Origin of the sequence: Alteromonas sp. KUL17, assembly GCF_006538305.1 — a bacterium.
GTDB lineage: Bacteria > Pseudomonadota > Gammaproteobacteria > Enterobacterales > Alteromonadaceae > Alteromonas > Alteromonas macleodii.
Window position 1 is genome coordinate 1 of the sequence record NZ_BJKJ01000005.1, and the last position, 57,671, is coordinate 57,671.

Consider the following 57,671-nt stretch of genomic DNA (forward strand, 5'->3'; position numbering starts at 1 on the left):
CCGCATCGTAGATGCGGTTTTTGTACGTTTCAAGCGTGTAAAACTAAGGCATAGGATCTAAATCTGCGCCTTCCTTTTCCACTTGTGGTGGCATTAGGTCTTCTTTACTAATACCCAATGCAAGTGCCACTGAACTTGCGATATACACCGATGAGTAAGTACCTACCACTACACCAAACAGCAATGCTGTTGCAAATCCGTGAATAAGTGCACCACCCTTGTAGAATAATGCAACCAATACCAACACCGTGGTTAATGAGGTGATGATAGTACGGTTTAGGGTTTGCGTTAGCGAGATATTGATAATCTCAACAGGCTCACCTTTACGAATTTTGCGGAAGTTCTCACGAATACGGTCACACACAACGATGGTATCGTTAAGTGAATAACCAATTACCGCTAGTACCGCTGCAAGTACCGTAAGGTCAAACTCGATTTGAAGTACTGAAAACAAACCCAGCGTAAGTATAACGTCGTGAGCTAGTGCCGACACTGACCCTAGAGCGAATCGCCATTCAAATCGCATCGCGACATAAACCAGAATACACAAGAGTGCGACTAGCATCGCAAGGCCGCCCTGCTCTGTAAGCTCTTCACCTACGTTAGGACCTACGAACTCGATACGACGCATATCAACCTTAGTACCATCAGCGCGCAGCGCAGCTAGTACCTGCTCACCAATAGTCACAGCTTTAACGCCATCACGAGGAGCAATACGGATAAGTACATCTTGGCTGCTGCCAAAATTCTGCACTATAGCATCTTCAAAGTTAGCTTCGTTTAGCTGGGCGCGAATGCCTTCTAAGTTAGCAGCGTCCTCATAGCCAACTTCAATTAGCGTACCGCCAGTGAAGTCTAGCCCCCAGTTAAGGCTATTAACGCCTAGCGACACGAACGAACCTAAAATGAGTACCGTTGATAACACCATCGCAGGAATGCGAAGGCGCATAAAATTGACGGTATCGGATAGTTTTAATAATTGCATGTTACTTCCTTAAATCGCCAATTTCTCTACGCGTCGACCGCCCCATACTGCGTTAACAATAACGCGCGTAACTAGGATTGCGGTAAACATCGAGGTTGCTATACCAATCATCAGTGTAATCGAGAAGCCTTTAATTGGGCCTGTGCCCACGGCAAACAGGATTAAGCCTGCAATGAAGGTGGTAATGTTAGCATCTAGAATGGTAGAAAAAGCACTGTCGTAACCCTGATGAATGGCATGCTGTGGGCTGCGGCCATCACGTATCTCTTCTCGTATACGCTCAAAGATAAGAACGTTTGCATCTACCGCCATACCAACGGTCAGTACAATACCTGCCATACCCGGTAGCGTAAGCGTTGCACCAGGGATCATCGACATAATGCCCACAATCATAACTAGGTTTGTAATCAGAGCGATGTTCGCTACCACACCAAACGCTTTGTAGTAAATCAACATGAAAACAAGTACCGCTGCCAGACCATACATAATAGCCTGCATGCCCAGCTCAATGTTTTCTTTACCCAAGCTTGGTCCAACCGTACGCTCTTCAACAATTTGAATTGGCGCAATCAGTGCACCTGCGCGAAGTAGTAACGCTAAGTCACGGGCTTCTTTCGGTGAATCAAGACCTGTGATTTGGAACTTGCTACCCAGCTGCGCACGAATAGTCGCAACCGAGATAACTTGCTCGTGTTTTTCAAACACTAGCTTGCCGTCTTTGTTACGTTCGCCAGTCGACTTGTATTCGATAAACACCGTAGCCATTGGTTTACCAATGTTCCCACGAGTTGAGCGAGACATCTTATTACCGCCTTCAGAATCAAGCGAGATGTTTACGTTCGGAAGTCCGTACTCATCAACACCGCTATTCGCATCAATAATATGGCTACCGGTTAGCATAATACGCTTTTCAAGAAGCTGAGGAATGCCTTGCTGATCTTCAATCACTTGAGAGCCAGGAGGAACGCGGCCGTTCAATGCATCACGGATATCGTTCTTCTGATCTACCATGCGAAATTCTAGTGTTGCTGTGGCATTAAGAATCTCTTTCGCACGGGCGGTGTCTTGAATACCTGGAAGCTGCACAACGATGCGATCAGCACCTTGCTTTTGTACAAGCGGCTCAGCCACACCAAGTTGGTTTACACGATTACGAATAATGGTAATGTTTTGCTTAACCGCGTTGTCGCGAATTTCCTGAAGCTTGCTTTCAGCAAAAATAGCGCGAAGTGTTAAGTCGTCCACCTGGTTAAAGGTTAGGTCGCGACTTTGGTTGCGCAAAAAGAACTCTGCCTTGTCTAGCGCATCTTCATCACGGAACGTAATGTCGATATGATCGTCAACCTGTTTTACACCGCGATAACGAATGCCCTCTTCACGCAGCGAAGTACGGAAACCACCCTCTGCGTCTTCTAGCGACTTAGCAATCACTTCGGTCATATCCACTTCCATCAAGAAGTGAACACCACCGCGAAGGTCAAGACCTAGCTTCATTGGCGCGCCACCTAGGCCTTCAAGCCATTCTGGCGTGTCAGGGGCAAGGTTCATAGCCACGTAGTAGTCATCACCAAGCGCCTTTTCAAGCGTTTCGCGAGTTACAAGCTGGGTGTCAGAATCCGAAACGCGAACTAATATTTGTTCGTTCTCAAACTCAACACGTTTTGGAGAGATATTCTTTTCACTTAGCGCGGCTTTTACTTGTTCCACAGTGGCGTCAGTTACCACAGCGTCACGGCCTGCTGAGATTTGTACGGCGTGATCTTCACCGTAAATGTTAGGAAGCGCATAAAGTGCACACATTGCAACCACAATGAGTGCACTCAGTACTTTCCAAATAGAGTTTTTGTTTAGCACTGGATAATCCTTTCGTGCCAGTACCGGGAAGCGTCCCGGCCCCGGCTTTTGTTACTTACAGTGACTTCATCGTGCCTTTAGGCAGCACAGCAGTTACTGAAGACTTCTGAACAACGATGTTGTTTGAATCGTTAAGTGCAACTTCAATGAAGTCTTTTTCTTCTGACACTTTAGTGATTTTTCCAACCAAACCACCTTGTGTTAACACTTCATCGCCTTTGCTTAGTGACGATACTAGGTTTTTATGCTCTTTTACACGCTTAGCCTGTGGACGGTAAAGCAAGAAGTAAAAGATTAAACCAAATACAGCTAGCATGATGATCATTTCCATGCCGCCACCTTGCGGCGCACCAGCAGACTGTGCGTAAGCGTTAGAGATAAATAGGCTCATAAAATTCCCCAAATATTATCGTTGTTATAGTGCCGGAACCGGCAACCCTTTTTGTTCATAAAATTCTTGTACAAACTCATCAAGCGTACCTGCGTCAATCGCATCGCGAAGACCCTGCATCACACGCTGATAGTAGCGAAGGTTGTGGATGGTGTTTAAGCGCGCACCCAAGATTTCGTTACACTTGTCCAAATGATGTAGATAAGAGCGAGAATAGTTTTTACAAGTGTAGCAATCACAATTCTCATCTAATGGCGAGGTGTCGTTTCTGTGTTTCGCATTGCGAATCTTCACTACGCCTTCAGTCACAAACAGGTGACCGTTTCGCGCATTACGCGTAGGCATTACACAGTCGAACATATCGATACCGCGACGCACAGACTCAACCAAATCTTCAGGTTTACCCACGCCCATTAAATAGCGAGGTTTATCTTCCGGAATTTTAGGTGCGGTATGATCGATAATGCGGATCATATCTTCTTTCGGCTCACCTACTGAAAGACCACCAATGGCGTAACCGTCGAAGCCAATAGCTTCAAGGCCAGCAAGTGAAACGTCGCGCAGACCTTCGTACATACCGCCTTGAATGATACCAAACAGTGCTGCTGGGTTATCGCCATGGGCTTCTTTACTACGTTTGGCCCAACGTAGCGACATTTCCATTGAAACGCGCGCTTCTTGTTCAGTAGCGGGGTACGGCGTGCACTCATCAAAAATCATCACGATGTCAGAGCCCAAATCGCGCTGAACTTCCATCGATTTTTCAGGCGTAAGTAAGATCTTTTCGCCGTTTATCGGAGAGCGGAATGTTACACCTTCTTCGGTAATTTTACGCAAATCACCCAAGCTAAACACTTGGAAGCCACCCGAATCCGTAAGGATTGGCTTGTCCCAATTCATGAAGTCGTGCAGGTCGCCATGCTGGCGAATAATGCCTGTACCAGGACGAAGCATCAGGTGAAACGTGTTTCCAAGACAGATGTGTGCACCGCTGTCTTTTAATTCTTCAGGGGTCATTCCCTTAACAGTACCGTATGTACCTACGGGCATGAACGCTGGGGTTTCAACAACACCGCGTTCAAACACCAAACGACCGCGTCGTGCTCGGCCTTCGGTTTTTAACAACTCAAATTGCATGTGAAAGCATTCCCACTTTGTTGCGCTTTTGCGCTGGGTATAAAAATAAATTGGCGGCGATTATACCAGTAATTCGGCTGAGATCATGCCCCGTATCTATGTTTATCCATAACTAAGCTAGAAAGGCCTGCAAAACACCGATTTAAACGCCTAATGTCCTCGGGCGAATGTGCTTAGGCGCGTTCAATAAACATAGAATCACCGTAGCTAAAGAATCGATATTCTTTCTCTATCGCTTCTTGATAAGCCTTCATGACATTCTCTTTGCCAGCAAATGCGCTAATTAACATCATTAGCGTGGACTCTGGAAGGTGAAAATTGGTGAACATTGCGTCTACCACTTTAAACTCAAAACCAGGGTAGATAAAAATCTCTGTATCTTCGTTAAATGGTGCAATAACTTCCTCGTCATCGCGCTCTGCACTTGCCTTTGCCGCTGACTCCAAAGAGCGTACAGAGGTTGTACCCACTGCAATAACACGTTTACCGTTGGCCTTTGTGGTTAGAACAGCGTCAACAACGTCTTGTGGTACTTCGGCGAACTCTGCGTGCATTTTGTGCTCTTGAATATTATCAACGCGCACAGGCTGGAATGTACCCGCGCCAACGTGCAAAGTTACAAAGGCCAAATTCACGCCTTTTTCTTTTAACGCAGCCAGTATTGCATCGTCAAAGTGTAGCCCTGCAGTAGGCGCCGCAACCGCGCCCGGCTTTTGATTGTAAACGGTTTGATAGCGCTCTTTGTCTGAACTTTCATCGGGACGGTCGATGTAAGGAGGTAGCGGCATGTGGCCATGGGCTTCCAGCAGCGTTAATACGGTCTCATCGTGGTCAAACTGTAAAATAAATAGCGCATCGTCTCGCCCTGTCACCGTAACATTCACTTTTTCTTCAAGAATCAGCTTAGATCCAGGCTTAGGCGCCTTGCTCGCGCGAACATGCGCTAACGCTGTATTGTCTGATGTGATGCGCTCGATCAGCACCTCAACCTGACCACCCGTTTCCTTTTTGCCCAGTAAACGTGCAGGAATAACTCGCGTATTGTTGAACACCAAGAGGTCACCCGGCTCTACAAATTTCAGCATGTCAGCGAACATCGTGTGCGCTACATTGCCAGTCTTCCCATCTAAATGTAACAAGCGACTCGCTGTACGTTGCTGAGTTGGGTATTTGGCGATAAGTTTTTCGGGTAGCTCGAAGCTAAAATCTGATAGTTTCATAAATACGACTAAATTACGGCATAAAAGTTAGACAAAAGTAGAACATTAAGTGCTATTTAAGTTGCAACTAAAGGCTAATAAAAATAGATCTACAGATTAAGCCAAAGTCAAAATAAAAACAAAAATGTTAATTATCAACAAATTAAATGTTAACGTATATTATAAAATAACTTTATATTGAACAATATACGTACAATTCAATTTATTAAATAGCACTTAACTCCTTAAACGGTTAAGATACCTACAGATAGTGATGATGTTCTCCCATAAACATTCCTTATCATTCGTACCCAGCACTTGCTGGGTATTTTTTTATCTGCTTATTTTCCCTGCCTACCTTCACTCATCGCAACGTTATTGCGAAGCTTCGATTCCTCTGCGCGACAGGTTAGTTGAATATCGATATCTTATAAACGGCGGTATTTTACGCTGTTTATTGCTGAAGATCAGTTAAGATTTCCTCTAAAAGCGCCGCATCTAATGGACGCGCCTTCAACACGTACAAAATCTGCAGAAGTAAATCGGCGCCCATAATACCTTTATTTACTTTATTTCTAAGGTTATCTGCGCTTTGCTCCACACCAATCTCTTCCAGCCTTTGGCTTAACGCTTGATATTTTACGCCTCGCACAGACATCTCAGATTTCACGACTCTTGCTACCGTTTGCCGCCACGCATTTTTAGCACCTTGCGTATTTCCAGTGTTCACACAGCCTCCCAAAACCACATAAATGTGATATATATTTTACAAAAACACACTTTTTTACACTTATAGCATGCATTTAATGTTGACGATTATGGCACAACAGGTCTACACTGCAAGTCTAGATATTGGCGAAGATGAAAATAGTCGTTACAGTAACTTCGGTGGTTAATACAGCAAAGTATCTGTTTTTAATAAAGTGCAGTTGTATAACACACCACTTACACGACATTCATTTTCACAACTATCGCTTTAATAACTAAAGGAGAAAGGTATGAGCTGGGAACTGGAAAGCATCGAAGCCTTATTTAAAGAGCATGATGACTTTGTGGTAACACGTGAGGAAAACTGCTTACTTATTGCTAATCAAGACGGCATAGACGCCTGGCTTGCTATCAGCGGAGAGCAGATCTTAGTAGAGAGTCTTTTGTTTGCAGCGTCGGAAGTAAAAGATAAGCCAGCGCTAGATCATGAAATATTGTCTACTCATATGGTGTTCCCTTTGACCACGGTAGGCATTTCAAACATTGGTGGTGAAGAGTACTACACTGCCTTTGGTGCGCTAAGTGCCCAGTCAAAAGCCGAAAGTATCGTTATTGAAGTGGAAACCCTGTTTCAGAATGTTGCATCTTTCTTAGATGCCTACGAAACACACCTTAACTAAAATTTACTTCTAAGGAGAAGCGAATGTCAGTGTGGAAAAAATTAGTAACTGCAGTAAAAGGTGGTGCAACCGAAGCTGCTCAATCTGTCGTAGACAGTCAGGCTATTCGAATTCTGGAACAAGAAATTAGAGAAGCCAAAGAAGAATTGCGTAAGTCAGACCATGCACGTACCCAAATCTTGGCAAAGTGTAAACTTTCTCAGCAAAAAGTGGATAGCTTCAATTCGTCAATTGCGGAATACGAAGCTCACGCGCGCAAGGCCATCGATAGCGACCGCCAACTCGCGCTAGACTGTGCGCAAAAGGTGTCTGAACTTAAAGAAGAACGAGACCAAGAACAAACATATCTTGATCAGTTCCAGCAGTCAGAAAAGCAGCTGGCACAAAATATCCAACAGGCGAAAGCGAATTTACGTCGCTTAGAGCAGCAAGTGGATATGGTAAAAGCCACTGAAAGCGTTCAGAAGGCGCAAGTAGCGGTTTCTTCACGCCACATGGGTGCGAATAGCAAAATGAAAACGGCGACAGAGTCACTGTCACGTATTCAAGATAAGCAAAAAATGCGTAATGCTGAGCTACAAGCTGCAGAAGAGTTAGCAAATAATGAATCGAGCAGCGATCTAGAAAAACGTCTAGCCGAAGCGGGCATTAAAGGGGGTAAAACCTCGGCCGATGACGAGCTAGCGCGAATTCTAGGCAAGTAAGTGAGAAAAATGGGAGCTACGCGCTCCCATTTTTAATTCTTGTTACAATAATTTCCTGCGTAAATTACCGTTAAGTAAAGCGCTAACCTAGACAAATCAAGTACTTCAAGGCAGAGTAAGGGCACGCATAACAAGGGCTGTTTCTTTTATGTCTCCATGGATAAAACTGCGAAAAATCATGCTGCAATATTTTGCAGAATCACGCTGGTACACTATTGTCGGTGCCACCGCCTTTTACGCAGTAACAAGCTATTGGCTACTTTACGCTGCAGACGAGCACGATTTAATTACCAACGCCGACTTTATTTACTGGCTGGCGGTCACCGCCTCTACAGTGGGCTATGGTGATTTATCTCCCGTCACGCCAGCGGGAAAACTGGTTGTAGCGCTTTACGTCATACCGCTTGGTTTGAGTATCTTCGCCATGGTAATTGGCCGGATTGCAGCTTGGGTTTCATTAACGTGGAAGAAAGGATTGTTGGGTATGAACAGCTTGATGCTAGATGAACATATCTTAGTAATTGGGTGGAATGAGCAGCGTACTATGTTGCTGCTTGATTTAATACTTCAAGAACGCGATGCCATGCCAGAGCGCCCCGATATTGTGCTGTGCGTGAAGGCCGATATCACTAATCCCATGCCTGGCGTGATTGAGTTCGTGAAGGTAGATTCGTTTAACAAAGACGAAGATATGGATCGCGCTTGCGTGTCCACCGCCCGAACTATTCTTATCGATAACCCACAAGACGATGTCACCATGACTACCGCACTGTATTGTACTAAGCGTAATCCTGATGCACATCAGGTGGCTTATTTTGATGATGATAGCCTAGTCAGCTTACTTCAGGATCACTGCCCTAAAGTGGAGTGTACACCGAGCGTGGCAATAGAAATGTTAGTTAAAGCCGCTTTTGATCCTGGTTCAAGTATGCTTCATCACGACTTGCTGAGTATTGAAGAAGGCCAGGCGCAATTTTCAGTAAAAATCCCAGAAAGTAGCCACGCCATTTCTGTTGCTAAGTTATTTATTAACTTGAAACGTAAACACGATGCCATCTTTATTGGTTATGCGCCAAATGGCCTTGTGAAAGAAATGGTAGTAAACCCACCGTTGGACGTTACGTTAAACCCGGGCGACACTTTGTTTTACATTGCTGAGCGCCGCATTAACGCAATTAACTGGTCTTCTCTAGACGCTGATTAAGAGGCGTAAACATGTTTAGTAAATTATTTAAAAAATCAGAACCTAAAAAACCTAAGTCGCCAGAAATAATGGGGCTTTATTTAGGTGGCTCTTTCGAGTTAGATAACTTGAAACTTTCGCTATTAGAACCGGAGCTCACTATTGAAGGTGCAGCCCGTTCTCAATTAATTCAAGCGGTAGGTGAAGCGCCCATAGATACAGGTGGCACTCTGCTTCGCTTTTACACCGACGACGATGGATTTTTACAGGTGGTCACCGACGGCGGCTTGTCTGAAAATCACATTACCGATGTTAAGCTGTGGCACTTTTATGAAACGAAAACCATTGGTAATACTGCTCAGTGGAACGAATGCTTGAAAAACATTATCAGCCAGCCCACCTATGAGCTTGACGGCAAGGTCTATACCCGCGTGTGGGGGGCAGTGGGCGATGAGTCACCGCCTGTTGCCGTCACTGAAACTACCTATGAAGAAGATGGTGATGTGAGTACCACTGATCAGTTCATGATGCTGTACGAACGCCCAATCAGTAACGATAGAGTTGAAACCCTGCTTGTTGTGGGTGAAGAAAAGCAAGTTGGTAATAATTTAGATAGATGTTTGGTGATTTCAACGGGGTTTGATGTTGAACCTGCAGATATCACTATAAACGGTTAATAAAAAGGGAATAACTATGGATACGATCATGCAATCTTTGGCTGGCCTTGATAACTTTGCGCTTTACTTCGGCTTGTCGATTGTTTTTTTGTTTATCTTCAAATTGGTGTACGCATTGGTCACACCTCACGATGAATGGAAGCTGGTAAAAGAAGAGAAAAACGTTGCCGCTGCCATCGGTTTTGGTGGTGCTATAATCGGTTTTGCTATCGCCCTTGGCAGCGCAGCTTCAAACTCGGTTGCTGTAGTAGATTTTGCTATTTGGGCGCTTGTTGCTGTGATTGCACAATCCCTAGCGTTTGCCATTTTGCGTTTTAGCTTTATGCCGAAAATCGCTGAGCGCATAAACAATAACGAAGTTTCTGCGGGTGTTATGCTTGCCAGCATGTCTATTGCCGTAGGCTTACTCAATGCCGCTTGCATGACCTATTAAGGGGGCAGCGATGACTGATAAACGAAACACTCAGCTTGATGTTGTTGATAGCGTGCAAGGTGAAAAGCCCGCATTAAAACGCACCAAACATATTGACCTTGGTCGCATGCGCAAAGGTTTTAGCGTGAAGCCTTTAGCATTGGGTGTGGCCAGCGTTATTTTAAGTGGTTGTGGCGGCGAAAAAGAAGACGCCACCATTTACACCTCACTAGAAGACTGTAAACAGGATTTTCCTGATGCAGTAGAGCGTTGTGAAGCTGCCTACCAGACAGCTGTCGACGAGGCCATGCGCACCAGTCCGCGCTTTAGCTCTGAGTACGACTGCGAACATGAATTTGGCCCTAACCAGTGCCAATATGTGAATAATAGTAGCGGCAGCTTTTTCATGCCGTTCATGGCAGGCTACATGGTGAGCTCTCTGCTATCGCCAAATCGCTATTACTCACAGCCCTTATATACTTCCTATTCATATAATTCACCGTTTCGTTCACGCTGGATAACGGCAGACGGCTATGTGTTCGACGGTGACATTCGCAAAAGAAAATATCGCGTAAACAAAGACGTTTATAAGCCTAAGCCTACCGTGAACCGCACAATGAAACGAGGCGGGTTTGGTAGCAGCGTTCGTGCAAAATCGTCTTGGGGTAGCAGCAGCCGTAAGGGCGGCTGGGGCGGATAACTATGTTTAGAATGCCTTGCCAGCCTCGCAAGGGCTGGCAGCAGTTGGCTAACGAGTTTGGTTTTCATTTCCACACCATGTATGGCGAGCCTTATTGGGATGAAAGTGCCTACTACCAATTCACGCTAGCGCAAATTGAAAACGACATTGAAGACCCCACAGCCGAGCTACATCAAATGTGCTTGGCAGTGACCGAAGATGTGGTTAATAGTGAGGAATTACTTACTCGTTTTCGAATTCCAGAGCAACATTGGGACTTAGTAAGAGACAGCTGGCAGGAAAGAGCCCCCAGTTTGTATTCACGCCTTGACCTTGTCTACAGCGGCAAAGGGCCAGCTAAGCTGCTAGAAAATAATGCAGATACGCCCACCAGCTTGTATGAATCTGGGTTTTGGCAGTGGCTGTGGCTTTCACAAAATGTGGATGCCGGCAAACTCGCCCTGCACGCTGATCAGTTCAATAGCTTGCAAGAAAAACTAGTTCATCGCTTTCGCGAAATAGCATTGCACTACAACATTAATCAACTGCACATGGCGTGTTGTAAAGATACCGTAGAAGACCGCGGAACAGTGCAGTACCTACAAGACTGCGCTACAGAGGCCGGGCTTTTAGCTGAATTCGTTTTTATTGAAGACATTGGGTTAGCGGACACGGGCGTTTTTACCGATCTTCAAGACGCGCCAATTACAGACTGCTTCAAGCTTTATCCTTGGGAGTTTATGCTGCGCGAAGAGTTTGGCGATGTGTTAGAAGATGCCCAAGTTAATTGGATAGAGCCCCCATGGAAATCGATAATTTCCAATAAAGCCTTGCTTCCTCAGCTTTGGAAGAAATTTGAAGGCCACCCTAACCTGCTTCCCGCTTATTTTTCAGATGAAATAAAAACAAACACACTATCAGGAAAGTGGATTAAAAAGCCTCTGTTTTCTAGGGAAGGCGCGAATGTTTCAATCATTGAAGGTGGAATTGAGAATAGGCTTAGCGATGGTCCTTACGGCGAAGAAGGCTATATTGTTCAAGCATTTGAACCTTTACCCGTTTTTGAAGGTAACCATACACTCATAGGTAGTTGGTTGGTAGATGACATGCCAGCAGGTATTTCAGTAAGAGAAGATGCATCTGCTATTACCCAAGATCTCTCTCGCTACCTTCCTCATATTATTTTGTAATCTACTTTAGGTGCGTTCGATGAAGCCGCTTTCTTTCCAAATTCGCGTTCTACTGACGCTAGGTGCATTGTTAATCGTAATAGAAGTAGCAAACTTACTTACCGGCAATGTACTTAATCAGTTTGGTGTAGTGCCTCGTACACTTTCAACCTTGCCATATATATTCACAGCCCCTTTCCTTCACGGTACACCCACGCATTTGATGGCTAACTTGGTGCCTCTTTTGCTGTTCATGTGGCTTACTATGCAGTGGGGAAAACGCACGTTTCTTATCGCTACGCTAAGCGCACTGCTTATTGGTGGTTTAGGCGTGTGGCTTTTCGGTAGAAGCGCTACGCATATTGGCGCGAGCGGCATGGTATATGGCTATTTTGGTTTCCTTGTACTAGCAGGTTTTCGAAGTAATAAAGTACGGTATTTACTTATCTCACTTGTGGTTGCGGCGCTATACGGAGGAATGCTGGTTGGTGTGCTTCCCACATCCAAATTTATTTCCTTTGAATATCATCTGTTTGGCTTTATTGGTGGCTTATTTGCCGCATGGCACTGGGCACGCTAATTAGTTTACGTATAATTAGCCTCAAGATAAGACGTTGTAATTAGATATGTCAGCAGTTCAAGAACCTACACAAAAAAACCAAGGCTTTTTCGGCAACCTCGCGTTTAACATTGTTATTCCTGTGGTGCTTATGAGCTATGCAAGTTCGGAAGATTACCTAGGCCCTGCGTGGAGCATTGTGGCGGCACTCAGCTTTCCTATTGGTTATGGCCTATGGGATTTAAAAGAGTCGGGAAAGGTCAACGGCTTTTCCATTTTAGGCATTATCAGCGTACTACTTACTGGTGGGTTTAGCTTACTAAAACTGCCTGCCGAGTATATTGCGATAAAAGAAGCCGCTATCCCAGGCATTATCGGTATCGCAGTACTGGTCACCCAATACTCTAATAAACCCTTGGTCAAAATGCTTATTTTGAACGACCAAATCATAAACTGGCCACACCTAAACCAAGTTCTTGATGCGAAAGGAAAACAGAGCGAGTTTAAAAAGAAAGTCGCGGTTAGCTCTTACATCGTAGCGAGTTCGTTTTTCCTCTCTTCTGCACTTAACTATATTTTAGCTAAAATGATTTTGGTCAGTGAGCCTGGCACAACGGCCTACACTGAAGAACTTGGCCGAATGACTGCGCTTAGCTACCCAGTTATTGTGATCCCGAGCATGATTTTGCTTATTGCAGCGCTCTGGTATTTATTTGCTCAAATCAAAAAAATTACTGGCGAAGAACTCGATAACTTTATCAATCAGTAGAAAGACAATTGATAAGGGGCTTAACGCCCCTTTTTGTATTTAACATACCCTTCTCTGCAACTAAAGCAGTTACATATCTAGTATCCTAAGCCACCAAAGCAATATCTTTAGACGCATAAGAGTTTGACCCCATCAAATTTCCGCACCGCTTTTAACCAAAAAGCGTGGGTATTACGTATACTCTCAATGATAAAAATAACCCATTCTATTAGAACATGTAGGCGCTAATTTAAAGCGCGCATAGCATCTCTAGCATTACGCCATGAGCGCTGAATATTGCGTATTGCGTATAGCATGCATTCTCGCGCCTTCATGTTCACACTAAGACGGTTCAATACGAAACGGCGAATTATGCTGACAATAAAAGACTTAAAGAAATCTTTTTCACAGACAGGGGCTCCGCTCATCAACAATCTTAACCTTACTGTAAAGACAGGTGAATCGGTGAGTATTCAGGGGGCTTCTGGCTGCGGTAAATCAACCTTGCTATCGCTTATTGCTGGGTTTGAGACGCCCGACGGTGGAGATATTGCGGTAAATGGATTGTCGATTGCTGGCAATAGCAAACTCGATAATACGTTTAAAGCGAAGGATATTGATAATTTTCGCAAACAGCATTTAGGTATTGTGTTTCAAAGCTTCAATTTATTCGACTGCTTTAATGCGTGGGACAACATTGCTTTTACTGCAAGGCTAAAAGGTAATGTAGATGACGACTACCAATTAGCGTTAATGGAGCAACTTGGGATATTACCCCTAGCGCAAAAGCCGCTAAGTCAGTTATCTGGCGGTGAACAGCAGCGCTGTGCCATTGCTAGAGCACTTGTACATCGCCCCTCGCTTATCTTGGCCGACGAACCCACCGGCAATTTAGACGAAACCACCAGCGAAACCGTGTCTGACTTACTCTTTAAAACCTGTAAAGAGGCCAACACTTCTCTTGTTGTGGTTACTCATAGCCAAGACGTCGCGGTAAAAGCAGACGCCGCTTTGCGACTACACAAAGGGGTATTAGAGAGTGTGAATTGTGAAAGTCCAGAGACAAACCTTGTCTTCACCAGTAGCAGAAAGCTAATTACAGGTGAAAAACGTTAGTGATATGCGCCCTTTGAAAAAGACACCGAAAACAGCAATTAGGAAGATAACGTGCTGCGCACTTTACTGTTAGCGCTCTTTAGCTTACTTGCAATGGCAAGGCACAGGCCGTGGGAACCTTTGCTCATTATGGCCGCAATTATACTGGCCAATGCTGGCTTGGTTACCGTTTTGCTTATAAACGAAGGCGCCACACAAGGTGAACTATTACAGTCGAAGCAAGGGCTTACCTTGGGCAGTATCATCACCCCAGCAGACAGTAGAGCTCGCTTTACGCAAAGCGATTACGCCACGCTTCGCAAGCAGGGTTTTACCCAGCTTGTTGCGATAGCTGAAAGAGACGTTACCCTATCGTGCAATGGCAGCGAGCCCACAGTAACAACTCTCACATTACTTGGTGTTGATACTCAGCCTCTTATAGGAAGTGCATTTAGAACGAGAGGTTTTGAGGCGCCTGCCCTAAACGATAGCGCTGTTTCACTATCCTATTTATCGCAAAATGCGAAGAAATTTAGTGAAATGGAAAACCAGCAGACGCCAGCGGGACGCGAATTGCGCTCAAATTCTGGGGGCGACTTCGCTGTAAATGGGCTTATTCACCCCTTAACGAACGCAAAACTGGCCTGTCACGACACGCTCAATGAAACCGATAAAAAATCCGCGCCAAGTCCCTATTGGCCTGCAACGGTAAGCGCGTATGTGAGCAGCTTTGCTCCGCAAAATACAATTTTGATCTCTATCGATGAGTTTTACAGAGGCGGGGTAACGATTGAGAATGATGAACCTGTTAAGCCTGTTATTCCTGACAATGCTAAACGCGCGCAAGAGAAACAAGCAAAGCAACAGAAAGCTTACGTCCCACTTTCCGGGCTTATTGCACTTTCACCGCTATCACATCAGCATTTAACCCAAATAGAAACCCTACTTGGAATACCTGTAAAGCAAACCACTAGCAATACAGACAATGACACCGGTTCGTTGCCAGATAGTTTTAGACTAAATCTTTGGGCAATGAGTGGACTGATGGGCGTTGTGGCGCTTTTTATCGTACTTAACGCGCTAAACTTAATGTACCGCACGCGGCTACCCAATATCATTCGTTTACGGCAGCTGGGCATATCTCAGCGAATTTTAAGCATTGCCCTATTCACCGAGTTGCTTGTTTACTGCGTAATAAGTATTCCAATTGGCATGTTCATCGGTTTTCAAGCGGCTTCATGGTTGTCACCTGTGATAAACGGTACATTTACGTCATTGTTTAACGCCGTATTTGTTAACCCAGACGTTAATCTGCTTTTCACCTTCGGCTTCGCATTAACAACGACCTTTATATCGCTGGTTGTTTTTTCGTTAGTTTCTATCATTAAGCTTTCAAATTCCCTAACCGTAGCGCCTGTCAAAAAAGAAAATGCGTTAGGCCAATTTGCCGTAGGTCTTATCTCATTATGTGCCCTACTACTGTTATTTATCGCTGAGGGGTTTGTATCTTCTACTGCTTCAGCACTTTTCTTTGTTGCATTGTTGCTTCTTACCAGCTGCGCACTAGTACTTCTTTGGTTACCCATTTTGTCTAAGCTGCTGACTAGATTTGTACCAAGACAGTGGCCCGTGTTTCACTACGTCATTGCTAATATGCATTTACTGTCCAGTAAAACCCGTCTTGCCGTTTGTGCATTCTTTATCGCGCTTACCGCAAATATTGGTATGAATACCATGACGGACAGCTTTAGAGACGCCACTGAACAGTGGTTAACGCAAAGGCTTTACGCGCCTTTCTATTTGTACACCGACGCGCCACTTAGTCGTATCGAAACGTTACCGCTACTTGCTTTAACTCCTTTACTTAAGGCTGAGGGAGCTGTTATTGGCTCACATGCTCAAAAAGAGACACATAAAGAGATACATAAAGAAATACGTGAAGTCAGTAACAACCCGCCCACCTACGTTTCTATCAGTAGCTACCCCGTTCACCAAAGCGGTAAAAAGGCGCTTGTCCTCGATGATGTAATAAACAACGACCTCAACACAGTGTGGCGTGAGTTTACAGAAGGGAAAGGGGTATTCATCAATCAGCAATTAGCGTTTGCCCTTAACGCAAAGTTAGGACACACGCTAGATATAGAAAATATTCGCCTTCGTAAAACTGCGAATTCAAGTTCTTCGGCGATTAATACATCTAACGAGGCGTATAGCTCGCCACAAGATAAAACTACTGACCCAACACAAGGCTCACAAAGCAGTTCGTCGAACTCAAACGTATTTGCAGCGACGCCTCAATGGAAAGTACTGGGGATTTATCCCGACTACGGTAACCTGAACGGGCAAATATTAGTGCCTCTTCCCTCATTTAATCGAAACGATGTCCTTATCAGGGATCAACTTTTTTCCGGTGTAGTGGCTATTTACCCAGAGCCGCCTATTGAGACTAACGTAATAGGCGACAACAAACAAAGCACCTATGGAAAGGACATCCTCGAACAGCAGCTAAAATCACAGTTAGGGGAACACCGCGAAATTGCCCTTTATACCCGACAAGCGCTGTTAGATACCTCTATGCAGACATTTGATCGTACCTTTGTATTAACCGACGGCCTTAACATTACCACCCTATTGGTGGCGGGCGTCGCCTTCGCTGTTTCGCTGACGGTGCTAACCATAGGCAGCGCAGCGCAGTTATCTGTATTGCGTGCCCTTGGCGTTAGTCAGCTCAAAGTAAAAGCTTCTCTGTTTGCGCAATATCTGCTGCTTTGTTTTATTTCAGCCTTGCTCGCCGTTCCTTTCGGCGTGTACTTGGCCTATGTTTTTATTCAACAAGTAAACCGACATGCGTTTAACTGGGTGTACCCGCTATCACTTAATGCACAGGTTATTCTCTCTAGCGTCGGGTTATCGCTGCTTATCGTTTCGCTGGTGCTGTTGTTACCTTTAGGAAAACTTAAGCCGAAAATTGATTTAAGGCAGGAAGTTCAGCTATGAAAAACCATTTAGGTAGTGCCAACACCACGTTTTTGCGATTTAAAGCCAACACCTTTTTAGTACTTATAGCTATTTTTTTCACGTTGAGTGCATGTACTGAAAACCCAAAAGATGAAAACGAAACTCTGGGAACCTCCACGCCAAACGGCTTTTTTGGAAACATGCAGTCGAGCGACGCCTTTACGCCAGTACAGCGGGGCTATACTGTTGCATTACCGCGCGATCACATGAGTCATCCCGATTTTCAATTAGAGTGGTGGTACCTCACGTTTGTGTTAAGCGCTGAAGACGGGCAAGAGTTTGGCCTTCAATATACGCTTTTTCGTTTCAATACTGAGCTAGTCGCCCATCAAAGCGCTAGGGCTAATGCTAAAAAGAGTGCTGAAGGTAGCGCCGAAAGTAGTGCTAGTCATAGCTCTGAAGATAACCTCCATACTAACGCTAATAGCCATATCGCAAGAAATTGGAGCAATGGCCAGCAGTGGATGGGACATGCTTCGCTACACACCGCTGAACAGCATTATTTCGAAGAACGTTTTGCAAGCGGAGGCGTAGGTAATGCCTTTGTGAATCAACAACCCTTTACGACAGTGATTGACGATTGGGTTTGGAAAGCGGCACAGGCGGAAGTCCAAACAGGTGCAGAAAGCAAAGCTATGTTCCCATCCGTGTTAACTTTCGCTTTCGGGCAAAGCAACGCGCATCATTCGGTTAAAACACGTGGAAAAATCCCCGCTCCCACTGCAGACAGCTTATCAGAATTAAATGATACACCGGGCCTTAGCGCCGTCAAAGTCGCGCTTAATCTAGATACCTATGGGCCTTTCATCAAACAGGGTGATAATGGCTACAGTAAAAAAACACAGGACGAACGCCTTCGCTCCTACTATTACAGCCAGCCGTTCATTAACGCGGAGGGTACGTTAAACATAGAGGGCAATAGCGTAAAAGTTACGGGTAAAGGCTGGTTTGATCACGAGTGGACGAGCCACCTAGCCAACAGTGAAGCCATGGGATGGGATTGGTTCTCGCTGCATTTAGACGATGGAAGTAAATTGATGGCGTTTCGCATGCACGCCATGAATAAAAACACGAAAAATAGCAAAAGCAAACGCAGCGAAATATTCACAACGGCTAGCTATATAGCGAAAAATGGCACGAAAGAAACCATAGAGCAAGCCAACGTATCAATTACGCCAAGGGCCTATGAAACTATCAACGAGGGGGGAGTAGCTCGCGCTGTCCCCACCTTTTGGCGCATTCAAATACCAATAAAAGATATTGACGTTACTGTAAACCCGTTTAAAGAAAAGCAATGGAATAACAGCTTATTTCCCTATTACGAAGGGCGAGTAGAAATAAAAGGCTCCCACTCAGGGAGCGGCTTTATGGAATTGACAGGCTACTGAGGCCTGTTGACCTTTGATATACAGCGAAGCGCAATAGCCCCTAATAAATAGACCAATTGATGCGTTCACTTAGCGATGTCAAAGCCGCCACACCTAGCTGAGAATTACCCACGCTATTAAGCGCTGGCGAAAATACGCAAATTGAAAAGCGTCCTGGTACAACAGCCACTATGCCTCCACCTACGCCACTTTTACCAGGCAGGCCTACTTTAAAAGCAAAGCTCCCAGCTTCGTCATACATACCGCTGGTTGCTAAGAGCGCATTCACCTGCTTAGTTTGATAAGGCGTTAACACCTTTTCATTTGCGCAAGTAGAAAAACCTGCGTTAGCAAGAAAGCTCGTTGAGCGCGCCAAGTCCTCACAACTCATTTCTAGCGCACAGTTGTGAAAATAATTACGAAGCACATCTTCCACTTCGTTTTCAAAATTTCCGTAGGCTTTCATCAAATATGCCATTGCTGCATTGCGAGAACGGTGCTCGTATTCAGACTCTGCCACCACCTTATTCACCACAATATCGCCATTACAGCTTAAGCGTCTTACGAAATCTCGCATGGCAATATGAGGCGAAGCGAACCGAGATTGCACCATATCACTGACCACCAGCGCACCGGCATTAATGAAGGGGTTGCGGGGAATACCGTTTTCATATTCCAACTGTACAAGAGAGTTAAACGGCAGGCCGGATGGCTCACATCCAACTCGCTCCCACATGGTTTCACCGTAGTGGTTGATGGCTAAAACAAGATTAAAGACTTTTGAAATACTTTGAATAGAAAAAGGAACGCTCGCATCGCCTATCGACGTTATTTGACCGTTTGTATCGCAAATTGAAATGCCAAATTGCCGTGGATTAACCGTGGCCAACGCAGGGATGTAGTCGGCAACTTTTCCCATGCCCAACATGGGCTCAACTTCATCATAGATATCTTGAAGTAGTGCCAGCATTTCGTTTTTCATAGTTCCCCTTTCCTGCTTACCACAGATAAAAATAAAGCGCCTTGTTATAAAAACGCTGGCGCTTTAATTTCTATACAAACAATGTAGCGATTAGTTACAGCGCCAATCTTCCTTAAAGTCACACAAGCCATCATCATCTTCGTCTGACGTAAGCTCAATGTTGGTCGATACCTTTTCTGATACTTTATTTGAATCGGAATCGATTATTACTGGCTGTTTTTTATCGATAAAACTGAAGATTGTTTTTGCAATATCCGTGTTATCAATTTGCCCCATAAGCGATTGATAACCAGCGCCAAAAGCAAATACTTCAACATCTACACCAGTGTGACCGCCTGTTGTCCACCCCGTGTTTGTTTTGGTGTCTAAGAAGGTTTTTACTGCCATGAAGCGAGTTTCATCATCTTGGTTTGATACGCTATCTAGCGTGGCAAGCTCTTCTTCACTCAACGACAAGCCAAGCTTCTGCGCCACAAATTCGCCAGGGTTCTCTTCATTTGCCATCTCTAAAGCAATTGTCATTACCGAGGCTGACATAGACTTAAGATGTTCAGGGCTCCAGCGGTAGTCGCCGTTTGCGCCAATGGTTAAGCCACCTGTGCTGTGATCCGCCGTCAAGATAACAAGAGTGTCAGGGTGTGCTTTTACATAATCTCGCAAATATTCCATGGTTTGCGCTAAATCGTGCATCTCAGCCATGGCAGACGCGATATCGTTTGCGTGACCAGCCCAATCTACTTGGCTTGCTTCAACGAGAAGAAAGAACCCATTGTCGTTTTCTAAGTGTTTAATAGCATGTTGAGTTAGGTACTCAAGACGATTTTTGCGCTTGTCATCTAATACCGCAGGCAGCGCTACTGGAGCAAACAGACCGAGAACATTACTTCCCGCAGGCACTGAAGCCAGACGGTTATATGAATCGGCATATTCGTAGCCAGCATCAATAAACTGCGCCAAAATATCTCTGTCATCGCGTTCAAAGTAAGACGTTCCACCGCCTAGCATCACGTCAGCGACAAACTTACCGTCCACGCGAACATCAAAGAAATCTTCAGCTATTTCGTTGTAGTTCTTACGGCTTTCGTTATGCGCAATATATGACGCAGGTGTCGCATGAACAATTTGAGACGTTACTGCCAAACCAGTACGCATGCCTTTACTCTTAGCATGGTACATAACAGAGTTTACTGGTTGTTTATTTACATCAACACCAATTGCACCGTTGTATGACTTAACGCCAGTAGCAAGAGCAGTTGCTGCAGCGGCTGAATCGGTAACGTAACCAGATACTTGCGCAGGATACGTGGAGGCATTGCCCACTAAAATATCGTCAAACACAACCGATTCGATATTCGGTGTTGACGGGTCATCTACATAATTACGATAAGCCGTGGTATAGGCAGGCCCCATACCGTCGGCCACAACCATTATTATATTTTTCGGTACACCTTTAGTTTGCGTACCGGTTGCACTTGCTGATTCGGTCATAGATTCAGTGATACCACAACCCGCAAGAACAGCAATAGACGCACAACTTAGTAGTGATGTGCGAACAAATTGTTTAATCATTTAAACTTCCCTGAGTAAGTAAGGTACCTACTGGCCTGGATACCCGCAGATACAACAATAACGATACTATCGCGAATGATTCTTTGGTGATCATAAAGGTGTTAGCAAAGCGATAAGATGTAATAGTGTAAAGCAGGCTGGCAAGATGCTCAAAGCTTTTGGACAAAATAACGCAAGCATGAGATGACCAGATGGTCATCTCATTAAATTAGCAACTTTAAAGAAGGAAGCGACTACTTATTTTGTGATGAGAGGTATTCGCGCATGCGCTGTTGTGCCACGTCAACGAGCATGTCGGGCTGGAATTTGGAGATAAACCTGTCACATCCAACTTTTTCTACCATGGCGTCGTTGAAGCTTCCGCTTAATGATGTGTTGAGTGCTATAAATAAATTGCTCATACGAGGATCGTTACGCACTTCAGAAGTAAGCCGATAGCCGTCCATTTCTGGCATTTCTGCGTCGGTAAACATTAGCAAAATTTCGTCGGTTGGATTCTTCCCCTCATCGGCCCACTTATTCAGCAGCGCTAACGCTTCAGCGCCGTTTTTACGTTCGATGATTGTTATACCTAGCTGCTCTAACGTATCTTTAATCTGTTTTCTTGCTGTGCTTGAGTCATCTACTATCAACACTTTCTTGCCTAAGAAGTGGTTAACAATGTCTTTATCTAGCACTTCTTCAGAGATAGATGTGTCGTAATCGATGATTTCCGCGAGTACTTTTTCAACATCGATGATTTCTACCAGCTCTTGTTTACCCTCAACATTCACCTGAGTTATGGCGGTTAAATAATTGGATTTTCCAATGCCGCTAGGGGGTGGCTGAATGGTTCCCCACGATGTATTCACTATGTTTTTCACTTCACCAATAATGAAGCCCTGCACGCTTCTGTTATATTCAGTGATAATGACATTCTTCGCAGTTGCTTGTGTAGCTGCACCGCGCATTTTGATTGCCTGACGCAAGTCTATAATTGGAATGGAGCTTCCTCGGTAGTTCATCACGCCTTTCAGGTTGTGATGTGAACCCGGCATTATATTGAGCTTAGGTACGTTTATAACTTCTTTAATTTTAAAGACGTTCATGGCAAAAATGTGTCGCGTTCCCAGTTGAAACATCAAAAGCTCAAGCCTGTTCTCGCCAACAAGCTTGGTTCTTTGGTCAACTGACGACAATACACTACTACTCATAACACCCACTTTTCATATTATATATCAACAAGCTAAAACAAAAGCGCCCTCGTATCGGACAAGATTTTCTAGCGTGAAGCTCTACGCCCAAATTTACCTTGCTCACACCGGCAAAGCTATTACCCTTTTAGCTAATAGCAAGGCGAAATAGTCAACACCAGCAAGCATTTGCAACCTACGTAAGTTATTTATTACCGACCACTTCTTGCCCCACTGCTGCGCCATAGCCTTAAAACCACCAAACATAGGTGTCAAAGATTTACAGTATCTAGACTTCTCTCGGCGCCAGCCATTCACAAAATAAATGACCACAATGCAAAATATATATTTCTATTATTCCAAATCCGGCACTAGGATGAAATGGAATCAACGGGAACGCCCTACAGCGTAAACATAAACAACGTTAAGTATTTTAATTATAGTCGGGAGAGACGCTCATGTCGCAATATCAACAAGACATTGATAACTTCGCCACATTAAAGGCAGCACAAAACGGAACTTGGGAAGGTATCAACCCGGAATTCGCTGCACGCATGAAGGTTCAAAACCGTTTTAAAACAGGTTTAGACATTGCTCGCTACACTGCAAGCATTATGCGCAAAGACATGGCTGAATACGACGCAGATTCGTCTCAGTACACACAGTCACTAGGCTGCTGGCATGGCTTCGTAGGCCAACAAAAAATGCTTTCAGTTAAAAAGCATCAAGGCACAACTAACAAAAGCTACCTTTACCTTTCAGGCTGGATGGTAGCAGCACTTCGCTCTGAATTTGGTCCTCTTCCTGACCAATCAATGCATGAAAAAACATCAGTGTCTGCGCTTATCGAAGAACTTTATACTTTCCTTCGCCAAGCAGATGCGCGTGAATTAGGCGACCTTTTCCACAAGCTAGACGACGCTAAGAAAAACGGTGGTGATGTAGCTGCGATTCAAGCTGAAATCGACAATTACGAAACTCACGTAGTTCCAATTATCGCAGATATCGATGCGGGCTTTGGTAACGAAGAAGCAACCTACCTACTTGCAAAGCAAATGATTGAAGCAGGTGCATGCTGTATCCAAATTGAGAACCAAGTATCGGACGCGAAGCAATGTGGTCACCAAGACGGTAAAGTAACCGTGCCACACGAAGACTTCCTAGCGAAAATCAATGCAGTACGCTATGCATTCCTTGAACTAGGTGTTGATGAAGGTGTAATTGTTGCACGTACTGACTCACTAGGTGCTGGTCTTACCCAGAAGATCCCAGTATCTACATCAGAAGGTGACCTAGCTGCCCAGTACAACGCGTTCCTTAAAACGACTGAAGTTGCAGGTGTTGAAGACCTAACTGAAGGTGAGCTAGTGCTTAAGCAAGGTGGCAAGCTGGTTAAACCTGAGCGCTTACCAAACGGTCTGTTCCGCTTTAAAGACAACACAGGTTTTGACCGTGTAGTACTTGACTGTGTAACGTCACTTAAGCACGGCGCTGACTTGCTTTGGATTGAAACTGAAAAGCCTCACGTTGGTCAAATTGCTGAAATGGTTAACGCTATTCGCGAACAAGTACCAAACGCAAAGCTGGTTTATAACAACTCTCCATCATTCAACTGGACGCTTAACTTCCGTCAGCAAGTATTTGATGCTTGGACAGAAGAAGGTAAAGACGTTTCTGGTTATGACCGCTCTAAACTTATGTCTGCTGACTATGATGACAGCGAACTTGCAGCAGCAGCGGACGAGAAGATTAAGAGCTTCCAGGCTGACGCAGCACGTGAAGCGGGTATCTTCCACCACCTTATCACGCTACCGACTTATCACACTGCAGCGCTGTCTACTGACAACCTTGCAAAAGGTTACTTCGGTGAAGAAGGTATGCTTGCTTATGTTCGCGGTGTTCAGCGTCAAGAAATTCGCCAAGGTCTAGCGTGCGTTAAGCACCAAGCGATGGCAGGTTCTGACCTAGGTGATACACACAAAGAGTACTTCTCTGGTGAAGGTGCACTTAAAGCGTCTGGTGAAGATAACACCATGAACCAGTTCGACGTATAACGCGAACAGGCAATGAGTTAAACGGAAAGTATCCCAACCTTTCCTACAGGGCACCTTCGGGTGCCCTTTTTTTGTGCGCGTCATTCACTTCACTTATGCTTTTTGCATAAAACAAAAAAGCCATATTTTTCTAAATTTCATAAAAAAAATATACCAACTATATTTCAATACCTTATAGGTATAACGGCGGCCAATTTAAGACTAAACGCTTATCTGACATTGAAATAAAAAAGCTTTATAATAGCTATGTTTAATTAGGTTTAAAAAGAGCATTAGAATAATGAATATAGCGAAGGTCGACCTGAATTTATTGGTTTATTTAGATGTGCTGTTGCGCGAAGGAAGTGTAACGAAAGCTGCAAACCAGCTAAGCATTACTCAGCCAGCAATGAGTAACGGCCTGAAGCGCCTTCGCGATCTATTTAAAGATCCGCTTTTAGTTCGTACCAGCGATGGGATGACCCCCACTAAGCGCGCGCTTGAACTACAACCCATTATTCGCGATGTGCTTAGTCGATTGGAAAGCTCTATTCAACCCGAGACTGATTTCGATCCGTTAACCAGCGACCGAACCTTCCGCATTATGACCAGTGACTATGCAGAGAGTACCTTGTTACTTGAACTCGTTGGAAGACTGGCGGATTTAGCGCCCAATATTACGCTTGACCTTATTACGCCGAGTGACGTGACGTTTCACGATGTCGAGCAAGGTAAAGTGGATATGGCAATTAACCGCTTCGATGAACTGCCTTTGTCGTTTCACCAAAAAGTTATCTGGTATGACACCTTTAGCTGCGTAATGAGTTCCGACCATCCGCTAGTAGAAAAATGCAACCTAGAAGGCTATTTGAGTGCCCAGCATATTTGGGTGAGTAAAACTGGGTTTGGCGTGGGTGTAGGTATTGATCCAAATGAAGTACAAAAATTGGGTTGGGTTGACGCTGAGCTAACCAAAATTGGAAAACAGCGTGCAATTAGGGTGTTTACTCGCCACTACCATGCAGCGCTTCAGATTGCGAAAAAGCAGAAACTTATTGCTACCTTACCAAGCAAAGCGGCGCGTTTATTCAAACACGACCCAGATGTGGTGATTAAAGAGCCGCCTTTCGACATACCACCTATTGCGCTAAAAATGGCGTGGAGTGCCCTACTTCACCATGACGCAGGTCACATTTGGTTGCGCCGCTTAATCAGCGATGTAGCTAGCGAAATGAATGCGGGCTAAACATTCACAAAAAATATGGCAGAAATACAAACCATAAATTAAAAAACTATCTCTATACACACTACACTGGGTGAACAGATAAATGTATAGAGGTAGTTATGCAAGGATATATTACTAGAGGCCGACTACAGGTTGCCGAACAACTCGATAACTTTATTAATGAACAGGCACTTCCTGGCACAGGCGTAGATAAAGACACCTTTTGGCAAGGTGCAGAAACCCTCTTCGAAAAATTCATTCCTCAAAATCGCGCGTTATTAGAAAAGCGAGAACAGTTTCAGCGCGCTATCGACGATTATCATAAAGCTGGTAACCCGGTAAACGGAAACGAATATACCGACTTCCTAAAAAGCATTGGTTACCTTGTTGAGCAGCCGTCACAAGTAAGTGCACAAACACAAAATGTAGACGCCGAAATAGCAACAATGGCAGGCCCTCAGCTAGTCGTGCCAATCAACAACGCTCGCTATGCACTTAACGCGGTAAATGCCCGTTGGGGTAGCCTTTACGACGCACTATACGGCACTGATGTCATCAGCAATGAAGGTGGAGCAGAAGCGGGAAAAAGCTACAACCCCGTACGCGGCGCCAAAGTAGTTGCGAAAGCGAAAGTCTATCTAGATAGCATGATACCCCTTGCGAAAGGCAGCCACGCTGACGTTACTGAGTATAAGATTGAATCGGGTAAATTGGCGATCACTCTTGCCGACGGCGATGAAACCACCTTAGCAAACACAGAGCAATGGCAAGGATACCAAGGTGACATTAGCGCACCGTCAAGCCTGCTATTTGCACACAACGGTCTGCATTTTGAAATTCAACTAGACCCGACTCACCCTATTGGCGAGAGCGATGCCGCAAACGTAAAAGACGTACTGGTTGAAGCTGCATTAACCACCATTATGGACTGCGAAGATTCCGTTGCTGCTGTTGACGCTGAAGACAAAACCTTGGTGTATAGCAACTGGTTAGGCTTAATGAAGGGCTCGCTAAGCATTGAAATGACAAAGGGCGGCAAGCAGCTTGTTCGCGCTATGCATGACGATAGAAGCTACCAGCCGTCTAAACACGCTTCACAAGACGAGCTAAAAGATGGCGAACTAGTACTTTCTGGTCGAAGCCTTATGTTTGTTAGAAACGTGGGCCACCTTATGACTAACAATGCTATGCTCTTTGACGGCGAAGAAGTGCCAGAGGGGATCATGGACGGTTTAGTCACTTCACTTATCGCAAAGCATGATCTTTTAGGAAACAGCAAATTTAAAAACAGCCGCGAAGGCAGTATTTATATTGTTAAACCTAAAATGCACGGGCCGGAAGAAGTTGCATTCTCTAACGCATTGTTTGGTGCTATCGAAGCCATTATCGATGTTCCAGCTAATACCCTTAAAATGGGCATAATGGATGAAGAACGCCGCACAAGTATCAATTTACAAGCATGTATTGCCGAGGCTACTTCACGCGTTGTGTTCATTAACACGGGTTTCTTAGACAGAACCGGTGATGAAATTCATACCTCAATGCTTGCCGGCCCTTTTGCAGAAAAAGCCGCGCTCAAGTCTATGGCGTGGATTAAGGCTTATGAAACTGCAAACGTTGCAGTAGGCCTTCGCTGTGGTCTTTCTGGCAAAGCGCAAATTGGTAAGGGCATGTGGCCAATACCTGACGAAATGCAAAATATGATGACCGCCAAAATAGGTCACCCTAAGGCCGGCGCTAATACTGCTTGGGTTCCCTCACCTACTGCTGCAACACTGCACGCGCTTCATTATCACGATGTAAATGTGTTTGACGTTCAAAAGTCGCTAGATGAAAACTTTAGTGGCCTTGCTGACATACTTACCATTCCATTGTTAGAAGATGCCTCTGCTTTGACGCGTGAGAGTATTAAGCGTGAAATCGACAATAACGTTCAGGGCATTTTAGGCTACGTTGTACGCTGGGTTCACCAAGGCGTAGGCTGCTCTAAAGTTCCTGACATCAACAATGTAGGCTTGATGGAAGACCGCGCGACGTTGCGTATTTCATCTCAGCATATCGCTAACTGGCTAGAGCACGGCATTGTAAGTGTAGATCAGGTAAAAGAGTCTTTGGCTCGTATGGCTGTCTTAGTAGATGAGCAAAATGCGGGGGATCCTGAGTATATCCCTATGGCACCTGATTTAGACAGCTCAATTGGCTTCTTAGCCGCAAGCGATCTAATCTTCAAAGGTAAAGAGCAGCCTAGCGGTTACACAGAACCTTTACTGCACGCCCGTCGCCGCGAAATGAAGGCAAAACTTGCGGCGAGCTAGTACAAAATATGAGGGCTAAGAATTGGAATCTAATAGCTATATTCCATACGGTAAAACACCAAAGAATTAGCTAGCTAGTTTCAAGCCTCATTAGAAGCATTTGAATAAGGCTCACTCTGTTAATAAACAGAAGTGAGCCTTTTTATTTATTGCTGGTGTATCACTAATGCGTTTGCATTTATTGTCGCGACACGTGAAATCAATTCGCAAACACACTCAAAGCGAATTGTGTAGCGATATGGCAACACTTTAGACTAAAGATATCGCTTATCTCCCCCTTGATACTTTGCTGATAATGCATGAGTAAACTACGCTTTTATAGTGTGGGGCGCAGCGTTTGTTATTCCGTTGGAACTAAACACTTAGCGCAAAGCCTCCTTAGTTTGGAGTATGCACATGCAGATAGCCTCGGCAGCAATACCGAATAATTTATTACAGGCGAACGTCACGCAAATTGTGCCCATCTTTTCAGGTGGAGGAACAAGATTGAGCGCCCATATCGGCATCATTAAAGCGCTGCAGGACATGAACGTAGGTTTCGACACTTTAGTGGGTGTATCAGGTGGCTCGATTATCGCTTCGCTTTACGCCAAAGGTTACACAGTGGAGCAAATGCGAGAGCTCGCACTGGTTACTGATTTCAAGCAATTCACTGAATTTTCACTCGTAAGATTACTCCGGGAAGGCGGACTTTCTTCTGGCGACGTATTTCAACGATGGATTGACGAACAGTTGGAAGGCGCAGTGTTTGCCGACCTCCCACTCAACCTGCATATTCTCGCTACCGACGTAAACGGCGGCGGACCAGTTTTGTTCAACAAACAAACCTCTCCAGATATGAAGGTGTCAGAAGCAGTGCGGTACTCTATGTCGATACCGCTCATCTTCTCGTTCAAACCCTTTAAAGAGCACTTGCTAGTAGACGGCGCTATATTGTCTGAAGATGCGCTGTTTGAAGATTGGCGAGGCGATGGCACGCCATCAGTATGCTTCAGACTGCAAAGCACCGAACAAAAACGCAAGGCCATTAAAAAGAACTTACTTCAACTGCCGCAATACGTCAGCATGCTTATTCGCACGTTTATGACGGCAATATCCAGGGAGTACGTCAATGCGAAGTATTGGCACAATACCGTGGTGGTGAATACCGGGGAGATTTCCGCGGTAGATTTTTCGCTTACACCTGAAATTAAGAACACACTTTTTGAGCTCGGTTATGCAACCACGAAAGAGTTCTTGCCCAAAAAGTGTGCGGGATTTATGAGAAGCAGTGCACTTTAACGGTTTCAGAAGGTAATTATAAGTCGCTAGCGCTTACACTTTATAAAAGTCACGATACCAGTCGACAAACGCTTTTACGCCTGTTTCAACATCGATAGATGGCTGGTACCCAGTATCTTCAACGAGCGACGACACATCAGCATAGGTGTCAGGCACATCGCCCGGCTGCATAGGAAGAAGTTCTTTCTTCGCCTCAATGCCCAATGCACTCTCAAGGGTTTCAATAAACTTCAAAAGGTGCACTGGTGTTTGCGCACCAATATTGTAAACCTTATAGGGCGCCTTACTCGTACTTGGATCTGGATTGCCGCCGTCCCAATTCTCATTAGGTTTAGCCACATTATCCAATGAGCGAATTACGCCTTCAACGATATCATCGATATAAGTGAAGTCACGACGGTGGTTACCATAGTTGTAAACCTGTATTGTTTTACCTTCCAAGGTAGCCTTAGTGAACTTGAAAAGCGCCATGTCTGGACGGCCCCAAGGCCCGTAAACAGTGAAAAAGCGCAGCCCCGTTGTAGGCAAGTTATACAGGTGACTATAAGTATGTGCCATTAGCTCGTTAGCTTTTTTAGAAGCCGCATACAAGCTAACTTGATGATCTACGTTATGCTGTTCTGAAAACGGCATAGTTTCATTCGCACCGTAGACTGAGCTAGATGACGCGTACACCAAATGCTCGACTTTATTATGGCGACACCCTTCTAGAATATTCACAAAGCCAACAATATTTGAGTCGACGTAAGCGTTAGGATTTTCAAGTGAATAACGCACACCAGCTTGAGCAGCCAAATGCACCACTCTATCAAATTTGTGCTCTTCAAAAAGCGCAGCCATTTTGTCGCGCTCCTCTACCCCCCATCTCGATAAATGAAAATAAATCAGCTGCAGTAGATGATTTAATCTCGTCTAGACGAGCGTGCTTTAAATTCACATCGTAATAATCGTTAATGTTGTCAATCCCGACAACTTTGTCACCACGATTGATAAGGTATTGCGATACAGCTGCGCCAATAAAGCCGGCTGCTCCGGTGACTAAGATTTTCATTTATTGTTCCTTAACATCCTTTCTTTGGACATGATGACGATTTTCAACATCTCCTGTAACTGATTTGACAATGCTTTGCCAAAGTTTAGAGGCAGTATGTTTCACCAATATATTAAATGGCATTTTTAATAAATGTCCGCGAACGAAAGCTAACCACTGTGCTAGACCCCGAAACTTTACATCAACTAAGCGGTGATTTGCGGCAAGAACCTTACCAAATATAAAATCATTTAATCCTAATCTAATGCCCTTTGGTAATGGCTGTTTGAAGCGTTGATAAATGTGGGCTGGAATTTGTCTGTCAAAAACTCTTTCTAGATATCTAAATGCTAAAAATAATTCGTTTTCAAAGCCGGTGTTCCCCGCAAGGCTAAACAAATAACTTAATTCGACATCGTCATCAATGATTTCATCTAGCAATAACGATAAATCCGACAAATCTCTAAAACCGTTAGTAAATTCCTCTGAGAAAAACAAATGTATAGCGGAATGAAGGAACATTGCCGCAGGCCGAAGTACTTCAACTCCATATTCGGTCTCTACGGTGGATTCAAAAAAGAACTCAATATTTGGGGCTCGCCCACTTACAACAGGAATGATATTGTGATGAACATCTAAGACCGTTCCCCGCTGAAAATGACGCAGAGGAGGGATTTCGTGGGCCCACTCTCGGTAGTACTTTTGGTCATATTCAGAGTCCGTGTCTGAGACAAAACCAAACAAATGAAGTGCTCTCTCAACTTTCGGAATATCATTTTTAAGCAGCAAAAGGTCAATATCTGAAAATATTCTCCCCTTTGCAGCTTTGCTTCCTGCGATAACGTACCCTGCCCCCTTCAATACAATTAATTTTCTAGTTAATGCCCCGCTTACTTTGGAATTAACAAGTTTCACCTCATGTACAACTTGATTATGAAAAAGGGTTTCGTGACGTATACTTGCAACCAGATGAGCATGCGCTCTAGGTGGTATATATAAATCGTGATCAGAACTGTTTAAAAGTATTGAAGCCACTCTCGGTAGTAAGGAATTAGCTCTAGCAACAAGGATTAAGTCACGCCACTCTGTAGCGGAAAGCGAATCTGGAAAATTCTTGGTTAAAATACCCGTCAAGATTTCTCGTATACAGCGTGACACTAGAAACGCACCTCGCTTTCCAAGATGTTTCTCAACTCATCCACGTTACTGTATGTCGCTTCTAATAAAAGCAGATTAGGTAGTTTGCTAGAGATGAACTCGAAACCTTCGTGACCAAACAGATCGAAATTAAAAGCATTTTCAATCAGCATATTTAATGTGGAAATTTGAGTCATTGAAAAGACATCTGTAGAGCTACCAGCGACAAATTTTGGAAAAACCACAGCAAATAACTCAGCATCTTCATTACAACGCCTAACAGCGTCAGTTGGAGGTCTCACATGTGCTACGTCCCCTTTTTGAGTATCTGTTGCAATATCAGAGATAAAGGCTTCCGGAAACCAGTCTTTTACGAGTGAGATAGAGTTATTTTTTAAACATATAGGCCGCACAAAAGGTAAAACTCTTCCGGTTTCGGTGTCTAACACCGCCATTTCATCTGACAGTAGCCGCCAGCCAGAAAGTGCAAGACTAGCGCACAAAGTGCTCTTTCCAGAGCCAGGAGGTGCAGGAAAAATTACGGCTTTGCCATTTTTTTCCAATACGGCAGCATGGAAGATTAAGTATTTATGATAAAAATTCGCTACACACCAGTTCATCCCCCACTCGAAAAGTGGATACGCATGCGCAGATGGCAACGGCTTGAATGGGATATGCCCGTCTAACTTGAAGACGGCCTGTGGTCTAAAAAATCGGCGGAAATTTAAAGGTCTCTCAACTGAAATATTAAAATCAAACCAATATGAGTTAAGTGAGACTTTATAATCCTGATAAAGCTCTGAAACTGTTTTTGTAACTTGTGAGAAGGAAGAACTTACATTAACTGATATTAAGCCGAACTCGATATTCAATTCTGACTTTTTAACAGCATTTAAATATTGAGCTTCAGCTAGCTCTGACAATAACAAACCATTACGCCTTAGAAAACTATTAATCTATCAGGTTATTGTGAGAAAGTAAGTCAGTGAATTCAGAAATCTCATCGTCAGAAAGTCCAAACTCATCTCCATCCAACTCAGGTAAAGCCGGGAATTTCACTGAATCCTTCCAAACAGTTACCAGGCACTGGTATTTAGAAGGGAGAAACAACACTCGGTAAGAAGGCATAAACTGAATAGCGACTCCCGAATCGTCGGGAGCGCAAAAAATACTAATTGACAAACGTAACATTTGAAAATTTACGAATAGGTAGCCTTGACGGCCCTTTTAAACTGCTCTTTTGTAAATACAATACCTATATCGTCATACAATTCTTGCACATATCTTTCAGCAGTTTTCCCAGCAGGCAAAGGGTACCGTTCACTTTTAGCATTAAGGTAGGCGACCACTAACGCTTCGTTTCCCCCTAGCTTATTATTATCACTCAGAAAAGATTTAATTTTTCTTGAAGCGTCTGGGTTGCTACCAAACGGCATCCTTCCAATATCAAAAACATCTTCCCAAGCAACGTTGGACACTCCCTCTGCAGCTCTTTTGCTGGAGTTCCCTAATATTGTTTTCCACTCAGCAGGACCTAGTCCGTTTATGTTAGTGGAATTACATTCATGGTTATTTGACAAATTTCCTGACAGGTTGCCAGAAACAGAGCACCCAGTCGCAGAACTCCCTCCAGCCCATGCCGTTTTTGAAGCTAGTGCCGCTACAACACCGCCCGCGGCAGCCTTAGTGATAAACTGACGACGTGAATTCATACCTGTCTTAATGTCCTTATTAACATTCGAGTGCTTCATAAATTTTCTCAGACTTTATTATTTGCAGCGTTAAGGGTATTTAAAGCAAAAAAGGAGCCAATTATAAATAGCTTACTTATCAAACACTTACATACAACATAAAATTGTGCGTTAAAAATACTGACAACGTACGCGCTTCAAATTACAACGTTTGATTGAATTATAGCCCAAACAAAAACCACATTACCACTTATAAGAGAACAATCCTTTGTCAAGTAATCGACAAAAGAGTGGCTAGTACATCAGCTTTTAACATCGCTAATAAGAGTATGAACATACTTAACAGGAATCGCATAAGAAATACCTGTTGGCGAAGACAAAGCACTTTCTTTCGTGTCCTTTACTAAAACTTTATTGATAACGCCAACCACCTCTCCCGATTCAGGGTCGTACATAGGGCTTCCACTATTTCCGGGGTAAGCAATAGCATCCAGTTGATATATCAGACTAACTCTATCTAGTCTCTCCATCATCTTTAAGTTTAATTGTTGTGAATTCATTGCTGGTATAGCGTCAGGCGTTATTGCTGAAACGTAGCCACGGTGAGTCGCAGGGTAAATCCCCAATATCGCTCCAATGGGAAAGCCAGTAAACGCTATGTCAGTGCCTGGTCTCAGCATGTTTTTAGAAGATAATGTTACAGGAGTCAAAATGCTATCTAGCTTTAACAAAGCTAGATCGTGCTTAAGATCTATTTTAATAATCTCTGCTTTTACTTTTTTAACAACCGTACCTTCGCCACTAAGCACTACGTAATTTTCAACATACTTCGGATCTAGCGCTTCAGACACTACATGATAGTTGGTTATAGCATAAGAACCATCATCAACTATGAAGCCCGTTCCTAAGACCCTAGGAGATGCATGTTTAAACGGAGCATCTAACGCAATCGCAACGGTACTCTTTGTAACGCTCTCAACTACATCAATAAATTGTTGTTCTGCGCGCAAATGAGTTGATGTGGCCAACCAGAATATAGTACAAAACCCCATTAGCTTGTTTAAACTACCTACCATTTTTAAAAATCGAGCTAACACTAGGACGTTGCTAACTGTGCATCTTTTAAGAGAGCTGTTTTTCATTATTTCTTCACCGTTAAGCTTAATTTGCTTGATTTTAGCTATTGCCTTAATTCTGAGGCAGTTTAATTTCAAACGATTATGCAAAGCATGCTTGTATAGTGTTATATCACTAGCGTTGCTAACAACACAGCCTTACTTTGCAGATCTACTTTTATATCCTTTGGAACATGAAATAGCGTACTCAGAAACATTAGTGGAGTTCGAAGGAACAGACTTTATCGTCACTCCCGCTTGTTATTACTCTACAGTCGGCAAGGTGTCAGAAATATCAAGATGGAGTCATTGCTCCCTACAAAGACTAGTTCAAGCAAGTAAGCTTTCAAAGGAACTAAATAAACCAATTTTGGTGACGGGGGGAAATTTTTTGCATGACCCTGATACAAACTATTCCCAAAAAGCGTTTGACTTGCTTCTTGACCTTGGCGTTCCTCGTAAAAATCTAATTTTGGTAGCTAAAGGTATCGACACTGCAAGTGAAGTAGAGTCGATAAAAAGCTATATAACCAAAAAAATGTTATTCTCGTTACGTCAGCTACACATATGAAAAGAGCTTCGTTACTCCTCTCCGAACATTGTAATGAGATTAATATTTTCCCAGTTGATTTCCACAGCTCGGGAAGCCTAGCTCCCTACCTCAAGATACCATCTGTAAGCGCTATGCGCAGAGTGGAGATAGCGCTATACGAATATGGAGCTCGCGTAAAGTATTTCTTGTTTAGTTAAATTGCTTTGAAAAGCAGAAAATATGTGCGTAATGTTAGCGAAACAAAGGAAATGGATTCAACCATGAATAAAAAACAAATATTACTTTTAGGCTTAACTGGACTTCTGTCACTCGGGTGTACACAAGAAACTGAGCAAGATAAATTTTTACTAGCCGAGAAGGACTTTGAAGCTAGGGCCTACGAAAAATCAATTATTCAGTTGAAGAGCTTAGTCCAGGAAAATGAAACGTTTTTGGATGCTAGACTTCTGTTAGCAGACGCATATTTGAAGACTGGTCAGATATTAAATGCAAAGAGGGAATACACTCGCATACTCGAAAGTGTTAATGAAGAGAATACTGACAAAGCCTTTTCGGCGGTAGAAAACTACTTTTTACTGAGTTTTTTTAATCAGGAATTCGAAGATATCGAATCTTTCACAACTACTTTTCCAGACTTACAAACGAATTCAAAAATTAATAGACTTAACGATAGATTCTTGATCCTTTTGGGAAATTCCGAGAAAAAAAGCGCCAAAACCCAAGATTCATTAGACCAGGCTCTTATCGCATTAGAGAGTAATGTTTCAAACCAAAAACTGAAGCTATCTCAAGAGGAAACCACTGCTATCGAAACCAAAAGCGATGGTCTTTTCTTACCCATGTTAGGGCACTATTATCTAGCTAGCGGTGAGGCTACAAAGTGTATTGATACCTTTGAAAAAGTGAATGAGCAGCTTTTTACTCACCCATACTCTACCCTACGGTTGGCGCAGTGCCATTACAATATTAAAGAATATGACAAAGCTCTGTTGTACTCCAATGAAGTTTTGTCTCGATTTCCCGAGCAACCGTTGGCGAACAGGTTGAAAGGAACGATCAATTTTCTTAACGGCTCTCTTGATGAAGCTGAACAATATCTACTCAAAGCTACAGATTTTTATCCCAATGACAGCGCCCTTAAAACTTACCTTGGAACGCTATACCTCCAACAGGGATATTACGAGAAGGCATTTCAACAGCTAAAAGGAGCGAACTCAGTATTTCCAAAAGGACATCCTGCCAGAAAAGTACTCGCTATAACCGAGATAAAACTTGGGAATTACGAGAGAGGGATCGAAGTATTTAAAAATAGCTTAGTTGATAGCGACGAAGCTAATCTTTCGCTATTTGCTATTGCCGCCAACGCTGCTCAAGCAGAAGGCGATATCAATACAAGAAATCAACTCATCCAAAGTATTGCTTCGATCGAAACCTCTTCTTTATCGTCTGAATTTCACAAGTTTTCTCAATTAAATAAATTTAAAACAAATTCAGAGGGAATGAATTTTGATTTCATTCCTTTAGTAGCACCTGAGAATGGTGCTCTAGCGCAGGTAATGATTGGAACACTTTATCAGTACAATCAAGTAGAAAAGTTAAAACAGATAGCTGAAACATGGCAAAGCAAAAACAAAGAGGCAGCAATATTTGCGAGCAGCGTCGCAAGCTATCTGGAAGGCGATTACAACACTGCTCTTGATAGTCTTCAGAAAAATAAAGTCGATAGCCCTCTAAAACATACGCTACTCGTTGAGTCACTTTTAGCGACTCAAAATGCTAAGAAAGCAAGTGAATATCTAGAGGAAGCAATATCAACTGAAAAACCTGACCTACTATTGCTTAATCAGCTCTTTATCGTGAATTTGGAAAATAACTATAGTCAGAATTACGTCTATAAAGTAACCGACTCACTTATTGAAAAATCTTTTGAATTTGAGCTTTTGAAAGCTAAATTTTTACTACTTGAGAGCAAAAATAAAGAATCCTTAAGCTCTCTTTCTCGCTACGAAACAAATGCTAAACAACTAAATTCTTCATATTGGAAGTTACTATTAAAAAATAAAGTAATGGCGGCAGAACCTGAAGAGGTTTTGATAGCGTTGGATGATTGGATAAAAAACACCCCCGACGTTCCGGATGCTTATATTGCTAAAATAAATTATCTTGAGACGTTAGGAAACGCGAATAAAGCACTAGAAACAACAGAGCAAGCTCTCAAGAAGTTTGACGATCCGAGATTACAGTTACTTCAAGTCAACTTTTTGTTGTTAACAAGTTCGTTAGAGTTAGCTAAACAGAAGTTCGCTCAAATACCGAAAGCAACTCAAAATACTCCTCTAGGCAGAGGGATATCGGCAAGCTTTGCATTGACAAGTAAAAATTTTGCTTTAGCCGAAGAAAGACTCTCGGAAGCCTATGAAAAAGCACCTAGCCCGCGAGTCGCTTCCATGATGTTCAGCGCACTGATGAACCAAAGAAAAACTAGCGAAGCAATTTCATTCTTAGAAAAGCATGTTTCGTATTTACCGTCAGATATTATCAATATGCGCTTATTGGCAGACGCTTTAGTTGAGAGAGATATGCTAAAAGCTCGTAGTTATTACATATTCCTGCTTGAAGCTACGCAAAATAACCATGTTGTCATGAATAACTTAGCCTGGATCGAGAACGAGCTTGGTAATAAACAGAATGCATTAACACTAATTGAAAAAGCGTTAGAATTAAAACCAAATGATCCTAATTACGAAGATACACTGGAATTAATAAAAATTAACTTAACCTTCAAGGTTTCCATAAACAATTGTAGCCCAAAGTAGGTCTAGACAGCCTATTTGGGCTATGCTTATCTAATAGTAATACCGTTGCCAATAAGAGAATGACAATGCTAAAGCAATTGTTTAAAAAAATGGATAGCAACCCACTGCTTAAGAATGTGTCTAAATCACTCCAGACCAAGCTTGCAAACCGAGAAGTAAGTAAAATAGCTATTCACTTTAAACAGTTTTTTAATACCACCATAGCAAATGACCAAGCCACTAAGGAACTGTCATTCAGGATAAGACATGATGTTTACTGTACTGAGCTAGCGTTCGAGCCGGAAAAACTAGACGGCATGGAAAAAGATGAATTTGATCAGCACTCAATCCATTGTTTAGTCCAGCACAAAGGTTCAAAAAACTTTGCAGGCACAGTTCGCATGGTTATGTCGAATTCTTCTGAGCAACTGCTCCCCATTGAGCAATTTTGTAGTCATGCTTTAGAAGATGAAGTCCTTCATCCAAAAAAATACAAGCGTGAAGAGATTTGTGAAATATCGCGCCTCGCTGTTCCCGCGCAATTTCGAAAACGGAAAACTGATCAGTATGAGGGCGCAGGAACTGGTGTGATTGATGAACATAGTTTCTCACAAAACGAAATGCGTTGTTTTCCCTTCATCGCTATAAGTTTATACTTTATGGCCGCAACGGTTACACAACAAAAAGGCATCAATCATATTTTCGTAATGATGGAACCCAGACTTGCGCGCAGCCTCAGGTTTGTAGGAATCCCTTTTACTCAAATAGGAAAGGTGACCGAGTATCATGGGAAAAGAGCACCCTATCATATCGACCCCAAAGTTTTATTTCAAACGCTATCCCCTGGTTTTAAGAAGTTGATGATGGTCATTGGAAAAGACATGAAAGAGCAGCTCAATGATGTCTAAAAAGCTGGAATTGGTGAACAAAATAGAAGCTATCGTTGGAAAACCGAATGTTCTTACACATGGAGAAATGTTTGACGAGTTTTCTACAAGTACAATGAAGGAACAAACACACCCTTGTGCAGTAATTATACCGAATAACAAAAATGATGTTTTCCAAATAGTTAAATTGTTCAACGATGTTAATAGCCAAAACGATGAAAAGTTCCAATTACACCCTATAAGCAGTGGAAAAAACTGGGGCTATACATGCTCGGAAGCGGGAAGCGACAATGCTTTTTTACTGTATCTAGTTAATCTTAATAACATCACAGAATATGACGATACTTTAGGTACGGTACGAATTGGGGCTGGTGTTACCCAAAAGCAGCTTTATGACTTTTTAAAGGAAAAAGGCCTTAAGTTTTGGATGGACGCAACGGGCTCATCAGTAGATTGCAGTGTTTTGGGCAACAGTTTGGAGAGAGGCTTTGGTCATACTCCCGCCGGAAACCACTTCGAGTTCATTAGTGACTTAGACGTAGTTTTAGGAAATGGAAAAGCTATCTCAACTGGGTTTAGACAATTTTCTGACGAATCAAAACGATTTGCGAGTGAAGGCATATACAAGTGGGGCGTAGGCCCCTACGTAGACGGGATTTTTTCTCAATCAACGCTGGGAATTGTAACAGAGGCAACACTTAAACTTATAGCTGCCCCCGAATGCTATCTTCCATTCTTTATTTCAACGCAGAAAGACACAAACATTAATGTGTTGGTCGATAGAATTCGTGACTTACGAGAAAGGCAAGTTGTAAAAAGCTGCGTCCACATAACAAATCTCGATAAATCACTCCAGGCAGCCCTTGATGAAAGTGACTGGCCCCTATCAAAGCTTTCACTATCAGACGAAGATAGAAAGAGACATACAAAAGCTTACATGTTAAATGAATGGACGGCATCAGGGGCACTTTACGGAAGTGTTGAAGAAGTAGAAGTTTGGAAGAAAAAATTAAACGCACGTTTGCAAATGGAGAGTTTAAAGTACAGTTCATTAGCGAAGCTAAATTCAAATGGTTAAAGAGAATTGCCCCGAAAGTTTCTCAATTAAGCGGTTTAAAAGTAGACAAAACTCTCGACAAATTAAATAGTCTAATGAAACTCAAACGCGGTGAACCTACTAATGATTTTCTAAAGAGTGTGCATTATAAATTAAGCCAACTTCCTCTAGACCGAGACTTCACAAAACTTGAAAGAAACAAGGTGGGTCTTATATGGCTCGCGCCTACTGCCCCTGCGACAGGAAAAAATGCTGAAAACTTAGTGTCTATTGTTTCTGAAATTCTAGAGGAATTTGATGTTGAGTCTGCAATATCAATGACTGTACTCACGTCAACAGCAATCGAATGTGTCATTTCACTACTTTACGACCGACAATCCGAAAACTCAGATCGTCAAGCAGAACGCTGTCACGAAGCTTTAATCAAACGGTTTATACACAGTGGCTATCTAACCTACAGATTCAATAGTTTCCAACATCGAGATTATGATGACTTCTATTCCTCAACTTTAATTACGAGTATCAGAGAGATAAAGTACACATTAGATCCAAATTCTGTGATAGCTTCTGGTCGTTATGGATTATAAGAAAGTGTCAGATTATTTAACAGCTTGCTATCTCCCCCTTTTTTAAAAATCATGAAAAAACAATTAAATCAATAACTTGCAATGCTGGCACACTGCCTGCTTTAGATTATTAGACAGTCGCCACTAATCGTTATGTAGTCAGTAGTTGCGAAGTACCAAATCTTTATTCATGAGGAATAGGCATGAAAATTTCTAAAATCACAAAGAGCTTAGTAGCCGGGTGTGCTTTAGCAGGCGCTTCGCTTTCTGCAAACGCTGGCGTTGTGGCAACATCTTACTTGGACGTGCAATCTTTTGGTATCGTTGCGTACTATGATGCGGCACTGACACAGCAGGTTGCTCCTCAAGACCTAGCAACATTCATTGAGATCACGGGAGGTCTGCGTTCAGCTTCTAGTAGCACTGGCTTTAACGGTGTTGGTCTTCCTGACTCGCCCGTTTTTGCAAATGACGCAACGAGTTTTGATCTAGCTGAAAACACAGCGGACGGTGTATTTGATTGTACAGGCCCTTCGTGTGGGATTCTCGGTGTCTCTAACAATAGCTTAGTTGGCAACTACGCCGACGCACTAGCTGTTCATAACGATAGCCTTGCAAATGGCTATGGCTATGGCATGGCTGATTCGATAGTAAGTGGTAACGCACTTGCTGACCCAACTAGCCAAGCATCAGGATTAACATACGCAGCAGCATCTGTCGGCAGCAACAATAATGTCGCTTCAGGTAACTCAGACATTGCAGATGCGCTTACCACTGCGCTAGAAATTACTGTACAAAACGTCTCTGAATTATATCTTGGATTTGTTGCGACTTACTCACTTATCGTCGATGCATCTCAATCAATAGGTTCAGACCAGGTTTCTAATGCAACGACCTCAGCAATTCTTTCTGTAGGTTTGGGAACTGATTCTTCGAATGGCACAGGCGGTGCGCTTGGATTTAACTTTGGTGGTGGCTATGTCGACATCGGCCCAACGCTTTTAAGCAGAAATCTTGTTAATGAAGGGGATGATTTCTCTGGAAGTGACACTGGAGTATTTGTTACTACCGGCACGAGCGATAGCGGATTTTTCCGTGTAGGTACTGGTGATTACCAGGTTGATATTAAGCAGGAATCAACGGCTCGTGTGTCCCTAGTGTCAGCGCCTGGAACGCTAGCAATAGCAGGGTTGGGACTTCTAGGTTTAGCTGCGGCAAGACGCAGAAAGTCTTAAAAAACGATTAAAAGTATCTTAGAAGCCCTCATTCGAGGGCTTTTTTTATTTTACTTAAACCACTTATATCGTTAGGCTTGTGAACCTAGCATTCTAAACTTAAAGTTTGTTTATGGCAGTATTCTTAGAGCGTAAGATTTTAGCTTCATTTGAAGAAGCAAAGTCATTTCTTAGAGAAGTTCATGAGTACATTGAAGTGCCAACACCTTTTACATCTCTGGTTTGGCAAGAGTCTTGGGCATCTTCTCTGCGACTATTCCCTGCTATTTACGTCTTCAAATTAGATAGCCATCCTATAGGCTATTGTTGGATAGCGTGTAAAAAGACGCTGCCCTTTCCTCCTTTAAACTCATGGTATTTAAACCAATCTGGCATTACCAGTGAAGACCAAATTTGGATTGAATACAACACTATAATTTGCTCAAAGGCACACGAACAAGCATGCCTTATATCTCTTTTAAATGAAGCCAAAAAAAATCATGTTTGTAAGCTATATATCTCTATGTCACGCGATATATCAATCGACAAAAAGCTAATTGAAAACACCTTTGATGTTATTGCCGAAACAATTAATGGCTATCGAACCTCTTTACTTACCTCAAACCTAGACAAGCAATTGTCAAAAAACACCCGTTCTCAAATTCGCCGCTCTACCAGATTGCTTGAAGACCATTATGGCTCCATTTCAGTAAATGAAGCATCAAAAGCCCAGCTTCATAGTTATTTCGATAATTTAGGCGCACTACATAAAAAGAAGTGGAGCGACAGCACAGAAGGTAGTGGATTTAACAACCCATCTTTTCTCTTGCATCACGGATATTTATTAGAAAATTTTTCTAAATATGTAAGTATCGCAGAAGTGAAAGCAGGCGCTACATTGCTGGGATACACTTATAATCTCGTTTTTGGTGATACAGTTTATTTTTACTGCTCAGGCATAAATTACCAGTTTACAAACAACAAAATTAAACCAGGGTATACCTTGCATTTTGCTTTGATGGAATATTATCGAAACAAAGGTTTTCATTGGTATGATTTCTTAGGTGGAGAAAGTCGATACAAAAAAAGTCTTTGCACAGAAACTTATGCTTTCAAAAATTTGACTTTATATACTGAGTCCATAGAGGGTCGATTAGCCAGATTACTTAATCGTCTTAAACAGAAATTTTCTTCAAAACCTTCGCCGGATTCCCTCCAACGATAACTCCCTCGGGCACGTTATCAACAACAACCGAGCCTGCTGCTACTACACTTCCTTTGCCAATATTGGCCATAACCAGTGCACCGTTGCCCAACCAACAGTTCTCTCCTACAGAGACTTTCGTGAAAACGCCGCCCTGATCTTTAATCGGCTTTTCTGGGTCAGAAAACTTGTGTTGTCCTTTGCCACTCATAATGTGCACACCGCTTCCCAACAAAGTATTTTTCCCAATAGCGCATTTACCAATGTTACATTGCGGACCTATGTACACCCCCTCGTCAATCTCAGTATCTTGTTGTGAAAACAACGTGGCGAAACCGATGAGAACGTTTGGCGCACACGAGGTCATGACAAATCGATAAAAGCCCGAACGTAAATAACACCCTAGTTTACCGGGTATAAGCGATAGCAGCTGGCTAAAAGAGGAAAGCAGCGAGTCTTTGTTTACCACAATAGACAGCATTAAATACATAAGCGTGAAAGGAAACATTACAAGTGCACAAAGGGCAAAAAAACTCTTCTTAATTATTGATTTCATATTCGTGCCATTGCCACTTTCAATGGGCTCAGTTGTTGTTCCCAGCTATATTCGCTAACTATTGCTTGATAGCTACGTTGAGCTTTATGTTGCGATAGCTCAAAGTTCTCAATACTTTCCACGCATGCAGCTACAAAGCTGTCCACGTCATCTACTATCCACATGCTGTCGGCGTTGGCAAACGAGATCCCTTCAGCTCCCATAGACGTGGTTATTATCGGTAATTTACATGCTGCCGCTTGAAGCACTTTGTTCTGCACGCCCCTTGCCAACCTAAATGGCGCCACAAACGCATGAGCTTGGTGAAAATAAGGCAATATATCATCGACAAAGCCCGTGACATCTATGCCATTGCGGTCTGACAACGCCTTTATTTCTTCAACAGGGTTCATACCACCCACGGTAAATTTTGCATTCGGCGTTTTTTCACGAATGAGTGGCCAGCAATTTTTAACAAACCAAAGTACCGCGTCTACATTAGGTTTGTAGTCCATCACGCCCGTGAACAAGAAATGCGGCGCAGTGCTTATTGTCGTCGCGCAAGGCTGCGTTTTCGCTGGATAAAACGCATCGAAGTCTAATCCGTTTCCAAGCACGGTTATCTCTTTCGATGAGTCTACTGAAGAATTAAATAGCTGCGCCTCTTCGCTTGCAATCAAAAAGCACTCATCAAACCGTTGGTTTGTTTTAGCCTCAAGCTTTTTTACACCTTTGCTTTCACGCTGGTATACGTAGCGCATTAAGAAAGGAGAAGAATCTGCGTATTGCGCCCACTTATCTGAATCAACGTCCATGAAGTCCATAAACAAGCGACAATGGGTAGTGTTGTAATAAGGCGAGTTGAAGATGTAATAGCTTAAACTCGACGCGGTTAACAGCAGCGCATCCTCACCCTCTTTCAGTTTTTCATCAATAACATGTTGAAGTGTTTTTGAGTAAAACGCCCCAACACTTATGGGCAAACCTTGCAGTAAGGCCGAAGCATAACGGGTGAATTTACTACCTAACTGGTAAGAGTTAACCGAAATTCCAAGATGCTTGGCTAACGCTTCAGCATTTTTTTTATCTTCTGCAGTTTCTATGAGAGAAAAAACTTCGACTTCGTACCCTAAGCGATTTAGAAATTCAATTTGATGATATGTTCTAAGTTTTTCGCCCTTATTTGGGGGATACGGTACTCTTTGCGACAACACGCAAACTTTCGACATCAGCGCCTTCCAAGCTATCTTCAGTATTTTTACTTGTCCTGTAGTCATACTACTTCGAAGCAAATATAAGGTCAAAGTAACAAATTAATGATGAAGGCTACACAAGTGGCAATTCCATTGGCATACTAGAGTCATTATGCATATGTTCATCAAGAACATTGCTCACGGAAGAAATAAAGAAAGCAGTAATGACACAAACGGTTGGAACTATCCAGGTTGCCTTTTTAGCCAAAGAGACGTGCGGACATTTTAAAACAGGGTTGCCCTGCCCTAAGGGAATGTGGCCCGCCGTCACTCAATTTCGGCTTGCCGCAAACGGAATACTACTAACTGATGCTTTTATCAAAACCTCGCAGCTATGGCCAGATGGTTCAATAAAGTGGTTGTTATGTGAAGGTTTGATTGATTTACAGCGCCATTCGGTAAGCGATGAAATAGTTCTGACGTTAGAAGCGGTGGAGAGCGACTCACCATCGATCAAGCTTGTCTCACCTGTAAACAATAACGATGAGGCGCTTTCACTTTCTCTGGACAGTGGCAAAACATTCACAATTAACAAAGCCAAGCCTTTTCAGTTTGTAACCGACAAGCACTTATCCAGCTCTTTCGATATTGTTGATATTAATCCTCAATCGATAACCCCTATTGCATTCTCTTATGCTCTTCATTGCAATAACAACGAATACAGCGCATTAACCGTTGAACAAAAATACGAGATTAGGCTTGGCAGCGATAAAAAGCTGATTGTTGAAACAGAAGCGTCAATCTTCCTTAGTACCGGAACGGTTTGTGCTCATTTAACAATGCGAAACCCAAGCGCAGCATCACACCCAAATGGGAAGTGGGACTTGGGAGACCCAAACAGTATTTATTTAAAAGAATGCTGTATCTCGTTCAAAGGTAAATCGCTAGAGTCTACGCTGACGCTAAATTCTGATATCTTTAGTTCATCTGAATATGAAGAGCTGACACTTCATCAGGCTTCCAGTGGTTTTAAAAACTGGCAAAGTCCAGTTCATGTAAATCAAGACAACATTAACTCGCTTCCGTTTCGCGGTTTTAAACTTTACCATCCAGAGCACTTATTGCTTTCAGGTGACCAAGCAAAACCGCAAATTAAGATTTCAAACATCGGTAGCACTTTTAGTATTCATGTTGATAAGTTTTGGCAAAATTTTCCTTCTTCAGCACATTTAACAGCAGACAGTTTAAGCGTTAGCTTGTTAGGTTCAAGGCATAGTGAATGTACTGAACTTCAGCCTGGTGAACAAAAAACACGATGCATCTCAATCGCACCTTTTGAGATACAATCACTGCAAGTAGTCATTGATAGCGCTTGGTTAAAAAACGCATCTGTTTTGCCTTTTCTCCCTTCTAAATCATGCGAGTTTGACTCACTTATAAAAAATGGCATTGAAAGTTCGTCTTCTTTTTATCAAAAGCGGCTCGATATCGACGAATTTGGCTGGCGACATTTTGGTGAGTTGTATGCGGATCACGAAAAGGCACTCGTACCTGACGAGCCCTTTTTCGTGTCACATTACAACAATCAATACGACCCTATATTTGGAATGCTGATGCAGTGGTTGTTAAGCGGCGATCCTCGTTGGTTTGAACTAGCCGATGATCTTGCCAAGCACGTTGCAGATATTGATGTTTATCATACTAGTGACGATAAGCCCGAGTATAGCGGCGGACTGTTTTGGCATACCGACCATTATGTTCAGGCATATACAGCTTCTCATAGAACGTACTCTAAACATCAGCCGTGTGGTGTTTACGATGATCATGCTGGAGGCGGCGGTCCGGGTGGTCAACATTGTTATACCAATGGCCTCACTTTGCATTATTTGCTTACTGGCTACACACCGTCTCGAGATGCCGCATTAACCATAACGCAATGGGTAACCAATTATTATGAAGGCGACGGTACGCTACTCGGTGCTTTACTTGCGTTGAAAAACAGTGAAACCCCAGGTTTAAAAACGTAAAAACTGGCAAATATCCACTTGATAGGGGTACTGGAAACTATATTCAGGCTTTGCTCGATAGATTTGAATTATTAGGCAACTTTAGCGATGTTGAAATGGTTGGCCATATAATACGAAACACCATTTCAACTTCAGACAGGTTTGAGCCGCTTAGTGATGTAGAGAACGCATGGTTTTACACTGTACTATTACAGGCCGTTTGTCGTTTCATTACGTTGAAACTCCAGCTACAGCAGTATGATGAAGATTATCAGTATGCTACTAAGTCTATAGTTCACTACGCCTTATGGATGGCGGAGAACGAGTATGCCTATTTAGATAAGCCGGAAATTTTAGAGTTCCCAAACCAAACTTGGAGTGGTCAAGATTTAAGAAAAGTCTGTATTTTGCGCTTTGCAGCAAATCTCCTTGACGAGGCAACAAAATCAGCAGCTATTGCAAAAGCCGAGGTGCTAGAAAAAACTGTGCTAGAAAGGCTAAGTAACAGTGTGGAAAGCGAGTCGACCAGAGTTTTATGTTTGATGATGCAAAATAGCAACTTTATTGCTTACCAGGGCGCATCAGAATGTGTTAAGAACTTTGATTTCAACAAGAACAGCTCGCTATCTGACTTGAAGCATAATTCAAGAACGCCAGCAAAGCATTTACTAAAGCATTTAAAAAACTTTTCTATGGCACGAGAACATTCGCAATTAGTTAAGCGTTTTCCACAATTTCAAAAATGGTTGGGTAAACCATGAGCATTAAAACCAGCTTTATCATTCCGCACAAAGGCCGCGAGGAGATGCTTGTAGATACAATACAAAGCATTGCCGATTTAGAGACGCCTAAAACTGAGTTTGAAGTGATTATTGTTAGTCAAAATGACAGTATTTCTGAGCGGATATCATCGTTTAGCGATTTTCTCAAGCTCACCGTTATTTATAACGAAGAAGATCACACTATTTCTCATTCTCGTAATAAAGGTGCAAACGCATCGTGCGGTCAGTTTCTTGCATTTTTAGATGCTGATATACAGCTGGCTCCAGACTGGCTGAATATAATGCTTAGTGAGCTTAACAAGACCACCAATACCGTGCTGATATTTGGAACTCAAAAACCATCTTTCAATGCAAATTCTATTGAAAAAATAAGAAGCCATTTAGCATCAGCAACCTCCGGTCATTTTACGGATAGCGCTCCAGGTGCAAATTTATTTTTAAGCCGAAAAATATTCGACCAAGCTGGAGGCTTTCCAGAAAATTTAAAAACCTGTGAAGATATCTACTTTACAAATAAAGTTTCGCAGCACGGTTTACTGTTTCATGAACCAAGCGCAAAATTTATTCATTTAGGCGAAGATAAAAGCTTCATTGAAATGTTCAAAAAAGAAATGTGGCGCGGCCAATCAAATGTTGCTTCACTAAAAGGAAGAAATATACCAATAAGGGAAATACCAAGCTTTATTGTCCCTTTTGTTGTCAGTATTGGCATTGTGCTAGCACCAATACTTTTTTCATTGGAACTCTACATAGCACTATTTGTAAATTTGATTTTTGTACTACTTCCTTTAAGCGCGTATGTTATCAGGCTCAAAAAACTAGTAAAAAAATCTGTACCTTTAATGTATTGTGCCTTTTTTTATTCACTTTATTTCCCAGCAAGAGCAATCGGAACAGTTATAGGAGTTCGCGGCGCTGTAGCTACCAGCTCGCATAACGCATAAATAATAATGAAAATATTACAATTTATTTGTTCAACTGGCTTTTACGGGGCTGAACGGTGGGTACTGGCATTATCGAAACATTTACCTTCACACGTTAATAGCGAGTTAGTAGTCACACTGGAGCCTGGCACAGAAGAACTTGAGGTTGTAAATCACTTCAAGAACATTGGTGCAACACATCAAATACCGATGAAAGGTAGGTTTGACCTAAGTGCGGTAACAAAGTTAGCAGACTTAATTAAGCAGCAAGGCATAAACGTAATTCATACTCACGGCTATAAGTCAGACATTTTGGGCGTTATGGCCGCACGAAAAGCGGGTATTCCATGTGTTGTTACACCGCATGGTTTTGAAAACGCAGCAGACTTAAAACTTAGATTATTTATCTGGCTTGGGTGTCAGTCGATGAGGTTTGCCGACAAGGTAGTGCCGTTATCAAAGCAATTAATGCGTGATGTCGAAAAATTTAACATCTCAGCAAACAAGCTTGCCTACATACAAAACGGCGTAGATTTATCAGAGGTCGAAGCAGTAAGGCTAACCAAGCAACCAAAAACAAATAAAAAGAAAACGATTGGTTTTGTAGGTCAGATGATAAGCCGAAAGAATATAAAGGCTATCTTGGATTGTTTCGACAACCTATATAAAAAGCGACAAGACATTGAGCTGTTACTTTTGGGTGATGGTGAAGATAGGCCCAGCCTTGAAAACTATGCATCTACCTTAGATAGCGCAAGCGAGATAAAGTTTTTAGGGTTCAGAAACGATAGGTTACAACTACTACGCGATTTCGACTTATTTGTAATGACTTCAACGCTAGAGGGTATTCCACGTTGCCTTATGGAAGCCTGCGCAATGGAAACGCCAGTTTCTGCGTACAACATTGCAGGTATAGACCAATTAGTCACCAATAAAGAAACGGGCTTATTAGCAAAGCTACATGACAGTGAACAACTGGAGAAAGACTGGGAAACTTTGTTAGACGACAATAGTTACGCTGCAAAGCTTGGCGAAAACGCAAGACTTTTCGTTGAGCAGCATTTCTCGGCAAAGCGAATGGCTGACGAATATCTCTCGCTATTTGAAAGTGTATTAGAGCAAAAAAAAGAGAGTGCTAATGCCTAAGCAGGACGTGCTTTTTATTCTTACAGTAGACACTGAAGAAGAATGGCAGTGGGACGATGAGTTCCCGCAAGATAAATGCTCAGTAAAAAATGTGGAGAAACTTCCAGAGTTTCAAAAATTCTGTGAGTCATTGGGTATTCGCCCTACTTATTTTGTCGACTACGCAGTGGCGAATGATCAACATGGCAGTGCTATTTTGAAAGAATTTGCTGAAAAACGCGTTGCTGAAATAGGGGCACACCTTCACCCTTGGTGCAATCCGCCCTACTTCGGTAAAACAACAGAAGCAGAATCGCATGTTATAAATTTACCCTTCGAACAAGTAGAGCAAAAACTAGATGCACTAAATGCGATAATAGTGAATAAACTTGGTGTAAAACCTGTTTCTTTTCGCAGTGGTCGCTGGGGAATAAACGCCAAAACGTTGCGTTTGTTGGCCTCCAGAGGTTATACGGTAGATTCTAGCGTTTATCCGTTTTACAAAAACGATTTTTTTAGTTGTTTGGGCGCCCCCGAAACGCCCTATTGGCCTTCATTTAGTAACGCGCTCAGTCATGGTGAGCAACGTGTAATAATGGAAATTCCAGTTACTGCGGGTTTTAATATAAGAAATTTTTCTATCGGTGATTCGATACACAACACCTTATCAAAGGCACCGTTCACATGGTTCAGATCAATTGGTTTACTGTGGCAAACTGGGCTTTTGAAGAAACTTTATTTAAGCCCTGAATTAACTGATGATAAAGATATGCTTTCACTTGTTCATACCTGTATGAGCCGCAAATCGCCCGTTATCCACATGTACTTACATAGTTCGACATTACTTGACGGTATTACAGGCTTGATGAACGTTGATAATGCTTTCTCAATAATATGTGATCGAATTTCCAATGTTATAAATGAGTTACAAGAGGTATATAACGTTAGATTCTGTACCATATCCGAGACTAGAACTTTATTGAGTAATAAGGCTTCGCTAAGCAACCCAATAATGAGTGAGCAGGATTAATAAGTATGGTTAACGGCATTTTAGTGAGAAAGGCTACTGTTGAAGACCAAATAGAGTGGAACAACTATATAGCCGAGCATGATGATGCTTCTGCTTATCATCATTATGCATGGGTGCAAGCAGTTCAAAATGCTTACAATCAAGAAAACGCCAGTGTTATAGCAAAAGACACCGCAACCAACAAAGTAATAGGTATTTTTCCAGCAATCGCATTGCATATTCCGCTAGTAGGAAAAAACATTTGCTCACTACCTTATTGCGACGTGGGTTATGGATTAGCTGATAATCAAGAAATTTATAATGCTATGCTGACTTATTTGCAGCGTTCTAGCACACCTAAAAAGATTCAAAAGCTTGAAATTCGTTCCATCGATACAGAAACTTTTGACCGCGATTTATTGAAGAATAAAAAAGTACGCATGTTGCTTGAGCTACCTAGCTCTAGCGAAGAATTAATGGCTAGTTTCAAATCAAAATTACGAAGTCAAATCAGAAAAGCTGAAAAAAATGGCTTGACGGTCTCTTTGGGTATTGATGAACAACACGTTTTGCATTTCTATGACGTGTATTCAAAGAATATGCGTGATCTTGGCTCTCCTGTTCATTCAATTAAATGGTTTCGCGAAATATTAGCAGCCTATCAAGAACAATGCCTTATCAGCATAGTTTATAGCAACGACGAACCAATAGGTGGTGGATTAATTATTAAAAGCGGTCGCGAGGCTTCCATTCCCTGGGCCTCGACACTTCGTGAAAAAAATAAGCTAGCGCCTAACATGTTACTCTACTGGTCATTGTTAGCGCATTGCGCTGACAATAATATCAAGCGTTTTGATTTTGGTCGCTCAACCTTCGACGAAGGTACCTATAAGTTTAAAAAGCAATGGGGCGCCATACCACAACTACTGAAATGGCAAACTTTCACCACTACTGGTATAGCTATTACTGGAGAAGAAGCGAATGCAGACTCGCCAAACAGGTTAAGAGCAGTCGCTGAAAATGTTTGGCGAAAATTACCATTAAAAATAACAATAGCATTAGGGGCGACTGTTCGTCCCTATATAAGTTTGTAGGGAAGCGAGCAAATGTGCGGTATTGCGGGTTTTAGCCTTTTTGAAAATGAAATTGGTTACTTAGAAGGTGGGCTCAAAGGAGCTAAAGCGTCGCTTGACGCAATGCATGAAGCAATATATCACCGAGGTCCGGATGCTTACGGAACCTATCTAGATGAAAGCATTGGTCTATGTCATCGTCGCTTGAGCATTCTGGACCTTTCTGAAGCCGGTAACCAACCAATGTACTCTGCCGACGAGCAATTAATAATTGTTTTCAATGGAGAAATTTACAATTTTTTGGAGCTGCGCGAAAGCTTAGAGGCCGAAGGTGTAGAATTTAAAAGTAATACAGACACAGAGGTGATCCTAGCGTTATACGCCAGAGATGGTGTTGAATGCCTTCAAAAATTGAACGGAATGTTTGCTTTTGCCCTGTGGGATAAAACTAAACAAGAGCTTTTCATTGCTCGCGATAGGCTGGGGAAAAAACCGCTTTACTACTATTCACAAAATGGGAGATTTGCTTTTGGGTCAGAAATCAAAGCGATTCTCGCTCTAGAGAACATTCCGAAGGATGTTCGTTTAGATGCTGTACACGACTTTTTCATGTATCAGTACGTACCCGACCCTAAAAGTATCTTTAAGCATATTCATAAGCTACCGCCTGCACACTACATGCTACTAAACAAAGACGGTTTCTCCATTACCGAGTATTGGGATTTAAGTTTTAAGGAAGTCTCAACTGGCACGGAGGAAGAAAATAAAGCACGATTGAAGTCATTGCTTGAACAAGTTACTAAGCAACGAATGATTAGTGACGTGCCCCTTGGGGCCTTTTTAAGCGGCGGCGTAGACAGCTCTGGTGTGGTTGCTATGATGGCGGAAGCCAGCGACGCGCCGGTTAAAACATGTACCATAGGTTTCAACAATAAAGAATTTAATGAAGCGGACTTCGCACGCAAAATAGCTGAAAAATATCATACTGAGCACCATGAATTTACGGTTCACCAGAATGTTGCAGAACAATTAGAACACATTGCCAGCTTTTTTGATGAACCCTTCGCTGACCCATCGTTAGTACCTACGTTTTTTGTGTCTGAACTAGCCAGAAAGGCAGTGACCGTTGCATTGGCAGGCGATGGCGGCGACGAAATGTTTGCCGGCTATGAAAAGTACACCACGGACGATATTGAAAACAAACTTAGAAATAAGTTTCCTGAAAGCATTAGAAAGTCGATATTCCCAAGACTGGCAAAGATCGTCGGCGCACTACCAGGACCAATCGGGAGAAAAGGTAAATCGCTACTTACCAGTTTATCTCACGACTCCGCCATGGGCTTTTTTATCACAAACAGTATGATGACCGACGACATGTGGAATAAGCTGGTGAAACCAGAGGTAGCTATATCGCTTAAGGGTTACCACCCGAGCCAATACACACTTGATGTGTATAATAAGGCCGACGGCCCAGACCATTTAAGCAAAATTTTGTACACTGACATAAAAACCTACATGACCGGCGATATATTGGTGAAAGTAGATAGAATGAGCATGGCAAACTCTTTAGAAGTACGCGCCCCTATTCTCGACTATCAAGTTGCAGAATTTGCAGCCACTCTGCCCTCGTCACAAAAATACCGTAATGGGGAGAAGAAGTACTTACTGAAAGAAGTGTTTAAACCGTTTATTCCCGACTCATTACTTTATAGAAAAAAATGGGCTTTAGTACACCGCTAGATGAATGGTTTAGAGGTGAGCTAAAAGCAATAGCAGAATCAAAAATCATTCATTCCAACAAGGGTTTAGACGAAATTTTCAATACATACGCTGTAAAATTAGTGTGGCAAGAGCATCAAACCGGAAAACAAGACCACGGTATAGTTCTGTGGAGCATGCTTATGTATCAAATGTGGTACGACCGATATGCCGTAATACAAGAGCGTACATCACAATGAAAGTAATGCACGTTACCTACGACATGCGCATTGGCGGCACTGAAATGGTGATAAAGAACATCATAGAAGGGAATACCGACGTCAATATTGACATGTCAATTTACTGCATAGAAGCCCCGATAGGCCCTTGGGGCGAAGAGGTAGCGAAGTCTGGAGTTTCCATTACAACACACGAACGAAGGCCAGGCTTTGATACTTCGCTAATTAATGCATTAAGAAAGCACATTAGAGAAAACAACATAGATATTTTGCATTGCCACCAATACACCCCTTGGGTGTACGGTGCGCTTGCAGCGGCCTTTACAAAAACAAAGGTTATTTTCACGGAGCATGGGCGCTTTTATCCCGACTCCACAAGTTGGAAAAGAAAGCTCGTTAATCCGTTGTTACTCGCTTTAACCTCTAAGGTAACCGCCATTTCAAAGGCGACGAGAGATGCATTGGCTTCATACGAATTCATTCCTAGCAATAAGGTTGACGTGATTTACAATGGCATTAAACCATTAATGGTAAAACAGAACGATGTAGATGCGCTGCGCACGCAGCTAGGGTTCAATGAAAACGACATAATATTGGGTACCATTGCAAGGTTCGACCCGATTAAAAACCAGCTTATGATGATTAACGCATTTGCAGACGTCGCAAAAGACCAAGACGCCATCTATCTACTACTAGTAGGTGATGGAGAAATGCGTGAAATGCTGCAGCAAGAAGTAGATAGATTAGGCATTAATGATAAGGTTGTTTTTACTGGCTATATTGCCAAGCCTGCAAACTATTTAGCACTGATGAATGTTTTTTTACTTTCGTCGTTAAGCGAGGGGACATCAATGACGTTGCTTGAAGCAATGAGCTTAGGCAAGCCTTGTGCAGTAACAGATGCTGGTGGCAACGCCGAAGTTATCACTCACAATTTTAATGGCTTGGTGGCAGACAACGATAACAAAAATGCATTTGCTGCAGCAATATCACTATTAACACAGCACCATGAAATGCGAGAAAACTTTGGTAAGAATGCTGTCGAGAAATTTGAAGCGCAATTTAGTGCGCAAAAAATGAATGAGGCATTTCGAGTTCAATACAATAACCTCATGCGTTCGGTTCAGTGAGAATGTAACGTGAAAGATAAACAAAAAGTAGAGTTGGTTTTCTCTGAAGTATTCCCACCAATGCATGGCGGAAGCGGTCGTTGGTTATGGGAAGTATACTCTCGTCAAGACGCTGAAAAGTATGTTGTGGTTGCTGGCAATGCAGAAGGCGACAATCTTTTTGATAATAAAACCGACCTAAAAATTCATAGAATCTCTTTCGACTACTCTTCTTGGTCTGATTGGGCATTATTTTCTCTAGGCGGCCTAATTTTTTACACCAAACTTTTTCTGAAACTCAGAAAAATAACTAAACAATACCATGTAACAGCTATTCATTGCGGGCGATGTATCCCTGAAGGTTTCGTTGCTATGCTGTTCAAGCTTTTTAAAGGTATTCCTTATTATTGTTACATTCATGGTGAGGATATTGAAAATAGTGCAACTAGCCGCAGTATGACCGCAATGTTAAAGCCAGTGCTTAAACGAGCAGATCTTCTTATTTGTAATAGTAAGAATTCACATCGTTTGCTGCTTGAACATTGGGATGTTCAAAAGGATAAATGCTGCATTGTTAACCCCGGTGCAAATACATCTGCATTTGTACCAGCTCCCCGTTGCGAAATTACTCGCGAAAAGCTTGGATGGAAGGACAGGTTTGTTTTAGTCACGGTTTCTAGACTGGAAGAGCGCAAAGGCCACGATATGATGGTTAAGGCCATGGCAGATATCGTGAAAAGTGTTCCCAACGCATTATATGCCATTATTGGTAGTGGCCCCCGGATTGAGTACCTTAAACTACTAACGCACGAACTGAACTTGCACGATAACATTAGGTTTATGCCCAACGTGAGTGATGAGGACATGGTAGCGTGCTACCAACAAGCAGACGTATTTGTTTTACCCAATAGAGATGTTGGGCGAAACATAGAAGGCTTTGGAATAGTCATGATAGAAGCGCAAGCCTGTGGCATACCCGTTATTGGTGGAATGTCTGGCGGCACCCCAGAAACACTATTGCACGACCAAACCGGCTTTAGCGTAAATTGTACTACTCCAAATGGACTTGTTGAGCATGTGCTCTTATTGGCGGGCGATAATGAAAAACGCGAAAAAATGGGATTATATGCTCGTAAACATGCAGAACAATTTGACTGGGAGATAAAAGGCCCTGAAGTAATACAAAGCATAGCGCGATTGGAGCCCACCAAGTGATATCTGCATTGCTTTATTTGATCCCCTTCTTAACCGGATTAATAATGGCATTTCGCCATGGACCCATCCTAGTTTTCATGGTGTACCAGCTAGATTATTTTTTAAACCCACAAAATAAGTGGTGGAGCAGCTATCTACCATTTGTTGGTGCCCAATTTTACCTAGTGCTGGCTATGATCATTGTATTTGTAATTGGGTTTGGAAAGTACAATCAAAACCCAGCATTTAAACATCCGCAGTTTAAATTTATGTGTTTAACAGTGTTGATGTATTGCCTTGCTTACTTCAATGCGCCATTCACTGAATACCATATTATGTCAATGGACGCATTTCTTACTATTTCCGTAGTTACATTTTTGGTAATAAAGCTCTGTAGTGAGAGAAAGCACATTTATTGGATAATCGACTCCTATTTGTTTAGCGCATTTTTGCTAAGTTTTTACATTTATGGTTGGGGGCGCGACAGTTCAGGTCGGGTTTCTGGTGTTGGAATGGTGGATGCCCCCGACTCAAACTTGGTTGCAGCGGCATTAGCACCTACCATCGTTCTATTCATAGCAAAGCTTATTGCAGACAAACGCCTAATTGCCAGGGGATTTTACGGTGTAGGTTTAATCTTTGTTCTTAACTCGCTAATTTTGATAAATAGTCGCGGTGGCTTTTTAGGCGTTGCAGCAGGCATAGGCTACTTCCTATTTATCAGCTTTAAAAACGACGCGTTTACACTCAAGGAGAAGCGCGCAATTTTTGCCGGTATGATCTTGTTTGTTGCAGCCTTTTTCCGCTTAGCTGACAACACTTTTATCGACCGGATGATGAGCGTCAAAGAAGAGTCGACTTTAAACGAAGAACAAGAAACAGGCTCGACCCGTGTATTTTTCTGGCTTGCTACACTAGAAATGGCAAAGGATCATCCGTTTGGGGCTGGCGCGGGCGGCTTTCAATACTATGCACCGGTGTACATTCCTGAAGAAGTAAATACCGGAGGTTCGAGGAATCGGGCAGTTCACTCAACGTGGTTTGAAACCCTCTCCGAGGCGGGTTATTTAGGTCTTTTGTTCTTCAGTTTAATGATATTTTTTACCCACCGCTCTTTTGTAAAAGTGAGAAAGCACCTTTGGAATGTGAATGATTTTGTCAATAGCGCCCTTGTTCTCTCGGTTTCGAGTGGATTTGTCACATTTGTTGTGGCAATGACGTTTATAAATAGGTTGAGGGCGGAAATACTCTATTGGTTGATCGCAATTTCAATTTGTTGTGTGAATGTTTTTCTCTCAACACAAAGTAAGAGAAACGAAAGCGAAAAATGAAAGATAGGCACAGATAGTAAATAAGCACTAATGACAATTTTTAATAACATTCAAGAAAAAAGCTACTTCGGATTTATCGATGGACTCAGGGCTGTAGCGGTACTAATGGTACTTGTGTTTCACCTTGAACCTAAATTCCTGTCCGGGGGATTTATTGGTGTAGATGTGTTTTTTACCATATCAGGTTTATTAATAACTCAAATACTTGTAGAAAAACGAGAGCTTTCCTACTTTGGCTTTTTATTAGCTAGGGCAAGGCGCCTCGTTCCCGCGATGTCCTTAGTTATCACGATTGTTGCGGTAATCAGTGTTACCGTTGTTGCATTACCCACCGAGATCGCCGCTTTAAGTAAAACTATTATCACGGCATCCACTTACGTATCAAATATATTCTTCTATTTGACAGCAAACTACTTCGACAGCACGAAAGAAAATAACATGCTGTTGCATACCTGGTCTTTAGCTGTTGAGTGGCAGTTTTACATATTCTATCCGTTTCTCGTTTATTTATTCGCTAGAGGACGTCACGCGCTCTTTTGCCTATTAATTTTAAGCTTGGCTAGTTTGTTTTATTCTACATACTTTATTCATGTAGATAGTAATGCGGTTTTTTATATTACCCCCTTTCGAACATTTGAGTTTACTTTAGGCGGTCTTGTGTATGTCTTATCAAAGCAAAGCAAATTTTTATCAGTTATAAATGGCAATACCTTGGTTTCTAATGCCGTGGTAGTTTGTTCAATTGTAGCCTTGATAGGTTTAGCGATTTGTTTTGACAAAGGTACATTATTCCCAGCTATTAACGCGCTGTACGTATCCATTACAACATGCCTAATTCTGGCTGTAGGTTTATCTTCTACCGCCATTAAGTCTCTATGTATCGTAGATAATAGATTCATGAGATATATTGGCGCTATCTCTTACAGTTTATACTTATGGCACTGGCCTCTAATTGTCGGAATCAGAATGTATAACCCTGAGCAAAGCTTAACTCAAGTTATACTAGTTGGTTTAACGAGTTTTATATTAGCTCACTTCACACATTGTTATTTTGAAAATAGAT

Annotated in this window: 49 protein-coding genes and 2 pseudogenes (1 of these 51 running past the window's edge); 35 read left to right on the forward strand and 16 right to left on the reverse strand. The window is 42.7% G+C overall.

Features of this window, described 5'->3' with window-relative positions; genetic code table 11:
- Nucleotides 1-43: 43 nt before the first annotated feature.
- The 6 genes from secF to KUL49_RS06255 form a co-directional block, all read right to left on the reverse strand.
- Nucleotides 44-985 (reverse strand): protein translocase subunit SecF, encoded by a 942-nt coding sequence (gene secF / locus KUL49_RS06230; RefSeq protein ID WP_131136686.1) that lies wholly within the window; start codon nt 983-985, stop codon nt 44-46.
- A gap of 9 nt (nt 986-994) precedes the next feature.
- Nucleotides 995-2,839, reverse strand: a complete 1,845-nt coding sequence (gene secD, locus KUL49_RS06235; RefSeq protein WP_014950187.1) for a protein translocase subunit SecD — start codon at nt 2,837-2,839, stop codon at nt 995-997.
- Nucleotides 2,840-2,894: 55 nt separating this feature from the next.
- A complete protein-coding gene (gene yajC / locus KUL49_RS06240) occupies nt 2,895-3,230 on the reverse strand; it encodes a preprotein translocase subunit YajC (protein ID WP_014999069.1) in 336 nt (111 codons plus the stop codon).
- Nucleotides 3,231-3,254: 24 nt separating this feature from the next.
- Nucleotides 3,255-4,367 (reverse strand): tRNA guanosine(34) transglycosylase Tgt, encoded by a 1,113-nt coding sequence (gene tgt / locus KUL49_RS06245; protein ID WP_014950189.1) that lies wholly within the window; start codon nt 4,365-4,367, stop codon nt 3,255-3,257.
- 173 nt (nt 4,368-4,540) lie between these two features.
- Entirely contained in the window at nt 4,541-5,587 is a 1,047-nt protein-coding gene (gene queA, locus KUL49_RS06250; RefSeq protein ID WP_131136687.1) for a tRNA preQ1(34) S-adenosylmethionine ribosyltransferase-isomerase QueA, read from the reverse strand.
- A gap of 433 nt (nt 5,588-6,020) precedes the next feature.
- A complete protein-coding gene (locus KUL49_RS06255) occupies nt 6,021-6,296 on the reverse strand; it encodes a DUF6471 domain-containing protein (protein ID WP_014950191.1) in 276 nt (91 codons plus the stop codon).
- A gap of 268 nt (nt 6,297-6,564) precedes the next feature.
- On the opposite strand from KUL49_RS06255, the gene KUL49_RS06260 reads away from it, so the two are divergent.
- The 12 genes from KUL49_RS06260 to KUL49_RS06315 all read left to right on the forward strand — a co-directional run bounded on the left by KUL49_RS06260 (nt 6,565) and on the right by KUL49_RS06315 (nt 18,586).
- Entirely contained in the window at nt 6,565-6,954 is a 390-nt protein-coding gene (locus KUL49_RS06260) for a DUF2170 family protein (protein WP_014950192.1), read from the forward strand.
- Nucleotides 6,955-6,977: 23 nt separating this feature from the next.
- On the forward strand, nt 6,978-7,658 hold the full coding sequence (locus KUL49_RS06265) for a PspA/IM30 family protein (RefSeq protein WP_014950193.1): 681 nt from the start codon (nt 6,978-6,980) through the stop codon (nt 7,656-7,658).
- Between the two features lie 148 nt (nt 7,659-7,806).
- Nucleotides 7,807-8,862: a potassium channel family protein gene (locus KUL49_RS06270; protein ID WP_170826512.1), complete on the forward strand. Its 1,056-nt coding sequence runs from the start codon at nt 7,807-7,809 to the stop codon at nt 8,860-8,862.
- 11 nt (nt 8,863-8,873) lie between these two features.
- Complete coding sequence (locus KUL49_RS06275; protein ID WP_131136688.1) at nt 8,874-9,518, forward strand: YjfK family protein; 645 nt, start codon at nt 8,874-8,876, stop codon at nt 9,516-9,518.
- 16 nt (nt 9,519-9,534) lie between these two features.
- Nucleotides 9,535-9,951, forward strand: coding sequence for a DUF350 domain-containing protein (locus KUL49_RS06280; RefSeq protein WP_014950196.1), 417 nt, complete (start codon nt 9,535-9,537; stop codon nt 9,949-9,951).
- A 10-nt stretch (nt 9,952-9,961) separates the two neighbouring features.
- Nucleotides 9,962-10,630: a DUF1190 family protein gene (locus KUL49_RS06285; protein ID WP_014977050.1), complete on the forward strand. Its 669-nt coding sequence runs from the start codon at nt 9,962-9,964 to the stop codon at nt 10,628-10,630.
- A 2-nt stretch (nt 10,631-10,632) separates the two neighbouring features.
- Nucleotides 10,633-11,799: a glutathionylspermidine synthase family protein gene (locus tag KUL49_RS06290; RefSeq protein ID WP_131136689.1), complete on the forward strand. Its 1,167-nt coding sequence runs from the start codon at nt 10,633-10,635 to the stop codon at nt 11,797-11,799.
- Between the two features lie 19 nt (nt 11,800-11,818).
- Nucleotides 11,819-12,358, forward strand: coding sequence for a rhomboid family intramembrane serine protease (locus KUL49_RS06295; RefSeq protein WP_131136690.1), 540 nt, complete (start codon nt 11,819-11,821; stop codon nt 12,356-12,358).
- Nucleotides 12,359-12,404: 46 nt separating this feature from the next.
- Nucleotides 12,405-13,106 carry a VC0807 family protein gene (locus KUL49_RS06300; protein WP_014950200.1) on the forward strand — a complete coding sequence of 234 codons (702 nt, stop codon included), beginning with the start codon at nt 12,405-12,407 and terminating at the stop codon, nt 13,104-13,106.
- A 351-nt stretch (nt 13,107-13,457) separates the two neighbouring features.
- Entirely contained in the window at nt 13,458-14,201 is a 744-nt protein-coding gene (locus tag KUL49_RS06305; RefSeq protein ID WP_131136691.1) for an ABC transporter ATP-binding protein, read from the forward strand.
- Nucleotides 14,202-14,252: 51 nt separating this feature from the next.
- Nucleotides 14,253-17,177: an FtsX-like permease family protein gene (locus tag KUL49_RS06310; RefSeq protein ID WP_131136692.1), complete on the forward strand. Its 2,925-nt coding sequence runs from the start codon at nt 14,253-14,255 to the stop codon at nt 17,175-17,177.
- Nucleotides 17,174-18,586: a lipocalin-like domain-containing protein gene (locus tag KUL49_RS06315; RefSeq protein WP_131136693.1), complete on the forward strand. Its 1,413-nt coding sequence runs from the start codon at nt 17,174-17,176 to the stop codon at nt 18,584-18,586. Before KUL49_RS06310 ends, KUL49_RS06315 begins: the two co-directional genes overlap by 4 nt.
- Before the next feature lie 40 nt (nt 18,587-18,626).
- On the opposite strand, the gene glsB is transcribed toward KUL49_RS06315, so the two are convergent.
- The 3 genes from glsB to KUL49_RS06330 form a co-directional block, all read right to left on the reverse strand.
- Entirely contained in the window at nt 18,627-19,535 is a 909-nt protein-coding gene (gene glsB / locus KUL49_RS06320) for a glutaminase B (RefSeq protein ID WP_131136861.1), read from the reverse strand.
- Between the two features lie 102 nt (nt 19,536-19,637).
- Nucleotides 19,638-21,116 (reverse strand): alkaline phosphatase, encoded by a 1,479-nt coding sequence (locus tag KUL49_RS06325; RefSeq protein WP_014979850.1) that lies wholly within the window; start codon nt 21,114-21,116, stop codon nt 19,638-19,640.
- A gap of 233 nt (nt 21,117-21,349) precedes the next feature.
- On the reverse strand, nt 21,350-22,309 hold the full coding sequence (locus KUL49_RS06330; protein ID WP_131136694.1) for a chemotaxis protein CheV: 960 nt from the start codon (nt 22,307-22,309) through the stop codon (nt 21,350-21,352).
- 437 nt (nt 22,310-22,746) lie between these two features.
- On the opposite strand from KUL49_RS06330, the gene KUL49_RS06335 reads away from it, so the two are divergent.
- From KUL49_RS06335 to KUL49_RS06350, 4 genes are all read left to right on the forward strand, one after another.
- Complete coding sequence (locus KUL49_RS06335; RefSeq protein WP_131136695.1) at nt 22,747-24,342, forward strand: isocitrate lyase; 1,596 nt, start codon at nt 22,747-22,749, stop codon at nt 24,340-24,342.
- 280 nt (nt 24,343-24,622) lie between these two features.
- Nucleotides 24,623-25,567 (forward strand): LysR family transcriptional regulator, encoded by a 945-nt coding sequence (locus tag KUL49_RS06340; RefSeq protein WP_014950208.1) that lies wholly within the window; start codon nt 24,623-24,625, stop codon nt 25,565-25,567.
- Nucleotides 25,568-25,665: 98 nt separating this feature from the next.
- Nucleotides 25,666-27,861 carry a malate synthase G gene (locus KUL49_RS06345; RefSeq protein WP_131136696.1) on the forward strand — a complete coding sequence of 732 codons (2,196 nt, stop codon included), beginning with the start codon at nt 25,666-25,668 and terminating at the stop codon, nt 27,859-27,861.
- A 396-nt stretch (nt 27,862-28,257) separates the two neighbouring features.
- Nucleotides 28,258-29,142: a patatin-like phospholipase family protein gene (locus KUL49_RS06350; protein ID WP_014977059.1), complete on the forward strand. Its 885-nt coding sequence runs from the start codon at nt 28,258-28,260 to the stop codon at nt 29,140-29,142.
- Between the two features lie 33 nt (nt 29,143-29,175).
- On the opposite strand, the pseudogene KUL49_RS06355 reads toward KUL49_RS06350, so the two are convergent.
- The 5 genes and pseudogenes from KUL49_RS06355 to KUL49_RS06375 form a co-directional block, all read right to left on the reverse strand.
- Nucleotides 29,176-30,193 (reverse strand): annotated as a pseudogene (locus tag KUL49_RS06355) (NAD-dependent epimerase).
- A complete protein-coding gene (locus tag KUL49_RS06360; RefSeq protein ID WP_165477880.1) occupies nt 30,194-31,306 on the reverse strand; it encodes a nucleotidyltransferase family protein in 1,113 nt (370 codons plus the stop codon).
- A gap of 23 nt (nt 31,307-31,329) precedes the next feature.
- Nucleotides 31,330-32,238: an HprK-related kinase A gene (locus KUL49_RS06365; RefSeq protein ID WP_165477881.1), complete on the reverse strand. Its 909-nt coding sequence runs from the start codon at nt 32,236-32,238 to the stop codon at nt 31,330-31,332.
- A 270-nt stretch (nt 32,239-32,508) separates the two neighbouring features.
- Complete coding sequence (locus tag KUL49_RS06370; protein WP_165477882.1) at nt 32,509-33,021, reverse strand: twin-arginine translocation signal domain-containing protein; 513 nt, start codon at nt 33,019-33,021, stop codon at nt 32,509-32,511.
- A 281-nt stretch (nt 33,022-33,302) separates the two neighbouring features.
- Nucleotides 33,303-34,097: a S1C family serine protease gene (locus KUL49_RS06375; RefSeq protein ID WP_242633743.1), complete on the reverse strand. Its 795-nt coding sequence runs from the start codon at nt 34,095-34,097 to the stop codon at nt 33,303-33,305.
- 16 nt (nt 34,098-34,113) lie between these two features.
- On the opposite strand from KUL49_RS06375, the gene KUL49_RS06380 reads away from it, so the two are divergent.
- The 8 genes from KUL49_RS06380 to KUL49_RS06415 all read left to right on the forward strand — a co-directional run bounded on the left by KUL49_RS06380 (nt 34,114) and on the right by KUL49_RS06415 (nt 42,412).
- The gene (locus KUL49_RS06380) at nt 34,114-34,686 is read left to right on the forward strand and encodes an ElyC/SanA/YdcF family protein (protein WP_165477883.1); all 573 of its coding nucleotides are present in this window, start codon (nt 34,114-34,116) and stop codon (nt 34,684-34,686) included.
- The gene (locus KUL49_RS21515; RefSeq protein WP_131136702.1) at nt 34,683-34,865 is read left to right on the forward strand and encodes a hypothetical protein; all 183 of its coding nucleotides are present in this window, start codon (nt 34,683-34,685) and stop codon (nt 34,863-34,865) included. The genes KUL49_RS06380 and KUL49_RS21515 overlap by 4 nt, the downstream gene beginning before the upstream one ends.
- Nucleotides 34,866-34,928: 63 nt before the next feature.
- On the forward strand, nt 34,929-37,484 hold the full coding sequence (locus KUL49_RS06390; RefSeq protein ID WP_165477884.1) for a tetratricopeptide repeat protein: 2,556 nt from the start codon (nt 34,929-34,931) through the stop codon (nt 37,482-37,484).
- A gap of 65 nt (nt 37,485-37,549) precedes the next feature.
- Nucleotides 37,550-38,371, forward strand: a complete 822-nt coding sequence (locus tag KUL49_RS06395) for a PEP-CTERM/exosortase system-associated acyltransferase (protein ID WP_131136704.1) — start codon at nt 37,550-37,552, stop codon at nt 38,369-38,371.
- The gene (locus KUL49_RS06400) at nt 38,361-39,428 is read left to right on the forward strand and encodes an FAD-binding oxidoreductase (RefSeq protein WP_131136705.1); all 1,068 of its coding nucleotides are present in this window, start codon (nt 38,361-38,363) and stop codon (nt 39,426-39,428) included. The genes KUL49_RS06395 and KUL49_RS06400 overlap by 11 nt, the downstream gene beginning before the upstream one ends.
- Nucleotides 39,429-39,502: 74 nt before the next feature.
- Nucleotides 39,503-39,994: a hypothetical protein gene (locus KUL49_RS06405; RefSeq protein WP_131136706.1), complete on the forward strand. Its 492-nt coding sequence runs from the start codon at nt 39,503-39,505 to the stop codon at nt 39,992-39,994.
- Nucleotides 39,995-40,176: 182 nt separating this feature from the next.
- Nucleotides 40,177-41,208: an EDSAP-1 family PEP-CTERM protein gene (locus tag KUL49_RS06410; protein ID WP_131136707.1), complete on the forward strand. Its 1,032-nt coding sequence runs from the start codon at nt 40,177-40,179 to the stop codon at nt 41,206-41,208.
- 112 nt (nt 41,209-41,320) lie between these two features.
- Nucleotides 41,321-42,412, forward strand: a complete 1,092-nt coding sequence (locus KUL49_RS06415; protein ID WP_131136708.1) for a GNAT family N-acetyltransferase — start codon at nt 41,321-41,323, stop codon at nt 42,410-42,412.
- On the opposite strand, the gene KUL49_RS06420 is transcribed toward KUL49_RS06415, so the two are convergent.
- Nucleotides 42,363-42,947 (reverse strand): acyltransferase, encoded by a 585-nt coding sequence (locus KUL49_RS06420; RefSeq protein WP_131136710.1) that lies wholly within the window; start codon nt 42,945-42,947, stop codon nt 42,363-42,365. The two genes, KUL49_RS06415 and KUL49_RS06420, sit on opposite strands and share 50 nt — an antisense overlap.
- Nucleotides 42,944-44,155: a TIGR03087 family PEP-CTERM/XrtA system glycosyltransferase gene (locus KUL49_RS06425; protein ID WP_131136712.1), complete on the reverse strand. Its 1,212-nt coding sequence runs from the start codon at nt 44,153-44,155 to the stop codon at nt 42,944-42,946. Before KUL49_RS06425 ends, KUL49_RS06420 begins: the two co-directional genes overlap by 4 nt.
- Nucleotides 44,156-44,343: 188 nt before the next feature.
- On the opposite strand from KUL49_RS06425, the gene KUL49_RS06430 reads away from it, so the two are divergent.
- The 11 genes and pseudogenes from KUL49_RS06430 to KUL49_RS06475 all read left to right on the forward strand — a co-directional run.
- Nucleotides 44,344-46,146, forward strand: a complete 1,803-nt coding sequence (locus KUL49_RS06430; RefSeq protein ID WP_242633744.1) for a hypothetical protein — start codon at nt 44,344-44,346, stop codon at nt 46,144-46,146.
- Between the two features lie 215 nt (nt 46,147-46,361).
- Nucleotides 46,362-46,886: a hypothetical protein gene (locus KUL49_RS21095; protein ID WP_242633745.1), complete on the forward strand. Its 525-nt coding sequence runs from the start codon at nt 46,362-46,364 to the stop codon at nt 46,884-46,886.
- Nucleotides 46,883-47,851 (forward strand): glycosyltransferase family 2 protein, encoded by a 969-nt coding sequence (locus tag KUL49_RS06435; RefSeq protein WP_131136713.1) that lies wholly within the window; start codon nt 46,883-46,885, stop codon nt 47,849-47,851. Before KUL49_RS21095 ends, KUL49_RS06435 begins: the two co-directional genes overlap by 4 nt.
- Nucleotides 47,852-47,857: 6 nt before the next feature.
- Nucleotides 47,858-48,976 carry a glycosyltransferase gene (locus KUL49_RS06440; protein ID WP_131136714.1) on the forward strand — a complete coding sequence of 373 codons (1,119 nt, stop codon included), beginning with the start codon at nt 47,858-47,860 and terminating at the stop codon, nt 48,974-48,976.
- Entirely contained in the window at nt 48,969-49,985 is a 1,017-nt protein-coding gene (locus tag KUL49_RS06445) for a polysaccharide deacetylase family protein (protein WP_131136715.1), read from the forward strand. The genes KUL49_RS06440 and KUL49_RS06445 overlap by 8 nt, the downstream gene beginning before the upstream one ends.
- 5 nt (nt 49,986-49,990) lie before the next feature.
- Nucleotides 49,991-51,058 carry a GNAT family N-acetyltransferase gene (locus KUL49_RS06450; RefSeq protein ID WP_131136716.1) on the forward strand — a complete coding sequence of 356 codons (1,068 nt, stop codon included), beginning with the start codon at nt 49,991-49,993 and terminating at the stop codon, nt 51,056-51,058.
- A 12-nt stretch (nt 51,059-51,070) separates the two neighbouring features.
- A pseudogene (asnB, locus tag KUL49_RS06455) lies at nt 51,071-52,995 on the forward strand (asparagine synthase (glutamine-hydrolyzing)).
- A complete protein-coding gene (locus tag KUL49_RS06460) occupies nt 52,992-54,104 on the forward strand; it encodes a glycosyltransferase family 4 protein (protein ID WP_131136717.1) in 1,113 nt (370 codons plus the stop codon). The pseudogene asnB and the gene KUL49_RS06460 overlap by 4 nt, the downstream one beginning before the upstream one ends.
- Nucleotides 54,105-54,113: 9 nt before the next feature.
- A complete protein-coding gene (locus KUL49_RS06465; RefSeq protein ID WP_131136719.1) occupies nt 54,114-55,298 on the forward strand; it encodes a glycosyltransferase family 4 protein in 1,185 nt (394 codons plus the stop codon).
- A complete protein-coding gene (locus tag KUL49_RS06470; RefSeq protein ID WP_207308452.1) occupies nt 55,295-56,608 on the forward strand; it encodes an O-antigen ligase in 1,314 nt (437 codons plus the stop codon). The genes KUL49_RS06465 and KUL49_RS06470 overlap by 4 nt, the downstream gene beginning before the upstream one ends.
- 30 nt (nt 56,609-56,638) lie before the next feature.
- Nucleotides 56,639-57,671 carry the 5' portion of an acyltransferase family protein gene (locus KUL49_RS06475; protein WP_131136721.1) on the forward strand. It continues 899 nt past the right edge of the window, so only the first 1,033 of its 1,932 coding nucleotides appear in the window; it begins with the start codon at nt 56,639-56,641; its stop codon lies beyond the right edge, outside the window.

Bases quoted from the DNA above. Each gene is read 5' to 3' on its own strand.
- secF (WP_131136686.1), bottom strand. From the start codon at position 985: ATGCAATTATTAAAACTATCCGATACCGTCAATTTTATGCGCCTTCGC.
- yajC (WP_014999069.1), bottom strand. From the start codon at position 3,230: ATGAGCCTATTTATCTCTAACGCTTACGCACAGTCTGCTGGTGCGCCG.
- tgt (WP_014950189.1), bottom strand. From the start codon at position 4,367: ATGCAATTTGAGTTGTTAAAAACCGAAGGCCGAGCACGACGCGGTCGT.
- queA (WP_131136687.1), bottom strand. From the start codon at position 5,587: ATGAAACTATCAGATTTTAGCTTCGAGCTACCCGAAAAACTTATCGCC.
- KUL49_RS06260 (WP_014950192.1), top strand. From the start codon at position 6,565: ATGAGCTGGGAACTGGAAAGCATCGAAGCCTTATTTAAAGAGCATGAT.
- KUL49_RS06265 (WP_014950193.1), top strand. From the start codon at position 6,978: ATGTCAGTGTGGAAAAAATTAGTAACTGCAGTAAAAGGTGGTGCAACC.
- KUL49_RS06270 (WP_170826512.1), top strand. From the start codon at position 7,807: ATGTCTCCATGGATAAAACTGCGAAAAATCATGCTGCAATATTTTGCA.
- KUL49_RS06275 (WP_131136688.1), top strand. From the start codon at position 8,874: ATGTTTAGTAAATTATTTAAAAAATCAGAACCTAAAAAACCTAAGTCG.
- KUL49_RS06280 (WP_014950196.1), top strand. From the start codon at position 9,535: ATGGATACGATCATGCAATCTTTGGCTGGCCTTGATAACTTTGCGCTT.
- KUL49_RS06285 (WP_014977050.1), top strand. From the start codon at position 9,962: ATGACTGATAAACGAAACACTCAGCTTGATGTTGTTGATAGCGTGCAA.
- KUL49_RS06290 (WP_131136689.1), top strand. From the start codon at position 10,633: ATGTTTAGAATGCCTTGCCAGCCTCGCAAGGGCTGGCAGCAGTTGGCT.
- KUL49_RS06295 (WP_131136690.1), top strand. From the start codon at position 11,819: ATGAAGCCGCTTTCTTTCCAAATTCGCGTTCTACTGACGCTAGGTGCA.
- KUL49_RS06300 (WP_014950200.1), top strand. From the start codon at position 12,405: ATGTCAGCAGTTCAAGAACCTACACAAAAAAACCAAGGCTTTTTCGGC.
- KUL49_RS06305 (WP_131136691.1), top strand. From the start codon at position 13,458: ATGCTGACAATAAAAGACTTAAAGAAATCTTTTTCACAGACAGGGGCT.
- KUL49_RS06315 (WP_131136693.1), top strand. From the start codon at position 17,174: ATGAAAAACCATTTAGGTAGTGCCAACACCACGTTTTTGCGATTTAAA.
- glsB (WP_131136861.1), bottom strand. From the start codon at position 19,535: ATGCTGGCACTACTTCAAGATATCTATGATGAAGTTGAGCCCATGTTG.
- KUL49_RS06325 (WP_014979850.1), bottom strand. From the start codon at position 21,116: ATGATTAAACAATTTGTTCGCACATCACTACTAAGTTGTGCGTCTATT.
- KUL49_RS06330 (WP_131136694.1), bottom strand. From the start codon at position 22,309: ATGAGTAGTAGTGTATTGTCGTCAGTTGACCAAAGAACCAAGCTTGTT.
- KUL49_RS06335 (WP_131136695.1), top strand. From the start codon at position 22,747: ATGTCGCAATATCAACAAGACATTGATAACTTCGCCACATTAAAGGCA.
- KUL49_RS06340 (WP_014950208.1), top strand. From the start codon at position 24,623: ATGAATATAGCGAAGGTCGACCTGAATTTATTGGTTTATTTAGATGTG.
- KUL49_RS06345 (WP_131136696.1), top strand. From the start codon at position 25,666: ATGCAAGGATATATTACTAGAGGCCGACTACAGGTTGCCGAACAACTC.
- KUL49_RS06350 (WP_014977059.1), top strand. From the start codon at position 28,258: ATGCAGATAGCCTCGGCAGCAATACCGAATAATTTATTACAGGCGAAC.
- KUL49_RS06370 (WP_165477882.1), bottom strand. From the start codon at position 33,021: ATGAATTCACGTCGTCAGTTTATCACTAAGGCTGCCGCGGGCGGTGTT.
- KUL49_RS21515 (WP_131136702.1), top strand. From the start codon at position 34,683: ATGAAAAGAGCTTCGTTACTCCTCTCCGAACATTGTAATGAGATTAAT.
- KUL49_RS06390 (WP_165477884.1), top strand. From the start codon at position 34,929: ATGAATAAAAAACAAATATTACTTTTAGGCTTAACTGGACTTCTGTCA.
- KUL49_RS06395 (WP_131136704.1), top strand. From the start codon at position 37,550: ATGCTAAAGCAATTGTTTAAAAAAATGGATAGCAACCCACTGCTTAAG.
- KUL49_RS06400 (WP_131136705.1), top strand. From the start codon at position 38,361: ATGATGTCTAAAAAGCTGGAATTGGTGAACAAAATAGAAGCTATCGTT.
- KUL49_RS06405 (WP_131136706.1), top strand. From the start codon at position 39,503: ATGAAACTCAAACGCGGTGAACCTACTAATGATTTTCTAAAGAGTGTG.
- KUL49_RS06410 (WP_131136707.1), top strand. From the start codon at position 40,177: ATGAAAATTTCTAAAATCACAAAGAGCTTAGTAGCCGGGTGTGCTTTA.
- KUL49_RS06415 (WP_131136708.1), top strand. From the start codon at position 41,321: ATGGCAGTATTCTTAGAGCGTAAGATTTTAGCTTCATTTGAAGAAGCA.
- KUL49_RS06420 (WP_131136710.1), bottom strand. From the start codon at position 42,947: ATGAAATCAATAATTAAGAAGAGTTTTTTTGCCCTTTGTGCACTTGTA.
- KUL49_RS06425 (WP_131136712.1), bottom strand. From the start codon at position 44,155: ATGTCGAAAGTTTGCGTGTTGTCGCAAAGAGTACCGTATCCCCCAAAT.
- KUL49_RS06430 (WP_242633744.1), top strand. From the start codon at position 44,344: ATGACACAAACGGTTGGAACTATCCAGGTTGCCTTTTTAGCCAAAGAG.
- KUL49_RS06435 (WP_131136713.1), top strand. From the start codon at position 46,883: ATGAGCATTAAAACCAGCTTTATCATTCCGCACAAAGGCCGCGAGGAG.
- KUL49_RS06440 (WP_131136714.1), top strand. From the start codon at position 47,858: ATGAAAATATTACAATTTATTTGTTCAACTGGCTTTTACGGGGCTGAA.
- KUL49_RS06445 (WP_131136715.1), top strand. From the start codon at position 48,969: ATGCCTAAGCAGGACGTGCTTTTTATTCTTACAGTAGACACTGAAGAA.
- KUL49_RS06450 (WP_131136716.1), top strand. From the start codon at position 49,991: ATGGTTAACGGCATTTTAGTGAGAAAGGCTACTGTTGAAGACCAAATA.
- KUL49_RS06460 (WP_131136717.1), top strand. From the start codon at position 52,992: ATGAAAGTAATGCACGTTACCTACGACATGCGCATTGGCGGCACTGAA.